53 protein-coding genes and 1 tRNA gene (1 of these 54 running past the window's edge) are annotated in these 57,671 nt (G+C 34.5%); 35 read left to right on the top strand and 19 right to left on the bottom strand.

Features of this window, described 5'->3' with window-relative positions; genetic code table 11:
• The 13 genes from murG to ACLHG9_RS02895 all read right to left on the bottom strand — a co-directional run.
• Positions 1–818, bottom strand: partial view of an undecaprenyldiphospho-muramoylpentapeptide beta-N-acetylglucosaminyltransferase gene (gene murG / locus ACLHG9_RS02955; protein ID WP_410220034.1) — the 5' portion only. It extends 289 nt beyond the left edge of the window; only the first 818 of its 1,107 coding nucleotides appear in the window; it begins with the start codon at positions 816–818; its stop codon lies beyond the left edge, outside the window.
• A gap of 316 nt (positions 819–1,134) precedes the next feature.
• A complete protein-coding gene (locus tag ACLHG9_RS02950; protein ID WP_410220033.1) occupies positions 1,135–2,334 on the bottom strand; it encodes an FtsW/RodA/SpoVE family cell cycle protein in 1,200 nt (399 codons plus the stop codon).
• A gap of 1 nt (position 2,335) precedes the next feature.
• Complete coding sequence (murD, locus tag ACLHG9_RS02945) at positions 2,336–3,679, bottom strand: UDP-N-acetylmuramoyl-L-alanine--D-glutamate ligase (RefSeq protein WP_410220032.1); 1,344 nt, start codon at positions 3,677–3,679, stop codon at positions 2,336–2,338.
• Positions 3,680–4,942 (bottom strand): phospho-N-acetylmuramoyl-pentapeptide-transferase, encoded by a 1,263-nt coding sequence (gene mraY, locus ACLHG9_RS02940; protein ID WP_410220031.1) that lies wholly within the window; start codon positions 4,940–4,942, stop codon positions 3,680–3,682.
• Positions 4,942–6,399, bottom strand: a complete 1,458-nt coding sequence (locus ACLHG9_RS02935; protein WP_410220030.1) for a UDP-N-acetylmuramoyl-L-alanyl-D-glutamate--2,6-diaminopimelate ligase — start codon at positions 6,397–6,399, stop codon at positions 4,942–4,944. Before ACLHG9_RS02935 ends, mraY begins: the two co-directional genes overlap by 1 nt.
• Before the next feature lie 10 nt (positions 6,400–6,409).
• A complete protein-coding gene (locus ACLHG9_RS02930; protein WP_410220029.1) occupies positions 6,410–8,512 on the bottom strand; it encodes a penicillin-binding protein in 2,103 nt (700 codons plus the stop codon).
• Entirely contained in the window at positions 8,509–8,919 is a 411-nt protein-coding gene (locus tag ACLHG9_RS02925) for an FtsL-like putative cell division protein (protein WP_410220028.1), read from the bottom strand. The genes ACLHG9_RS02930 and ACLHG9_RS02925 overlap by 4 nt, the downstream gene beginning before the upstream one ends.
• Positions 8,916–9,821, bottom strand: a complete 906-nt coding sequence (gene rsmH / locus ACLHG9_RS02920) for a 16S rRNA (cytosine(1402)-N(4))-methyltransferase RsmH (RefSeq protein ID WP_410220027.1) — start codon at positions 9,819–9,821, stop codon at positions 8,916–8,918. The genes ACLHG9_RS02925 and rsmH overlap by 4 nt, the downstream gene beginning before the upstream one ends.
• Positions 9,811–10,281, bottom strand: coding sequence for a division/cell wall cluster transcriptional repressor MraZ (gene mraZ, locus ACLHG9_RS02915; RefSeq protein ID WP_243360917.1), 471 nt, complete (start codon positions 10,279–10,281; stop codon positions 9,811–9,813). Before mraZ ends, rsmH begins: the two co-directional genes overlap by 11 nt.
• 201 nt (positions 10,282–10,482) lie before the next feature.
• A complete protein-coding gene (locus ACLHG9_RS02910) occupies positions 10,483–11,676 on the bottom strand; it encodes a phosphoglycerate kinase (protein ID WP_410220026.1) in 1,194 nt (397 codons plus the stop codon).
• 96 nt (positions 11,677–11,772) lie between these two features.
• Positions 11,773–12,768 (bottom strand): type I glyceraldehyde-3-phosphate dehydrogenase, encoded by a 996-nt coding sequence (gene gap / locus ACLHG9_RS02905; protein ID WP_410220025.1) that lies wholly within the window; start codon positions 12,766–12,768, stop codon positions 11,773–11,775.
• Between the two features lie 57 nt (positions 12,769–12,825).
• Positions 12,826–13,953 (bottom strand): MraY family glycosyltransferase, encoded by a 1,128-nt coding sequence (locus tag ACLHG9_RS02900; protein ID WP_410220024.1) that lies wholly within the window; start codon positions 13,951–13,953, stop codon positions 12,826–12,828.
• 116 nt (positions 13,954–14,069) lie between these two features.
• Complete coding sequence (locus ACLHG9_RS02895) at positions 14,070–14,813, bottom strand: glycosyltransferase family 2 protein (protein WP_410220023.1); 744 nt, start codon at positions 14,811–14,813, stop codon at positions 14,070–14,072.
• 145 nt (positions 14,814–14,958) lie between these two features.
• Here ACLHG9_RS02895 and ACLHG9_RS02890 point away from each other — a divergent pair, with 145 nt between their 5' ends.
• From ACLHG9_RS02890 to ACLHG9_RS02810, 17 genes are all read left to right on the top strand, one after another.
• Positions 14,959–15,753 carry a polysaccharide biosynthesis/export family protein gene (locus tag ACLHG9_RS02890; protein WP_410220022.1) on the top strand — a complete coding sequence of 265 codons (795 nt, stop codon included), beginning with the start codon at positions 14,959–14,961 and terminating at the stop codon, positions 15,751–15,753.
• On the top strand, positions 15,753–18,155 hold the full coding sequence (locus ACLHG9_RS02885; protein ID WP_410220021.1) for a GumC family protein: 2,403 nt from the start codon (positions 15,753–15,755) through the stop codon (positions 18,153–18,155). Before ACLHG9_RS02890 ends, ACLHG9_RS02885 begins: the two co-directional genes overlap by 1 nt.
• 6 nt (positions 18,156–18,161) lie before the next feature.
• Positions 18,162–18,668 (top strand): UpxY family transcription antiterminator, encoded by a 507-nt coding sequence (locus ACLHG9_RS02880; RefSeq protein WP_410220020.1) that lies wholly within the window; start codon positions 18,162–18,164, stop codon positions 18,666–18,668.
• 123 nt (positions 18,669–18,791) lie between these two features.
• The gene (locus ACLHG9_RS02875; RefSeq protein ID WP_410220019.1) at positions 18,792–19,895 is read left to right on the top strand and encodes a glycosyltransferase family 4 protein; all 1,104 of its coding nucleotides are present in this window, start codon (positions 18,792–18,794) and stop codon (positions 19,893–19,895) included.
• Positions 19,896–19,906: 11 nt separating this feature from the next.
• Positions 19,907–20,761 (top strand): ABC transporter permease, encoded by an 855-nt coding sequence (locus ACLHG9_RS02870; protein ID WP_410220018.1) that lies wholly within the window; start codon positions 19,907–19,909, stop codon positions 20,759–20,761.
• A complete protein-coding gene (locus tag ACLHG9_RS02865; RefSeq protein ID WP_410220017.1) occupies positions 20,762–21,595 on the top strand; it encodes a glycosyltransferase family 2 protein in 834 nt (277 codons plus the stop codon).
• Between the two features lie 3 nt (positions 21,596–21,598).
• Complete coding sequence (locus ACLHG9_RS02860) at positions 21,599–22,366, top strand: glycosyltransferase family 2 protein (protein WP_410220016.1); 768 nt, start codon at positions 21,599–21,601, stop codon at positions 22,364–22,366.
• Between the two features lie 5 nt (positions 22,367–22,371).
• Positions 22,372–23,637 (top strand): ABC transporter ATP-binding protein, encoded by a 1,266-nt coding sequence (locus ACLHG9_RS02855; RefSeq protein WP_410220015.1) that lies wholly within the window; start codon positions 22,372–22,374, stop codon positions 23,635–23,637.
• Positions 23,630–24,466, top strand: a complete 837-nt coding sequence (locus tag ACLHG9_RS02850; RefSeq protein ID WP_410220014.1) for an FkbM family methyltransferase — start codon at positions 23,630–23,632, stop codon at positions 24,464–24,466. The genes ACLHG9_RS02855 and ACLHG9_RS02850 overlap by 8 nt, the downstream gene beginning before the upstream one ends.
• A 112-nt stretch (positions 24,467–24,578) precedes the next feature.
• The gene (locus ACLHG9_RS02845; RefSeq protein ID WP_410220013.1) at positions 24,579–25,313 is read left to right on the top strand and encodes an FkbM family methyltransferase; all 735 of its coding nucleotides are present in this window, start codon (positions 24,579–24,581) and stop codon (positions 25,311–25,313) included.
• A complete protein-coding gene (locus tag ACLHG9_RS02840) occupies positions 25,294–26,547 on the top strand; it encodes an ABC transporter ATP-binding protein (RefSeq protein ID WP_410220012.1) in 1,254 nt (417 codons plus the stop codon). Before ACLHG9_RS02845 ends, ACLHG9_RS02840 begins: the two co-directional genes overlap by 20 nt.
• Positions 26,540–27,649 carry a UDP-galactopyranose mutase gene (gene glf, locus ACLHG9_RS02835; RefSeq protein WP_410220011.1) on the top strand — a complete coding sequence of 370 codons (1,110 nt, stop codon included), beginning with the start codon at positions 26,540–26,542 and terminating at the stop codon, positions 27,647–27,649. Before ACLHG9_RS02840 ends, glf begins: the two co-directional genes overlap by 8 nt.
• Positions 27,646–28,698 carry a glycosyltransferase gene (locus ACLHG9_RS02830; protein WP_410220010.1) on the top strand — a complete coding sequence of 351 codons (1,053 nt, stop codon included), beginning with the start codon at positions 27,646–27,648 and terminating at the stop codon, positions 28,696–28,698. Before glf ends, ACLHG9_RS02830 begins: the two co-directional genes overlap by 4 nt.
• A 28-nt stretch (positions 28,699–28,726) precedes the next feature.
• Positions 28,727–29,626: a glycosyltransferase gene (locus ACLHG9_RS02825; protein ID WP_410220009.1), complete on the top strand. Its 900-nt coding sequence runs from the start codon at positions 28,727–28,729 to the stop codon at positions 29,624–29,626.
• A 6-nt stretch (positions 29,627–29,632) separates the two neighbouring features.
• Entirely contained in the window at positions 29,633–30,787 is a 1,155-nt protein-coding gene (locus ACLHG9_RS02820) for a glycosyltransferase family 4 protein (RefSeq protein WP_410220008.1), read from the top strand.
• A complete protein-coding gene (locus ACLHG9_RS02815; RefSeq protein ID WP_410220007.1) occupies positions 30,784–31,905 on the top strand; it encodes a hypothetical protein in 1,122 nt (373 codons plus the stop codon). Before ACLHG9_RS02820 ends, ACLHG9_RS02815 begins: the two co-directional genes overlap by 4 nt.
• Positions 31,902–32,798: an FkbM family methyltransferase gene (locus tag ACLHG9_RS02810; RefSeq protein WP_410220006.1), complete on the top strand. Its 897-nt coding sequence runs from the start codon at positions 31,902–31,904 to the stop codon at positions 32,796–32,798. The genes ACLHG9_RS02815 and ACLHG9_RS02810 overlap by 4 nt, the downstream gene beginning before the upstream one ends.
• Before the next feature lie 117 nt (positions 32,799–32,915).
• On the opposite strand, the gene ACLHG9_RS02805 is transcribed toward ACLHG9_RS02810, so the two are convergent.
• Complete coding sequence (locus ACLHG9_RS02805; protein ID WP_410220005.1) at positions 32,916–33,119, bottom strand: hypothetical protein; 204 nt, start codon at positions 33,117–33,119, stop codon at positions 32,916–32,918.
• An 82-nt stretch (positions 33,120–33,201) separates the two neighbouring features.
• Here ACLHG9_RS02805 and ACLHG9_RS02800 point away from each other — a divergent pair, with 82 nt between their 5' ends.
• From ACLHG9_RS02800 to ACLHG9_RS02725, 16 genes are all read left to right on the top strand, one after another.
• Positions 33,202–34,377: a glycosyltransferase gene (locus ACLHG9_RS02800; RefSeq protein ID WP_410220004.1), complete on the top strand. Its 1,176-nt coding sequence runs from the start codon at positions 33,202–33,204 to the stop codon at positions 34,375–34,377.
• 4 nt (positions 34,378–34,381) lie between these two features.
• Complete coding sequence (locus ACLHG9_RS02795) at positions 34,382–35,206, top strand: glycosyltransferase family 2 protein (RefSeq protein ID WP_410220003.1); 825 nt, start codon at positions 34,382–34,384, stop codon at positions 35,204–35,206.
• Positions 35,207–35,215: 9 nt separating this feature from the next.
• The gene (locus tag ACLHG9_RS02790; protein ID WP_410220002.1) at positions 35,216–36,070 is read left to right on the top strand and encodes a glycosyltransferase family 2 protein; all 855 of its coding nucleotides are present in this window, start codon (positions 35,216–35,218) and stop codon (positions 36,068–36,070) included.
• The gene (locus tag ACLHG9_RS02785; RefSeq protein WP_410220001.1) at positions 36,070–36,924 is read left to right on the top strand and encodes a glycosyltransferase family 2 protein; all 855 of its coding nucleotides are present in this window, start codon (positions 36,070–36,072) and stop codon (positions 36,922–36,924) included. Before ACLHG9_RS02790 ends, ACLHG9_RS02785 begins: the two co-directional genes overlap by 1 nt.
• Positions 36,924–37,988 (top strand): acyltransferase family protein, encoded by a 1,065-nt coding sequence (locus ACLHG9_RS02780; RefSeq protein ID WP_410220000.1) that lies wholly within the window; start codon positions 36,924–36,926, stop codon positions 37,986–37,988. The genes ACLHG9_RS02785 and ACLHG9_RS02780 overlap by 1 nt, the downstream gene beginning before the upstream one ends.
• A 26-nt stretch (positions 37,989–38,014) precedes the next feature.
• Positions 38,015–39,214: a glycosyltransferase family 4 protein gene (locus ACLHG9_RS02775; RefSeq protein WP_410219999.1), complete on the top strand. Its 1,200-nt coding sequence runs from the start codon at positions 38,015–38,017 to the stop codon at positions 39,212–39,214.
• A complete protein-coding gene (locus ACLHG9_RS02770; RefSeq protein ID WP_410219998.1) occupies positions 39,201–40,613 on the top strand; it encodes an exosortase Y-associated Wzy-like protein in 1,413 nt (470 codons plus the stop codon). Before ACLHG9_RS02775 ends, ACLHG9_RS02770 begins: the two co-directional genes overlap by 14 nt.
• Positions 40,614–40,777: 164 nt before the next feature.
• Positions 40,778–41,989, top strand: coding sequence for a sensor histidine kinase (locus tag ACLHG9_RS02765; protein WP_410219997.1), 1,212 nt, complete (start codon positions 40,778–40,780; stop codon positions 41,987–41,989).
• Between the two features lie 57 nt (positions 41,990–42,046).
• Positions 42,047–43,762: a M3 family oligoendopeptidase gene (locus tag ACLHG9_RS02760; RefSeq protein WP_410219996.1), complete on the top strand. Its 1,716-nt coding sequence runs from the start codon at positions 42,047–42,049 to the stop codon at positions 43,760–43,762.
• A gap of 129 nt (positions 43,763–43,891) precedes the next feature.
• Positions 43,892–45,835 (top strand): amino acid permease, encoded by a 1,944-nt coding sequence (locus tag ACLHG9_RS02755; RefSeq protein WP_410219995.1) that lies wholly within the window; start codon positions 43,892–43,894, stop codon positions 45,833–45,835.
• 10 nt (positions 45,836–45,845) lie between these two features.
• The gene (locus tag ACLHG9_RS02750) at positions 45,846–46,916 is read left to right on the top strand and encodes an ATP-grasp domain-containing protein (protein ID WP_410219994.1); all 1,071 of its coding nucleotides are present in this window, start codon (positions 45,846–45,848) and stop codon (positions 46,914–46,916) included.
• 32 nt (positions 46,917–46,948) lie between these two features.
• Complete coding sequence (locus tag ACLHG9_RS02745) at positions 46,949–48,106, top strand: XrtY-associated glycosyltransferase XYAG1 (RefSeq protein ID WP_410219993.1); 1,158 nt, start codon at positions 46,949–46,951, stop codon at positions 48,104–48,106.
• 11 nt (positions 48,107–48,117) lie between these two features.
• On the top strand, positions 48,118–48,741 hold the full coding sequence (locus tag ACLHG9_RS02740; RefSeq protein WP_410219992.1) for a class I SAM-dependent methyltransferase: 624 nt from the start codon (positions 48,118–48,120) through the stop codon (positions 48,739–48,741).
• The gene (locus ACLHG9_RS02735) at positions 48,738–49,601 is read left to right on the top strand and encodes a glycosyltransferase family 2 protein (protein WP_410219991.1); all 864 of its coding nucleotides are present in this window, start codon (positions 48,738–48,740) and stop codon (positions 49,599–49,601) included. The genes ACLHG9_RS02740 and ACLHG9_RS02735 overlap by 4 nt, the downstream gene beginning before the upstream one ends.
• Positions 49,602–49,634: 33 nt before the next feature.
• Positions 49,635–50,216 (top strand): exosortase/archaeosortase family protein, encoded by a 582-nt coding sequence (locus tag ACLHG9_RS02730; protein WP_410219990.1) that lies wholly within the window; start codon positions 49,635–49,637, stop codon positions 50,214–50,216.
• Entirely contained in the window at positions 50,197–51,924 is a 1,728-nt protein-coding gene (locus tag ACLHG9_RS02725) for a carbamoyltransferase (RefSeq protein WP_410219989.1), read from the top strand. The genes ACLHG9_RS02730 and ACLHG9_RS02725 overlap by 20 nt, the downstream gene beginning before the upstream one ends.
• A 1-nt stretch (position 51,925) precedes the next feature.
• Here ACLHG9_RS02725 and obgE read toward each other — a convergent pair whose 3' ends face one another.
• From obgE to ACLHG9_RS02700, 5 genes are all read right to left on the bottom strand, one after another.
• Positions 51,926–52,933: a GTPase ObgE gene (gene obgE, locus ACLHG9_RS02720; RefSeq protein ID WP_410219988.1), complete on the bottom strand. Its 1,008-nt coding sequence runs from the start codon at positions 52,931–52,933 to the stop codon at positions 51,926–51,928.
• 101 nt (positions 52,934–53,034) lie between these two features.
• The gene (locus ACLHG9_RS02715) at positions 53,035–53,604 is read right to left on the bottom strand and encodes an adenylate kinase (protein ID WP_410219987.1); all 570 of its coding nucleotides are present in this window, start codon (positions 53,602–53,604) and stop codon (positions 53,035–53,037) included.
• Positions 53,605–54,002: 398 nt separating this feature from the next.
• Positions 54,003–54,076 (bottom strand) — tRNA-Arg (locus ACLHG9_RS02710).
• 97 nt (positions 54,077–54,173) lie between these two features.
• Positions 54,174–54,638 carry a redoxin domain-containing protein gene (locus tag ACLHG9_RS02705; protein WP_410219986.1) on the bottom strand — a complete coding sequence of 155 codons (465 nt, stop codon included), beginning with the start codon at positions 54,636–54,638 and terminating at the stop codon, positions 54,174–54,176.
• Positions 54,639–54,677: 39 nt separating this feature from the next.
• On the bottom strand, positions 54,678–55,586 hold the full coding sequence (locus tag ACLHG9_RS02700) for an SDR family oxidoreductase (protein WP_410219985.1): 909 nt from the start codon (positions 55,584–55,586) through the stop codon (positions 54,678–54,680).
• Between the two features lie 239 nt (positions 55,587–55,825).
• Here ACLHG9_RS02700 and atpD point away from each other — a divergent pair, with 239 nt between their 5' ends.
• Both atpD and atpC read left to right on the top strand, forming a co-directional pair.
• Positions 55,826–57,328: a F0F1 ATP synthase subunit beta gene (gene atpD, locus ACLHG9_RS02695; RefSeq protein ID WP_410219984.1), complete on the top strand. Its 1,503-nt coding sequence runs from the start codon at positions 55,826–55,828 to the stop codon at positions 57,326–57,328.
• A gap of 108 nt (positions 57,329–57,436) precedes the next feature.
• A partial coding sequence (atpC, locus tag ACLHG9_RS02690; protein WP_410219983.1) for an ATP synthase F1 subunit epsilon occupies positions 57,437–57,671 on the top strand: 235 nt, incomplete at its 3' end.

The following is a 57,671-nucleotide window of genomic DNA, read 5'->3' as shown; positions in this document are numbered from 1 at the left end:
CCAGCTCTGGATATAATTATATCTGCAGCTGCATAGGCCAGATCCATCTTATTTAAAAATTCCAAAATGCAAATATTAGGATGATAGTTTAAGCCTATTCTTTCTATCACACCATTGTAATAAAACTTACCTGTTTGCCATATCAACTGTACATCATTAGCTATAATCTCATCAAGATGTTTCTCAATACTTTTATTCAGTGTCCCTGCGCCTAAACTTCCTCCCGTTACCAATATGGTTTTCTTTAAGGGATTTAGCTTTAAAAGTTCTGCTCCGGCATGATGCTTTCCAGCAATCTCCACAACATCTCTACGCACCGGATTACCTGTTTTCAATATTTTATCTGCAGGAAAAAACTGTTCCATTCCATCAAATGCCACACAAATCTTTGAAGCATTTTTGCTTAGAAGCTTATTGGTTACACCGGCGAATGAGTTTTGTTCCTGTATCAGGTAAGGTATCTTTCTTGATGAAGCGGCGTATAATAACGGACCTGATGCATACCCACCTACACCAACTACTACATCCGGTTTAAATCGTTCTATGATCTTACCTGCTTTACGTACGCTTTCTATCACCTTAAATGGCAAAGTCAAGTTTCTCAGTACCGACCCTCTTTGTATCCCTCTAATATTTAAACCCTCAATTTCATAACCAGCAGCAGGAACTTTTTCCATTTCCATTTTGCCTTCTGCGCCAACAAAAAGAATTTCACACTGCGGCGATATTCTTTTCAATGCATTGGCAATGGCAATGGCGGGAAATATATGCCCGCCTGTGCCACCTCCAGATATGATAATTTTTGGGAAATTATTCATGTTATTAATTAAATTTTTAAATGATTTAATGACTAAATAAGTAAATGTTACTTTCTATCACCGGCAGTCTTTCTAAATAGCTACAATTTCCCCAGCCTCTTTCATTAAATCATTTATATCTTTTGTTATTATTCCTGACTCTACCAATATTTCCAACCAAAACCCTCGCCTCCTCTGTTTTAGGCAATGATTGAAAAAGCTTTATCGAACAAAGAACAAAGTTTTTTGTCCTGATTTTTAAAGCTGTAACGAAATCTATTTTATTATTCTCCATCGTTATCCAATCATTTTCTCATTTCATCATTTAAAACTTTGTTTAAGCCATTGCAGGTATTTCTCCTACAATTACCTTATTACTTTTTTCATTACTATTTTTCTCGCTTGTTTTTCCTTCATTCTCTTCTACATCTCTACTCACACTTAAAATAATGCCAAAAGCTATACTTGTAAAAATCATTGATGTACCTCCCATACTTACTAAAGGCAAAGGGACTCCAGTTACCGGGCCTAAGCCCACTGCAACAGCCATATTTGCAAAAGCCTGTATGGTTAAACTAAAGCTCAAACCAGCAGCCAGTAATGCGCCAAATGCTTTAGGACTTCTGGTAACGATACGCACACACCGATAAAGCAGAACCAGATAAAGGGTAACGATTGCTAAACCACCTATCGTACCATACTCCTCAATAATAATGGCAAAAATAAAATCAGAGTATGGGTGTGGTAAAAAATTCCTTTCGGTACTATTACCTGGTCCCTTACCAAAAAAACCACCTGTTGCTAATGCAATTTTTGCATGATCTGATTGGTATGTTTTATCAGAATGTTGTAATTCGGGATGAAAAAAAGCATTCATACGCGATTTGTAAGTTTCTCTCCTTGGCCCTAAAAACACTACAAACAGCAAAAGCACAAATCCTGCCGCGCATACGGTTAAAATTTGCTTTATACTAATACGCCCAATAATTAGCAATAAAATACTTACGCCAAATAACATCAAGGCTGTTGAAAGATTAGCCAATGCAATTAAAATAAATACTACACAAACCGAACCCATAATAGGTACGAAAGCCTTCTTAACATCTTTAATATTTTCTTGTTTACGGGTCAACATTCTAGCTAAAAAGGTAATCAGCGCAAGCTTAGCCAAATCTGATGTTTGAAAAGTAAGATTGATTACCGGAATTTTTACCCAACGTGATGCATCATTGATATTACTACCAAATATCAATGTATAAATAAGCAATGGTATGGTAATAATCATTAATACTTTAGAGATACCTGCGTAGTATTTGTAGTCGAGTAAGTGTGCTATATAAATCATAGCTATACCTAATAATACAAAAATCACATGCTTATAAAGTAGATATTTCTCTACCGTCACTCCTTTTTTATAGGCAATTGCTCCTGTAGCACTATATACCGCCATAACAGAGATCATGGATAACATGATTATAATTAACCATATCCATCTGTCTCCTTTGGTTTTCTCTAATAGTGTATTAATATTAAACATATTACAACTCCTTTACAGCTGCTTTAAATTGGTTTCCTCGATCTTCGTAATTCTTAAACAAATCAAAACTTGCACATGCTGGCGATAAAAGCACCGTACTTCCTTTTTTAGCTAAATGATAAGCTACTTGAACAGCTTCTGAAGCAGAAAACGTATTTACAATAACCTCTACATCTTCTTCAAATGCTTCATGAATTCGCTTATTGTCTTTACCCAAACATATAATAGCTTTCACCTTGCTTTTTACCAGATCCTTTAACATGGTATAGTCATTCCCTTTATCTACCCCCCCCATGATTAAAACGATGTCTGTATTTACACTTTCTAAGGCATACCAAGTAGAATTTACGTTGGTAGCTTTAGAATCATTGATATAAGCAACATCAGATATTTTGGCCACAAATTCTAACCTATGCTCAATATTCTTAAAGTTGCCCATACTCTCGCGAATAGATTCGTTACGCAACTCTAGAACTTTAGCTACAATACCCGATGCCATCGAGTTATAAATATTGTGTTTTCCCTGTAAAGCTAAATCGTTGATTGACATGGTAAATTCCTGGTTTAAGGTTGTGTTGATGTGTATTGTTTGGTTTTCTATATATGCTCCGGTTTCTACTTTTTTATGGATAGAAAAAGGATATTTTTTTGCTGCTACTTTAATTCGTTCCAACATATTTAAGGTTTCTGCATCGTCTGCACAGTAAATAAATGCATCATTAGATGTTTGATTTTGTGCAATACGCATTTTTGACAATGCATAATTCTCCAGTTTATAATCATAGCGGTCTAAATGATCCGGGGTTATATTTAACAATACCGCAATATCTGCCTTGAAACTGTACATATTGTCTAACATGAAACTTGAGATTTCAAGCACATACCAATCATATTCTTTCTCGGCTACCTGAGCGGAGAAACTTTGGCCAATATTTCCGGCTAATCCCACATTAATTCCTGCATTCTTCAAAATATGGTAGGTAAGCATTGTGGTTGTGGACTTACCATTTGAACCTGTAATACAAATTGTTTTTGCACTGGTATAGCGTTTGGCAAACTCAATTTCTGATATAACAGGAATATTTAGTTCATTTATTGCCTGTACAATAAAAGCTTTATCGGGAATACCTGGACTTTTGATTACTTCTGCAGCATTAAGAATTAAATCTGTGGTATGTTGATTTTCTTCAAATGGAATTTGTAAATCAGTAAGACTGGTTTTGTAAGCAGGTGCAACGGCACCAAAATCTGACACAAAAACATCAAAGCCTTGTTTTTTTGCCAGTTTAGCAGCTCCTACGCCGCTTTCGCCTGCTCCCAATATGACCACTCTTTTATTTTCCATTTAACGTAGTTTTAAGGTTACGAATGTGATTACCGCCAGTATAATTCCTACAATCCAGAAACGGGTTACAATCTTAGCTTCATGATAACCTTTTTTCTGGTAATGGTGATGTAATGGCGACATCAGGAAAATCCTTCTTCCTTCTCCAAATCTTTTCTTGGTATATTTAAAATAACTTACCTGCAGAGTTACCGATAACACTTCAACCAGAAAAACACCGCACATTACAGGAATCAGCAATTCTTTACGTATCATGATAGCAAAAACGGCAATGATACCACCAATGGTTAAGCTTCCAGTATCTCCCATAAAAATCTGAGCTGGATAAGAGTTGTACCACAGAAAACCTACGCATGCACCTACAAAAGCTCCGGCAAAAATAATCAGCTCGCCAGAGTTAGGTATGTACATGATATTGAGGTAATCGGCAATTACTGTATTACCTGATACATAAGCCAAAATACCCAAAGTTATCCCTATAATAGCTGATGTACCTGTTGCCAGGCCATCTATGCCATCGGTTAAGTTTGCTCCGTTTGAAACGGCCGTAACAATAATGATTACGAAAGCCAAAAACACGATAAATGCATATTTTTCATAGCCGGGACCTAAAAACTTAAGTACTTTGGCATAGTCAAACTCATTGTTTTTATAAAAAGGGACATTGGTTTTGGTTGATTTTACATCTTGTGTATAATAATAGTTCTGACCTTTTTGTCTCAACACCATAGGTGCTGCATTTTCTACTTTAGTGGTATCTACCTTTATGTTCTCATCAACCGTTTGTCTCACCACAATATTAGGGTGGAAATACATGGTTACACCAACTATAATAGCCAAACCAACTTGTCCTACTACTTTAAATCGTCCGGCAAGCCCTTCTTTGTTCTTTTTAAATACTTTGATATAGTCATCTAAGAACCCTATTGCTCCCATCCAAATGGTAGTTACAATCATCAGGATTACATAGATGTTGGTAATATTGGCAAATAAGATTGTTGGTATAAGAATGCCCATCAAAATCATGATACCTCCCATTGTAGGCGTACCTTGTTTTTGCATCTGACCTTCAAGGCCTAAATTTCTTACAGTTTCACCTACCTGCTTTTTATGCAAAAAATCGATGATTCTACGACCATAAACCGTTGTAATGATCAACGATAAAATAATAGCAAGCGATGACCTGAAAGTAAGGTACTGAAACAACCTTAATCCCGGAAAATCATAGTGTTTATGCAGATATTCAAATAATAAATATAACATCAGCTTTTGGGGTTTAGTTGTTCTCTTAAGATTTCTTTATCGTCAAAATGGTTTTTTACACCTTTTATTTCCTGGTATTTTTCATGTCCTTTGCCCGCCACCAGAATAATATCTCCAGGATTTGCTAAAAGACATGCTGTTTTTATCGCCTCTCGTCTATCAATAATACTGATTGTTTTACGTTGATTACTTGGTGATACACCCGCCTGCATATCCTCTATAATCGTTTGAGGATCTTCACTACGAGGGTTATCAGAAGTTAAAATCACTTTATCACTCCAATCACAGGCTACCTGTGCCATTACCGGACGTTTAGTTTTATCTCTATCGCCACCGCAACCTATTACAGTAATTACTTGCTCATTGCCTTTTCTCACGTCGGCAATAGTGCTCAGCACATTTTGTACGGCATCAGGTGTATGCGCATAATCCACAACACCTACTATTCCATTATTGGAAATCAGGTAATCAAACCTTCCTTCTGCACCGCTCAGATTACTTAATAACGTTAGCACCTTTAAGCTATCTTGTTCTAAAAGAACAGCAGTGCCGTATGCGGCCAAGAGATTGTAAGCATTAAAAGAGCCTACCATTTTAAAATAAACCTCTTTATGATCTATATCCAAATGAAGGCCGCTAAACTTATTTTCTATAACACGGGCATGAAAATCTGCCATTTGTTTTAAGGCATAAGTTTTTTTATAGGCTTTGGTATTTTGTAGCATTACCGTACCATTTCTATCGTCGATATTGGTAAGAGCAAAAGCAGATTTAGGTAATGAATCAAAAAAGCCTTTTTTAGCTTTCAGATAGTTATCAAACGTTTTGTGAAAATCTAAATGATCATGTGTAATATTTGAAAACACTCCTCCTGCAAAACTCAAACCACTTATGCGATGTTGCGCAACAGCATGTGAACTTACCTCCATAAAGCAATATTCACATCCTGCTTCTACCATATTGTTTAACAAACTGTTAAGTTCAATAGGGTTAGGCGTAGTATGACTGGCAGGTACAATGCGATCATTTACGTAATTCTGTACTGTAGAAATTAAACCTACCTTATAATTTAAAGCTTTAAAAAGCTGATAAAGCAGTGTGGTTATAGTAGTTTTACCATTTGTACCTGTTACGCCTACCAGTTTAATTTTCTGAGAAGGATTGTCGTAAAAGTTACACGCTGCAATACCTAATGCTTCGGCAGAATTTTCTACTTCTACCCATGTTACTGTGTCGTTTAAATTAACAGGCAAATTCTCAGCAACAATAACCGTAGCGCCGTTTGTTATAGCCTGATCAATAAAAAGATGTCCGTCTGCAGCAGTACCTTTAATCGCAAAAAATGAAGTGCCAGATTTAACCGTACGCGAATCAAAGGCAAGGCCAGACACTTGTTCTGTCGTGTTTCCTTTGATACTTTTAATCGAAATCCCGTAAAGTAAATCTTTTAACTCCATACTTAATTTATTATTGTAATTGTAACTCTACCACTAAGCCTTTTCCTATGCGTGAACCCGCCTGTATAGATTGTGCCACAACTTTACCACTTCCTTTTACTCTTGCTTTTAAACCCACATTTCCCAATAAAAACATAGCATCTTTTAATCCCATCCCATTTACATCAGGCATAACCCCTTTCTCCATTTCGGTATCATGGTAGGCCACACCATTGCTCGTATCTATTGAATTAAAATATTCTGATTTTGCTGCATATAGTGGTTTTATACCCAAAGCATTATACACTTTTTTTACCGCCTGACTTTGACCAGCCTTTGCTTCTGGCGGTTTGGTATTACCTACATAATGGGTCTTTACATCGGGTTTGTACATATCTATATCGCTTGCATAAATGCGATCTGCTATTTCTCTAAATACTGGCCCAGATACCAGAGCACCGTAATAAGCTCCTTTAGGGTCATTAATCACCACTATCATTGAATATTTAGGTTTTTCTGCAGGAAAATACCCAACAAACGATGCCTGATATTGTCGCTTAGCTTTATAGCCCAGATTATTATCTGCAACCTGCGCCGTACCGGTTTTACCCGCGATTTTATATAAAGGGTTGTAAACAATCTGCCTTCCGCTACCATTTGTTACTACCGCCTCCAACATTTCCTGCATTTTTTTAAGCGTTACATCAGAACAGATTTTCTCATTAATAATACGCGCCTTAAATTGCTCTATAGGGTTACCCAACCTTCTGATCTCTTTTACAAATATTGGCGCCAGATATTTACCATTGTTTGCAATAGCATTATAAAACGAAAGCATTTTCAAAGGTGTAAGTTGCATTTCATATCCGTAGGCCATTTGCGGCAAAGACATGTTTTTATTCCAACTTTTATTTTTAGGATTTTTAACTACCGGCTGTGCTTCTCCCGGTATTTGTAAGTTCATTTTTTCATTTAAATGCCAGTTATATAAATGATCAGTAAACTTAGATTGATTATCCTTATAATATTTATTAACCAAGGAAGCAATTGCAGCATTAGAAGATTGTTCAAAGGCTTTTTTAACTGTTACTACCCCAATGCTTCCATGCGAGTCTTTAATCACATGACCCGGTATAGGATATTCTCCTGTTGCAACCATGGTATTGGTATCTATATATTTATCTTCAAGTAAAGCCATATAAGATGCAGCTTTAAAAGTTGAACCAGGATCCTGGTTACCCGCAATAGCATAATTAAACTGCTCTTTATAAACACCTTGCTCTACACGGGTAAAATTAGCCACCGCTCTAACTTCCCCGGTAGCCACCTCCATGATAATTACAGCTCCATGATGCGCATCACTTTTAATTAATTGTTTTTCTAAAGCGCTTTGAGCCAGGTCTTGCATATTAATATCGATAGTAGAAATGATATCTGCACCATCTTTTGGCGCAACCTCCGCATCACTATTTACCGGGATCCACACTCCTCCACTAATCCGCTGCATTAATCTTTTACCAGATTCACCATTAATGTAATTACCATATGCCCCCTCTAAACCTACACCGTTCTTAACGTTCTCGTTCTTATACCCTATAGTTCTTGCAGCAAGTGCTTTAAAAGGCAGAATACGTCTGTTTTGTTGAATAGCCATTAAACCGCCCGAATGCTTACCTATATTATATAGAGGAAATTTTCTTATCTCTTTCAAGTCCTGATACGAAACCTTTCTTTTGATAAGCACATAGCGAGCACTGTCCTGCCTTGCTTTTCTTAAAAGCCTCGAATAATCTTTAGCGCTTTTGTCTTTAAAAAACTGAGCTAGTTTAAATGCAAGAGAATCAACTTTTGAATAAAACAGTTCGTTATCCTGTATGCCTCCGGCAAACATATCCATACGTAGTTCGTATTCAGGAACAGAGGTAGCCAGCAGACTGCCATCAACAGAATAAATATTACCTCGGGTAGCTTCAATATCAAACTCTCTAACCGATAAACTATCAGCCATAGCCCTCCATTTGTGCCCCTGTCTAAACTGAACATCACCAAGTCTTAATATTACAGCAAATGCAAAGAGCACAATAAGCCCAAAGGCCAAGTACACTCTCATTAATATGTTCGCTCTAATATTCATTTCTCGTTTTCAATTACAAGTTTTTGTGGCGGCTCTATCAGCTCTTTAATACCCAAAGTATCAACCTTTTTAGCCACCTCTGTCATTTTGCTCTTAAACATCAAATCAGCTTTAAGCGATTTGTATTCTGAGCTCAATTCTTTAACTTCTTTACTTAACTTATCTATTTCACGTATATTCTTAACCGCCATGTGGCTGTTTGCGATATAGACCATACCCAATACACACAAAAAGATAAGATAAGGCAACACACCTGTTGCTGTTTCTTTTGAAACTACACCCTCTACAAAGAGCTTTCTGAAAAAGACGGTTACCCCCCCTTCTTTAACCTCCTTATCCGCCACCTCTTCTCTTTCCACAATCTCCTCTTCAGGCTCCTCTGTTTTTATTTTGAATTGGTTACTCATAATTTCTCCCCAATTCGTAATTTAGCACTACGTGAACGCGTATTGTTTTTTAATTCTTCTGTCCCAGCCACAATGGCTTTTCTGGTTATAACCCGAAAGGGTTTTACATCATTTCCAAAAAAATCCTTATCCACTTCACCTTTAAATTTTCCTTTAGCGATATAATTTTTTACCGGCCGATCTTCCAAAGAATGATAAGAGATAACCACCAATCTACCTCCCTGCTTCAGAACCTCTGCACTCTGCTCTAAGAACCGCTCCAAAACCTCAAGCTCAGCATTCACCTCTATACGCAGAGCCTGAAAAACCTGCGCCATATATTTATTCTCTTTACCCTTAGGAATATGCGAAGCGATAACCTGTTTAAAATCACCTAATGTTTTAATCTCTTTTTCTAAGCGCGCCGTAACAATAGACCTCGCTAAAGATTTCGCATTTTTAACCTCTCCATATAAACCAAAGATGCGGTGCAGATCTTCTTCTGAATATGTATTTAAAACCTTAGCAGCCGTAAGCGAACGCTGCTGATCCATTCGCATATCCAAGTCAGCATCAAAACGTATCGAGAAACCTCTTTCTGCCTCATTAAACTGATGTGAAGAAACCCCCAGATCAGCCAAAATCCCATCAACCTGCCTGTACCCCAGCAAACGAAGATTATTTTTCAGGAAGCTAAAATTCTGATCAACAAATTTGAAACGAGGATCTTCTATTTTATTTCTTTGCGCATCCGGATCCTGATCAAAAGCTATCAACACCCCCTCTTTACCCAACCTATCCAATATAGCTCTTGAGTGTCCACCCCCACCAAAAGTCACATCAACATACACACCAGACGGATTGATATTCAAACCCTCCAAACACTCGTTTAGCAGCACCGGAACATGGTAATTATTTTCCATCTTCACCTCCTTTATTTTTTCCTCCCATAACCTCCTCAGCTAAAGCAGCAAAATTCTCAGGAACATCATCAAAAAGATTATCGTAAACCTTTTTATCCCAAACCTCAATTTTATCCAACTGACAAGCCAACACAATCTCAGCTTCTATCCCGGCATACTCCATTAAGGCCTTAGGCAACAACACCCTCCCCGCCGCATCCAAACTCAAAGGCATTGCCCCCCTTTGAAATGCACGCACAAACTCACGGTTTTTGCGCTCAAACATATTCAGCTTAGCAAGTTCAGCCACCGTTTCATCCCAAACCTTTTTAGGATAAATCACCAAGTTTTTCTCAAAACCTCTGTTTACAACCAACCCATCTCGCTCTACATCAAGCAATTGCTTCTTAAGCAAAACAGGCACCATAAGGCGTCCCTTTGCGTCAAGTTTACAATCAAATTCTCCGATGAGTTGGGTCATAATAGTAGCTACACTTTTTATGTAGTGTAAAATTAAACACTATCTACCACTTTTTACCACTTTTTACCACAAAAAAGTTTTCAACATACACTTTCTCCCACAAAAGCTTTATTTTTAACTTATTTTCATCATTTTTCAGGCATAAAAAAACGGAGCTCTGAAAATTCAGGGCTCCGTTTTTAGTAATTTTAATACCTTATATTATTGTTGTTGTATCGCTTTTACGCCTGGCAATTCCTTACCTTCCATATACTCCAAAAGCGCTCCGCCACCTGTAGAAACATAACTAACCTGATTTTCGAATCCAAACTTAGCAATAGCCGCAGCCGAATCTCCTCCCCCAATTAGCGAAAAAGCTCCGTTTTGAGTTGCAATCACTACCGCCTCGGCTACCGCTTTGGTTCCATGTTCAAAATTGCTCATTTCAAAAACACCCATAGGGCCATTCCACAATACTGTTTTAGAGTTTTTAATTACCTCACCAAAAATAGTTATGGTTTTTGGACCGATATCCAAACCCATCCAACCCGAAGGAATTTCTCCTGTTCCAGCTTCAGATTTTTGCGCATCATTATCAAATTTATCGGCAATTACCGTATCTATCGGCAAAACCAATTTCACTCCTTTGGCTTTAGCTTTTTCTATTAATTCCAAACAAAGTGATAATTTATCTTCTTCTAATAATGAATTACCAATTTCACCTCCTTGAGCTTTAGCAAAGGTATAGGCCATCCCACCCCCAACAATCAGATTATCAACCTTATCTAAAAGATTTTCTATAAGCAATATTTTGTCTGAAACTTTTGCTCCACCCATAATTGCTGTAAATGGCTTGCCGGCTCCTTTCAAGACTTTATCTGCATTTTCAATTTCTTGCGCCATTAGGTAACCAAAGTACTTCGCATTTGGAAAATATTTAGCCACAATGGTTGTAGAGGCATGCACCCTATGTGCTGTACCAAATGCATCATTTACATACACATCTGCCAAATCAGCTAATTGTTTAGCAAAATTTTCATCTCCTTTTTCTTCTTCTGCATGAAAACGCAAATTCTCTAATAGCAATACTTCTCCCGGAAACAAATTAGCAGCCATTTTTTGCGTTTCCTTACCAATACAATCGTTAGCAAATTTCACAGGGATATCCAGCATTCTTGACAGATCTCCTACAATATGCTTTAAAGAATACTTTGGATTAACGGCACCTTTAGGCCTTCCTAAATGAGACATCAATATTACTGAGCCACCGTCATTCAGAATTTTTTGAATGGTTGGAAGGGCTGCCCGCATTCTTTTATCATCAGTAATATTAAAATCAGTATCTAAAGGCACATTGAAATCTACCCTCACCAATGCTTTTTTGTCTTTAAAATTGTATTGATCTACAGTATTCATATTTTATTCTAAGTTTAATATCATTTTATAATGAGGTTTTATCTGCTGAATCTCAAATTAATCTAAGATAATTTCGAAGCCTAAATCCTGAAAATCTCAACCATAATTAAGGCTCATCTTCTTTAAAACATCTATCAATCTGTTTGAATAGCCCGATTCGTTATCATACCAACCTACTACTTTCACTAAATTACCTACCACTGATGTAAGCTGGGCATCAAACACGCAAGAATACGGATTATTAATAATATCCACTGAAACTATAGGGTCTTCTGTATAATACAAAACATTCTTAAGTGATGTTTGTGCCGCTATTTTAAAAGCTTTATTAATTTCCTGAACCGACGTCGTTTTTTTTAAGGTACAGGTAAAATCGGTTAACGATCCGTTTAAAACCGGAACCCTTATACCGGCCCCTCCTAATTTACCTTCAAGTTCAGGAAAGACATAGGTAATGGCCTTAGCGGCTCCTGTTGTAGTGGGTATAATTGAAGAACTCGCAGCCCTGGCTCTTCTCAGATCTTTATGAGGCGCATCATGCAAATTTTGATCTCCCGTCATAGAATGAACAGTAGTGATATAACCATCATTAATTCCCCAATTATCGTTTAATATTTTAACTAATGGCGCTACATTATTAGTTGTACAACTGGCGTTGGAAATAATAGGCGATGTAAAATCAATCGTGTTTTCATTTACACCAAAAACCACCATAGGAATATCGCCATTACCTGCAGGGGCCGATATCAGCACCTGTTTAGCGCCAGCTAACAAATGTTTTTCTGCCCCTTCTTTATCAGCAAACTTTCCTGTGCTTTCTAAAACAACATCAATATTTAATGTCTTCCATGGAAGTAAAGCAGGGTCTTTCTGAGCTATTACTTTGATTTTCTTACCATTAATAATTAAACTATCTGAAGTATAAGCAACTTCTCCATCAAATCCCCCGTGAACAGAATCATATTTAAAAAGATGAGACAGTGTTTTTGGCTCTGTTAAATCATTAATAACTAAAACATCCACTTGATGTTTTAAGGCATTTCTTAAAAAAGTCCGGCCAATTCTACCAAATCCATTTATAGCTAAATTCATAACACAAAGCTACTTATTTAAGTATAAACGATTTATTTTTTTTCTAAATAATGAAAGTTATATTGCATTGATTGTGTCTTTTAAAAACACATCTGCCAAAGTGTAGTTCTTAGATCTTTTTTTACCTTTTAAATAGGTTAAAGCAATATTAAATATCACACAAATTCCAATCTGCAGCAGAATAAGAACAAAATTTCCAAGCTTTTGCAACAATAACGTAGACAATATAGTAAGCAGGTTAAATGCAACTAACAAAACAACAACTCGTTTATGATCAAGCCCATATCTCAAAAGACGATGATGAATATGATTTCTGTCGCCCTTAAAAGGTGATCTTTTATTAATAACACGTATAAAAAATATCCTCAACGAATCGAAAACCGGAATAATTAATATAGCTACAGCAACTGCCGGTGCAGAAAAAACTATAGGGTGAGGATTTATACCAATCTTATTTAGCTCTATGAATTTAACGGCCAGAACTACAGATACCACCCCGATAATTAACGAACCCGTATCGCCCATAAAAATTTTTGCAGGCGAAAAATTAAAAAATAAAAAACCGACGATTGAGCCTAATAAAGCAAAAGAGATAAATGCATAAGCCATTTCTCCCGCTAAGGCAAACAAAAAGCCAAAACTGAAACATACAATAGCTCCGATCGTACCCGCAAGCCCATCAACACCATCTATTAAATTAAAAGCGTTAATGATAAAAATAATCAGCGCAATAGAAAACAACCCACCTGCAAGAGGATGAACATTCCAAAGCCCGAATACACCATATAAACTACTTAATCTAAATCCGCCAAATATAACAAGGATAAATGCCACCAATATTTGAAGCAGGAATTTGGTACGAGCGCCCACACCATATATATCATCTTTAATACCTACAGCAAATAGTATAATGCATGAACTTAATAAAAAATTAGCTTCCTGGTAATTAACCACATTGGCAAACATTAATACTGTTATGGTAAAGGCACAGAAGATACCTATACCTCCTAAACGGGATATATCGTGCTTGTGTTCCTTACGGTGTAAGTCTGATTTATCAAAGATATTAAGCTTGTTGGCTGCATGTATAATTGAAGGGATAACACTTACCACTACCACAAATGACAAAACAATTACAGCCACGTAATACGCCAGTGGGTAGTCTATAAATAGTTGTTTTAACATGTTGAGCAGTAAGGTTTAAGCGGTCAAAAATAAAAGTTATTTACAACATTTAATGTTAAATTACAAAATAAACAATTTAACATTAGGCTGGCTATACTTATTTTTAAGTATTTACGTTATAAAAACTGCTTTATTTTTCTCACTTTTTTTAGCACAAGGGTAAGCAGAGCAGTTTTCACTTGGTTATGCTTTAGAGCTTTGTAATCATTTAGAAAAGCCTTATATCGTTGAGACATATTTCTATTGCTCATCCCTCCTGTACGCATATTAACCATTAGTTTATTGAGGTATTGTACATCGATACGGTTTTTATAAAGCAACCGCAGCATTAATTCATAATCAGCCGCAGAGCCAAAGGCTAATGAGTAAGAGCCATAAGTCTGAAAAACTGAACGTTTTAGATACAATGTAGGATGTGCCGGCATCCAGCCCCATGCCAGGTCTTTTGGATTGGAAGATGTGGACTTCCATTTCCTTGTAACCTTTTGCGTATTATTTTTATCAACATAATTCAGATCGCCGTATACTCCATCGGTATTAGTTTCTCTAAATAAGTTTACTACGGCAGAGATTACATCTTTTCCCGCCAGCATATCATCAGCATTTAAAATCCCCACAATTTCTCCCGTAGCCATTTTTATGCCTTTGTTTAAGGCATCGTACATACCTTTATCAGGTTCTGAAATTAAAATGCTAATCTGTTCTTTGTATTGTTGGGCTATTTCAAAACTGTCATCGGTTGAGTTTCCGTCTATCAATATATATTCAATGTTTTTATAATCCTGTTCAATTACTGATTCGATACAGTATTGAAGATATTGCCGGGCATTATAAACCACTGTTATAATTGTAATCTTCATAATGAAAGCCACCTAAATTTCCTTAAGAGCGGCTGTAAAACTAAGGATTAATTCAAAGAAAGCCAACATAATATAACGCGTACTGTTTTTAAAAATTTCCTTATAAATTATAAAAAAGTAGTATTTTGCGAACTATTTCAAACAAATGATACACAACAGATTATTAAGAAGAATTTTTATTGTAAACCTGTTTTGTCTGTTTTTTTTAAGCTCATGTTCATTTAAAAATAGGTTAGCTATTTTAAAGACACCTTTTGATGCCGATACAATTAAAAATGTAATGGTTGTCAATGATAACAACGAAACGGAAACCATCTATAATCTTATTAAGCCCGAAGATGAGCTGGCCATTAGGAACTACCAGAATATGGACCTAATTACCAAACCATTAACAGGAACTACCAATATATACCAAGGCAATTATATTACTTATAAGGTTAATCAGAACGGTGAAGTGAGCATGCCCAAAATAGGATGGATAAAAGTAGCCGGATTAACCAGAAATCAGGCTGCCAAACGCATACAACAAGCATACGAAAAAGATGAACTCAATGCTCCTTTAATTGACGTTCGCATTGTAAATGCTTATATTGTTCTATTAGGTGAGGTTGGTAAGCAGGGCAAATATATTATAGATCGTGAAGATTATGAACTAATTGATTTGTTAGGAGATGCGGGTGGGTTATTACCAAGCGCAAACCGTAAGATGGTTCGTATTTTTAGAGGAAATAGAGAAAATCCGGAAATTATTTTAGTTAATCTGAATGATTACGATTTTATTAAAAACCCTAAATTAAAATTAAAAGCAAAGGATATTGTGTATGTAGAGCCAAGAAGTGCTTTTGCGAACAGTCAAAATCTTCAATCTTACAATCTCTTCATACAGACAGGTTTAATCATTATTAACACTTTACTTATCATTTATAATCTCGCTAAATAATGGAACAGGTGCCAAACAAACAGGTTCAACAGGAGATTGATTACGTAAAGATTTTAAAAATAGTATTCAGTCGCTGGTATTGGGTAGCCAGTACCATTATTATAGCACTGCTTATTGCTTATGTTTATTTATGGTATACTCCTGATAAATATAGTACTTCTGCTTCATTAAAATTTGAAGAAAAACGTTCTGAAATATCTGAGCTTTTAAATGTAAGGAATATATATGACCGTACAAATAAAATGCAGTCTGAGCAGTTTGTAATTCGTTCAAGACCCGTATTAATCAATGCCATCTCTAATATTGATTACAAAATATCTTTTTTTCTGAAAGGCCGTGTAAGAACCACTGATATTTATCCTCAGAAACCTTTAAAGATCGATATTATCGAGCAGGATAGCCTAGGCTTTACGCGTTCTTTATTTGATTATGAAGCCATATCCCGTGATAAATTCACTTTAACTTATACGAATAACAACAAAGAGATTACCAAAACCTATTCTACTAATCAAATTGTTAGTGTTCCGGGCATTAAGTTTAAAATCACTAACAGCACTTATAACGAAAAAAGCAACTCTGTTTATCAATTTAAGTTTAACGGCAAGAACGATTTTTTAGGCCGGATTAACAGGGGCCTAAACATGAGTGAGACTAAAGGTACCAATATCTTAAGCCTTAGTCAGACAGATATCAACCCGTTTTTCGCTACCGATATTTTAAATGCTGTTTTAAGAGCTTACGTAGATTACGATAGAAACCAAAAAACCGTTTCTGCAACCCAGACGATACGCTTTATTGATACTCTTCAGTACAATATGTCTAAAGTGGTTAAATCATCGGGAACAGATCTTGAACAATATAAAATCAATAATAAAATGCTTGACATCTCTACGACTAGTACAGATGTAATGAATAAGCTGACCAAACTTGAAACCGACAAAAGTACATTGGCTCTTGAAGGGATTTTTATTGCTCAGTTAGAAAAGGAGATTGTAAACAACAAAAATGCCAATGTTATAAACAATAACTTACAAGGCATTACAGATCCTATGTTAGAGGGCTTGTTACAACAGTATAATATACTTTTGCAGAAAAAAGAAGAGGCTTTACTTACTTATAAACCTTCTTCAGATTTTGTAAGCCAGCTAGATAAACAAATATTAGAAGTAAAATCAGCTTTTGTAACCAATGCCCGCAATCAAAGGCAAAAGAATGATCGTTCAATTGCATTCCTTGACCAGCAAATAGCTGGGATTAAACAAACGTTTAATACTATTCCAAAAGCCGAACGTGATCTGATCAATCTACAATCTAATTTTGAGATCAATCAAAAAGTATATAGTTATCTTTCTGAGAAAAAATTAGAGGCACAAATCAGTAAAGCAGCTGTAACATCAGGGGCTACAATTGTAGATTTTGCTCAGATCAATACGCATGCTATAGAGCCTGTGCCTCAAAAGATATACATCAATGCTTTAATTATCGGATTATTAGCTGGCATTGGTCTTATTTTTATTGTACGCATGCTTAATCCTTACATATATGATAAGGAAACTATCGAAAGTCTTACCAATATTCCTATTATTGGTGTGATTAGAAAATATCAGGATAAAATAGATGAGGATAATAAACAAATCTTATCCATAAAAAATCCTAAGTCTTTGTTTGCAGAGTCTGTACGTTCTGTACGTACAAACCTGAGCTTTTTAGCCGCTGATAAAAAGAACAAAGTAGTTTGTATCACTTCTGAAATTTCTGGTGAAGGTAAATCATTTACGACTGTAAACTTAGCCAGTACTTTATGCTTAATCGACAAGAAAGTAATTATCATCGCTGCCGATTTAAGAAAATCTAAATTGCACCATACTTTTAAGGTAGATAATTTAAAAGGTTTAAGCTCTTATCTCTCAAATCAAACAGAACTAAGTAATGTACTCTTTAAAACAGAGATAGAGGGTCTTAGTTTTATTCCGGCAGGCCCTGTTCCCCCAAACCCATCTGAATTACTTTATTCGGATAAAATGAAAGATCTTCTTGCACAACTTACACAAGAATATGATTTTGTTTTTATAGACTCTGCCCCCGTTGGTCTCGTATCTGATGCGGTTCCTTTAATCAGAATGGCAGACATTAACCTATTTGTTATCCGTTCAGGCGTATCCAGATATCATTCAGCTTCTGTTCCTGAAAGATTATCTAAAGAGTTTAACTTATCGAATATTGCTATTATATTAAATGCTTTTGATAATGATATTTTACATAGCAGATATTATACAACCAATTATAGTGGCAGTTATTATGCCAACTATTATTATTACTCTGATTACTCATTGAAATCAGGTAAAAATGGTTATTACAGTGATGAATCACATAAGAAATGGTGGGAATTTTGGAAAAAATAATCAATCATGATAGATAATTCTTATAAATGGTACCCTGTTTATACCAAGTCCAGAGCAGAAAAAAAAGCCTATCAAGAATTGCAAAAGAAAAACATTACGTGCTATTTACCTTTAAGAAGAGAGCTTAGGCAATGGAGTGACCGTAAAAAATGGGTAGAAGAACCTTTATTTAAATCATACGTCTTTGTACACATATCCAGCAAAGAATACCCTGAAGTTTTAATGACGCAAGGCATTAGCCGATTTGTATATTTCTCAGGCAAAATTGCTTCAATGCCCCAAAAACAAATTGAGGATTTAAAGTTACTACTGGCTAACGGCGATGATCTCGAAATTATTGAACATGAAATTGAACCCGGCGAAAGGGTTCTAGTTAATGCAGGGCCTTTTAAAGGTATGATAGCTGAACTTATATCTATAAAAAACAAAAGAAGCTTGGTCTTAAAATTAGAAGCTTTAGGTTACGCAATACATATCAATACTTCTATGGCATATATTGAACCATTAGCATAGTATTGAAAATGCATAAGGAGAAATCTTTAATTTCAAGAAGTTCAGATTTCTCTGTTTTATCAATCCTGTAAGTCCCACATATGGGACTGAAAGGGCGAAGCTATGCAAGAAAGTAAGTATAAAATGAAAAATGTTCTTTTCCTAACATTAAAAACTTTCAGTTTTACGGGCGGAATAGAAAGAGCTTGCAGAACACTTATACATGCTCTTTATTTAATTAAAGGTAATAATATAAGTATATGGTCTATGTATGATCATCAATCTGATTTAGATGAAAGGTATTGTAATCAGGTACTCTTTAAAGGTTTTGCTTCTAAAAAATTTAGCTTTTCATTTACAGTTATCAAAAACGCTTTCAAATTCGATCAGATTATTTTAAGTCATATTAACCTTTTGGTATTTGGTTTTTTGATTAAGAAATTAAAACCATCTGCTGAAATTATATTATGGGCTCATGGAGTAGAAGTATGGAGGCCTTTATCATCATGGAAAAAGAAATTTTTACAGCAAAATGCCACCCTTTGGGCTGTAAGTAATTATACCAAAGAGCAGCTTATGAGGCTGCATAATATTCCTTTGTCATCCATTAAAATCCTAAATCACAGTGTAGACCCTTTTTATTATATTCCTTCGCATTTAGAAAAACCTGTTCATTTACTTAATAAGTGGAAACTTAATGTTTCTTCTTACGTATTTTTCACACTTACAAGATTATCTTCTACCGAACATGATAAGCATTATGATAGCGTAATCAGAGCTATATCACGCCTTAAAAAAGAACATTCTGATATCATGTATTTTATTGGAGGCAGGTATAGTAATGATGAATATCTTAGGTTAACTACTCTCATTAAACAATACAATGTGCAGAATAACGTAAAATTATTGGGTTTCATTCCGGAAAATGAAATAACGGCTCATTACCTATTGGCCAATTGCTTTGTCCTTCCCAGTAAAAAAGAAGGTTTCGGAATTGTATTTACTGAGGCGGCAATAAGTGGATGCCAGATTATAGGCGGTAATGCAGATGGTAGTACAGATGCCTTAATAAATGGAAAACTGGGACAATTAGTGAATCCGGAGGATGAACATGAAATCTATCAGGCGATGTACCACGCTATACAACAAAACAATCATCAACCAACAGAGCAGCAGAAATTAGCATTACAATATTTCAGTTTTGAAGTATTTAAAGAAAATACCCAACGGCTACTTAACGCTTCATAGGAAATACAACAATGAATCATCAACAACATGAATGGATTATAGAGCCTCAAAGTTCACTATTCGATTTAAAACTTAAGGATACATGGGCTTATCGCGACCTTTTATGGCTTTTGGTAAGAAGAGATTTTGTTGCTTTTTATAAACAAACCATTTTAGGTCCATTATGGTTCTTTATTCAACCCCTACTAACCACCATTATCTTTACTTTTGTATTTGGAAACTTAGCAGGAATTAGTACAGACGGATTGCCCAGACCTTTATTTTATATGGCCGGGATTACTGCTTGGAATTATTTTGCTGATTGTTTAACTAAAACATCCACTGTTTTTAAAGATAATGCCAATATCTTTGGAAAAGTATATTTTCCTCGCTTAATTATGCCTTTAAGCATTGTAGTAAGTAACCTGGTACGATTTGGAGTACAGTTCTTACTGTTTTTAATGGTAATGGCCTATTATTATTTTATCGGAGCAAAGTTTAACATAACCTGGGCTATTGCATTATTCCCTGCAATAATTACACTTATGGCTTTATTAGGTTTAGGTTTAGGAATGATCATTTCTGCTCTGACTACAAAATACCGTGATTTAGCTTTTTTAGTAACATTTGGAGTACAACTATTGATGTATGCTACTACGGTAATTTACCCTTTAAGTACGGCTAAAAGCAATTACCCTGATTATGCATGGCTTGTTGAATACAATCCTATGACACCATTAATCGAAGCATTCAGGTATGGCTTTTTAGGACAGGGTACATTTTCATGGTTTTATTTTGGATATACAGCTGTTATAACTCTTATTGTTCTGTTTTCGGGTATTATCATTTTTAATAAAGTAGAGAAAAATTTTGTAGATACGGTTTAAATGTCTCCGCTGTTCAGTGTACTTATTGCAAATTATAATAATGGCTTGTATATTAAGCAATGTATTGACAGTATTCTACAACAGGATTATTCCCATATAGAGATCATCATTGTAGATGATGCCTCCACAGATAATTCAATTGAAATCATCACACCATACTTAAATCAATATAATCATATTAAACTCTTTAAAAATGAAATAAATAAAGGCGTAGGTTATACCAAGAATTATTGTATTGCTAAAGCAAATGGCGATATATATGGTTTTGTTGATCCCGATGATACAATAACACCTGAGGCTATTAGCATAATGGTAAATGCTCATTTGCAGTATGCACAGGCATCTTTAATTTATAGCAACTATTTTCTTTGCGATGCCTATCTTACTATAAAACAAGTATGTGATTCTAATCAGGTTATAAACGGAGATCGTCATTTTTTTAATGATACTAAGGAGTATATAAGTCATTTTGCAACATTCAAGAAAAAATTTCTTGAGCAAACACAAGGTATGAATCCTTCTTTAGAGTATGCCGAGGATTTGGATTTATACTTAAAACTCTATGACATAGCACCTTGCATCCATATCCCTCAGCCACTTTACTATTATCGTATCCATAAAAAAGGACTTTCATCACTCAAAAATGGCAGCCAGTCTCAATATTGGCGGTGGTTGGTAATGTCAAAGCGGGCAGAGGAAAGAGGTATTAGTTTGGAAAAAAAATTTTCTGATACCTTCATCAAGAAAGAAAGCATAAAATTCTACTTAAGTATTGACCAATTTATAAGAAAAAGTACTTTGTTTAAAACAACAAAAAAAGTATTTAAACGATAGTAAATGCTGTTATCTATCATTACCATAAACTTAAATAATGCTGAAGGCTTTTTAAACACTGCAAAAAGTATTATTCATCAAACCACAAATCATTTTGAATGGTTAGTAATTGACGGAGGCAGTACCGATGATAGTGTTAAACTTATCCAATCATTTGAGCAACATATTGACTACTGGATAAGTGAACCTGATAAAGGAATTTATCAGGCTATGAATAAAGGGATTTATCAGGCCAAAGGTGATTATCTGTTATTTCTGAATAGCGGAGATGTTTTATATAATGAATATGTATTTACAAAGCTTATTCCCTTACTTCAAAGGGAAGGAATTTATTATACTAACGCAGCAAATCAAGGCTTATCTACCTCAAAAATCAATGTCATTAAATATCCTAAGCAATTAAATACTGATTTTTTTATTAAGCGTTCTTTAAATCATCAGAATTGCATAATAAGTAGATCATTATTTTTAAAATATGGTTTTTACGATGAGGATTATCAAATATCCTCTGACTGGGATTTTACTGTACAACTCTTTATTAAGGGCGAAACATTTTCTTACATAGAAGATTTGATTATCAGTTGTTTCAATATAGATGGTATTTCAAGCGATTATAAAACAGTGGCAAGAGAACGCAAAGAAATCATACAGCAAAAATATCCTGCGTATCAGCTGCAATACCAACAGTTCTTAATTAAGAAAAACAGCTTGTTACTTCGGTTTAAAAATAAAATTAGACGAACCTTTTTCCATCGTTTTTCTATGCCTTAACTTTTATGCAGAATATAGCTATTAAAGTAGAAAATCTATGTAAAGCATATCGGCTTGGAGAAATAGGCTCCGGAACCATCAGTAAAGATTTAGCGCGTTGGTATGCCCGTTTACAAGGGAAAAAAGATCCTTTTCTTCGTATAGGAGAGACCAATGAAAGAGCAAGCAAAGGAAATTCAGATGTTATATGGTCGTTAAAAGATATTAGTTTTGAGATAGAAAAAGGCGATACAGTAGGAATTATAGGTCGTAACGGGGCAGGCAAAAGTACTTTGCTTAAGGTATTAAGCCGGGTTACCTCTCCTACTACGGGGCGCATTACGGGTAAAGGTCGTATAGCATCTTTGCTAGAAGTTGGAACGGGTTTTCATCCTGAGCTTACTGGCCGAGAAAATATATATTTAAATGGCAGCATTCTTGGAATGCGCAAAAAGGAGATTACCCGAAAATTTGACGAAATTGTGGATTTTGCAGGCGTAGAAAGATATATAGATACACCCGTAAAACGTTACTCGAGCGGAATGTATGTTCGTTTAGCTTTTGCTGTAGCTGCACATTTGGAAAGTGAAATTCTCTTTGTTGATGAGGTATTAGCTGTAGGTGATGCAGAATTTCAGCGAAAATGCTTAGGTAAGATGAATGAGGTAAGCAAGGGGGAAGGAAAAACAATTCTATTTGTGAGCCATAGTATGGATAGCATACATTCACTATGTTGCAAGAGTATTTTACTTAAACATGGCCAACTGAAATGTTTCGATACTTCTGAAAAAGTAATCCCTCTTTATCTCAGAGACAGTGAAGTTCTGCCTAAAAAGAGCGGTACAGGAGAGGTTAATGTAAGCTCTCTTACGTTGAGTGATAAGGAAGGAAGTAGTCTAGATTTCCTAAACGCTTATCAGGAAGTTTATCTTTCCTTAAACGTCCATTGTAAGGTTCCTGTTAAGGATGTAAGTTTTGCCATATGTTTTAACAATGTCCATAAATTAAGAGTATGCAGCTTATGGACAAATTTTACCGATAAAACTTACAACTTAGAGCCTGGCAATTATACATTAGTCTATAAAATACCATCATTAAATCTTATCCCTGGTTGTTATGAACTGGTAACATATATTGAAAGTAAAAGCCACGTTATAGAACGCATCGATGATTTTAAAGAAGTTACTGTTGGATTAAATCAGGATAGCCCCAAAAGAATAACAGAACTGATAAGTACAACAGGAGTATATTGGCAGAACTTTACAGCCGAACTCCATAGAAATAATGCTTAAAAAATTATACAGAAAGATATCCGGATTTTCTGTTTTTTATAAAAAGACAATACCTTATTGGTCTGAATGGGATCAAAGAATAGCTGATGTAATCGCTTCTGAGGACAATCATTATATACCTAGAGTAACCAATGCAGGAAAAATATTTGACACCTACCAAATAATGCATAATGGTTTAAAAATAATTAAAGGAAGCTATTATGGAGAAGGAATAACCAAGATGCTTTCAGATAATAAAGGTGTTCATGAACCTCAGGAGGAGAAGGTGTTTCAACAAGTTCTGAACACCTTGTCTCAAAACCCTGTAATGATAGAATTGGGATCGTACTGGGCTTTTTATTCAATGTGGTTTCTACAGCAGCACCCAATGGGTAGATCTTACCTGTTTGAGCCTGATATACGGCATCTGGAGTTTGGAATAAAAAATTTTGAACTCAATCATTTTAAAGGCGACTTTACCCATGCCTTTATAGGAAAAGAATTTTATAACAACATACCTCCTATCCTTACAATAGACCAGATTGTAGAAGAAAAGAAAATATCCTTTATAGATATATTACATTGTGATATACAGGGTTATGAATTAGAAATGTTAATTGGAGCGCAGAATACTCTTAAGCAACAAAAAATAGGGTATTTCTTCATTTCAACTCATTCAAATAAACTTCACAGAGATTGTTTAATTTTTTTAAAAAAGCAGGACTTTATCATTATATGTGAATGTGATCTTCAACAAACCTATTCAGTAGACGGCTTAATTGTGGCTAAAAGTAAAGGTTACAAAGGCATAGAAAGTATCATAATCAGTAAAAAAGGTGTCTTCAACTAAGCGTTTTATTAAAAGATATATAATCAAGCCTGTTTTTAACCAGTTTGGTTTTTTTTTCTATTGCCGACAAAAGATTTTCTTTCCCCGAAATAGCCTTATTTTTAGTAGGGCGATGAATGAAGGTCACTATGAAGAAAATAATATAGCTCTGATGCTCAATCTTATTAAACCAAATACAATGGTATTTGACATAGGAGCCAACATAGGCTTAATGTCTATTCCTGTTTTGGCCTCATCAAGCTCTGTAAAAGTTGTTTCTGTAGAACCATCACCTAATTCATTTCCATTTTTGGCAAAAACACATCGCTTAAGCGATTTTCAAAACAGATGGACCATTTTAAACAAGGCGGTGTTCAACTATGAAGGCGAAGTAAGTTTTAAACTTGCTAGTAAAAAAAAGAACTCTGCTTACGAAAGTATATTAGACACTCAAAGATGCAGCTTTTCAGATACCATACAGATAGAATGTACCACTTTAGATAAAATTTGGGAAAGCCACAACAAGCAGGAAGTATCATTTATTAAGATGGATATTGAAGGGGCTGATTTGCTCGCTCTACAAGGGGCAACAAACTGTATAAAACATTGTAAATCAGCAATTTTAATAGAATGGAATAAGAAAAACATTATCCCCTTTCAGCTAAAAAACACGGACCTGATCTCTTTCGCTAAAAACATTAACTATTCTTTATACGCCTTGCCTTATTTTAACAAGTGTGAGGATCTTACAGATCTGGAACTTTTCTCAAAAATCTATGAGAACTTTCTTTTATTGCCCAATAAAGAAGATGAAATTGCCAGCATTGATCATAAAACTCATTCTTTAAATGTCGAACATAGCTATTAAAGCAGAAAATATAAGTAAAGCCTATCAGTTAGGAGAAATCGGTACCGGAACCATTAGTAGAGATTTGGAGCGATGGTATGCTCGTGCCAGAGGAAAGGAAGATCCTTTTTTACGTATAGGTGAAACAAATGACCGGACAACCAAAGGTAAGAGCGATATTGTATGGAGTTTAAAAGACATTAATTTCGAAATAGAGCAAGGTGATGCTGTTGGCGTTATTGGCCGTAACGGTGCCGGTAAAAGTACGTTACTCAAAGTATTGAGCAGAGTTACCTCTCCCACTACAGGCCGTATTACCGGTAAAGGTCGTATAGCTTCCTTATTAGAAGTCGGAACAGGTTTTCATCCTGAATTAACCGGACGTGAAAATATTTATCTTAATGGGGCAATATTGGGCATGCGTAAAAAGGAAATTACCCGTAAATTCGATGAAATTGTAGATTTTGCTGGTGTAGAACGCTATATTGACACACCAGTAAAACGTTACTCCAGTGGAATGTATGTTCGTTTAGCCTTTGCCGTAGCAGCGCATTTAGAAAGCGAAATCTTAATTGTTGATGAGGTACTTGCCGTAGGGGATGCTGAGTTTCAAAAAAAGTGTCTGGGTAAAATGGGAGAAGTAAGTAAAGGCGAAGGAAGAACCGTGTTATTTGTTAGCCATAATATGGGCAGTATTAAAAATTTATGTAATAAAGGGATACTTCTTAAGTATGGGCAGGTAGAATACCAGGGCGGTGTAGATAAAGTTATAAACAAATACAGTCAAATCAACCAAGATGAAACTAACATTGAATATAAAAATGATAAGGATCAGGAAGAAAGGATAAGTCAAATCTTTTTAACAAATTCCAAAAATGAACGAAAAGCATCTATATCCGAAATTAATGAAGCTTACTATCTAAATTTTGAATTTAAATTAAAGAACAAATTGAATATTAATTTTGGCTATACCTTATATACTTCTAGTGGAGAAGCATTATTATCAAGTCCAATTTTAGCAAATTTTAACCCACATAAAGATTTATTCCACACCAAAATTGAAATTCCGCACCGCCTTCTTAAAGCTGGCACTTATATGTTAGAAGGAGCTCTATGGAGAAATGGAGGGGATGTAATAGAGAAAAAAGATAATTTCATGCACATCATCGTTGAACCGAGGAATAAAATCGAAATGGAAGGTGGCTCTATTAGAGGAATCTTACAAAATCCTCACGATTGGATAATTTATGAATAATTTTTTAATTGTTGGTGCCGGCTTCTCTGGAGCAGTAATTGCAGAGCAATTGGCAAAAAATCCCAATAATCAGATTACAATTTTAGAAGAACGTAATCATATCGGAGGTAACTGCTATACCGAAAGAGACACCAAAACAAATATAATGATCCATGTATATGGCCCTCATATTTTTAACACAGATAACATAGAGGTCTGGAATTACATCCAACAATTTACAGAACTTAAACCTTATACCAACAGAGTTAAATCTGTTTATAAAGACAATATATATTCTCTTCCTATAAACCTACACACGATCAATCAATTTTTTGGAAAAACATTAAACCCTGAAGAAGCAAAAGAGTTTATAGCTAGTCTAGGTGATCAAAATATTAATGAACCTCAAAATTTTGAAGAACAAGCTTTAAAATTCATAGGAAATGAGCTATATAAAGCATTCTTTTATGGCTATACAAAGAAACAATGGGGTTGTGAACCTAAAGAGCTACCTGCAAGCATTTTAAAAAGGCTACCTGTTCGTTTCAATTATAATGATAATTATTACAGTACTTCACTTCAGGGTATCCCTATAAATGGATTTACAGAAATATTCGAAAAAATGCTTGATAGCCCTAATATTAAAGTAGAGTTAAACACAAAATTTGCTCCCGCTGATTATCAGGTGAATAATTATGATCATATTTTTTATACAGGCCCATTAGATGCTTTTTTCAACTTTAAATATGGGAGATTAAGTTACAGAACCGTATACTTTGAAAAAAATTATGCAATAGGAGATTATCAAGGTAATGCCGTAATCAACTATGCAGATGAAAATATACCATATACGCGTATACATGAACACAAGCATTTTACGCCATGGGAACATCATAACGCAACCGTTTACTTTAAAGAATATAGCAAAGAAACAGAGGCAGCAGATACACCCTATTACCCTAAGCGATTAAACGAAGATTTAAAAAAATTGGAGCTTTATCAGGCAGAGGTCCAAAAACTGAGCAATATAACTTTTTTGGGTCGATTGGCGACGTATAGATATATGGACATGCATCATGTAATTGCTGAAGCACTTGATATTGTTAAAAACTTCACCATATGATAAAAGATAAAATACTAATTTATGCCCCTATATCATATGATTATAATGCTGGAGGACCAACGGGCTTCATATCCCAGAACTTACTGGATAAACCCCGAGAATTGTTTATACTTTCTAATGATTTAGTAAAAAAATATGGCTTATATAAAAAAATAACACATACACTAAGTCAAAAGCTCACAAATAAATCATATTGGGAAAGACATTTCAATAATATTAAAGCATACAGATACCAATATATATATTTTCATGACTGTAATGTCTTTAATACCGTAAAACATAAAATATCTAGCAAACAAACTGTTATACTACAAGCACATTGCCCTGAATTGCCATCAGAAGAAGGCAGGTCTATGGGCTTTGATCAGGAAAAAATCAAGGAAATTATAAATGCTGAACAAAGCGCATTTAATAGAGCTGATATATTGGTATTTCCTAACGAACATATTTTACCTATATATTCTCCTTTAATAAATAAAAATAGCCAGATAGAATATATATTATCAGGAGCGAAAGCATCCAATGATTTAAAAACTTATCCTCTTGCAGAACAAAAAATTAACTTGCTTTACATTGGCAGGCGTAATAAAATAAAAGGATTTGATATTTTATTGGATACTTTTAAAATGATTTCCAGAGAAAGATCTGATTTAAATCTTATCGTGGTAGGTACAGGAGAAGATGTAAGCAACCATGATCTAGGCATTTATGATGTAGGATTTTCATCGAACCCTAATAATTGGTTTAATAGCGTAGATTATATTATCAATACCAATAGGCAAAGCTATTTTGATTTATCAATTATTGAAGCATTATCAACTGGTACCCCCATCATTATGAGCAATAATTTTGGCCATAAATATTTTGAGGATAAAAGCTCGTTGATACATACTTATGATATTAATAATCCTGCTGAACTATACAATATCTTAAATGGAACTTTAAGAAAAAAAAGAACAGAAACTGATAATCTGCTTCTTTTTCAAAAAGAATTAACAGATAAAAAATATTTCTCAAGGTTTGAAGCCTTCTGTAAAAAACTTATATAAATACATTTTCACAAAACACTAATTTATCGTGTTTAAAATAAGTGCTGTAATTTCTGCTCATAACCCAAGAAAAGACTATTTCCCTAAAGTTCTAGAAGGGTTAAAAAAACAAGGAATGCCATTAAATGAATGGGAATTAATCATTATTGATAATATGTCCAAAGAAAAACTGGAAGATATCTATCAAGTAGATTGGCATCCTAATCATCGATTTATTGTCGAAGAAAACTTAGGACTAGCCCATGCTAGAAAAAGAGGATTTGAAGAAGCTGTTGGAGATTTATTGATCAATATTGATGATGACATCATCCTCAATCCAGATTATTTAGAAAATGCGTGGAAAATATATACTCATTTTTCCTTTATAGGTGTATTTGGTTGCCAAATTAAACCTGACTTTGAAAAACCTCCTGTGCTGAAGATTGAACATTATGGTAATGCACAGCGCATCATAGAGCAAGATATTTGGTCTAACAATATAAAAGAGTATTTATCTACTCCGTTTGGAGCAGGTATGTGCTTAAGAAAAGAGGTCTATAAAGCTTACTTAAAAGTATTAGAAACAGATAAGTTTAGATTAAATTTAGGTAGAAAAGGGGAAGAACTTCTTTCATGTGAAGATATTGATATCGTTTTCTTTACATGTCAGATAGGTTTAGGCAAAGGAATGTTTAAAAGTTTAATCATCACGCACTTCATTCCAGAAAACAAAATGACTGTAGATTATCTAATAAAAAATACTTATTGGAACAGGTATTCAGCTACACTCCAAAATTATTATTTATTTAATGAAAAGCCCAAAGTGCTTACAATTACAAGTAAGATTTTAAAATTTATAAGGATAATGCGGATGGATAACTTTAGAAGAAAAATAGAATTAGCCAAGATTAAAGGAGGAAGAGATGCATGGAAAAAGTTACAATCTTAATTTTAGATGAAGATCTTATTTATAACAAATAATTCATTATTATATGGAGCAAATAAATCATTGCTAAATACAATATTGGGTTTAAGACAATATGATATTTCAGCATATGTGATTTTAAAAACCGATGGCCCTTTTGTTGATGAGCTTAAAAAAAATAATATTCCCTACTTCTTTATAGATTTTAAAGATTGCGTTCAATTCTTAAATAGAAATACTTTTATTTCTCATATAAAAAGATATAAGCGAGCAATCTTCAATAGGCTAATTCCAAATGTTAATTTAATTAAAGAATTTAAACCAATAATCTTTCAGAATAAAATCGACATTATCTGTTCAAACTCTTCTACATTTAATATTGGATTATTCGTAGCGAAAAAATATAAGAAAAAGCATATTTGGTATTTAAGAGAATTTGGTTTTAAAGATTATCATTTATACCCCGACTTTGGTTTCTCATTCCAGAAACTTCTTATTAACCAATTTTCAGATAGTGCAATTGCCATAAGTAAATCCATATTTGACCACTATTCCTACCCTTTCTTTAAGCATAAATTTTCAGTGATATATAATGGTATCTTTAATAAAGAGTTATGCCTAAATATATTTGAAAATAACCAAAGCCAATTAAATACAGAAAATCCTACCGTATCAATTGTAGGTGCGATCAATAAGAATAAAGGACAGAGTACAGCTATTTTAGCTATAAAAAAAGTTAAAGATTTATACCCTCAGATAAAGCTAAGAATAATAGGTGACGGAAACTTATCTGCTGTTTTAAAGTTAATAGAGGATCATGATTTATCGAAAAATGTAGAAATCATTAATTTTACCAAAGACATAATAGCTATTTATCAAAGTTCATCTTGCCTTTTAATGTGTTCAGCTAACGAAGCTTTTGGCAGAGTAAGTGTAGAAGCTATGCTTTGTGGTTGCCCTGTTATCGGCTTCAACTCTGCAGGAACTGCAGAAATAATTAAACACAATTTTAACGGGCTTTTATACAATAATTTAGAAGAGCTTGAAAAACATATACTATTTATTATTGAAAATCAGGAAGCAAGACAAAAAATCATAAAAAATGCTTTTAAAGATTCTCTCGAAAAATATACCACTGAAGAACATGCTTACCATTTCTTGAATCATTTAAAAACAATTAAATGAAATCGATTTACTTTTTCATTCCGGAGTATCCTAATCTTTATGATGATGGAGTAGTCTATCTGGGGGAAGGCTTAAATGAACTGGGATACAATCTATTTTCGAATAGAAATTATTGGAAAACATCACCACAAAGTGATAAATTTCTTTTCAATTTTAACCCTGATATATCATTTAAAGAATGTGATATAGTTGTAGTAGCATGCTCTTGGGCTAAAGATGTAGACATGATTTCTTACCAATATATAAGCCAGAATTTACCAAAAGATTTATTTGATAGTAACCGGAAGTATCTAACCGTATATATCGATAAATTCGATAATTATCGAACACTTTCTTTTGATAAAATCTTTAGAAACTTCGACATCATTTTAAAGAATAAATACAATAAAAAGACATTTCTACCGAGTAATTGTACTCCTTGGGTTCTAGGTTTTCAAAATAGGATTTTACAAGAAAGAACAGGGATTTTAATAGAAAATAAGCAGTATTCAATAGCAGTTAATTTTAATTATTCCCATCCATATCAACATCAATTACGGAAACTGGCTGAACAATACATTATTAACAGATTTCCAAAAGATATGATAGACCGAACAATTTCACCAAAGGAGCAACCAAATGATGAGTTTGGCCTTTTAATGTGGAAAAGCACTTTTGGGTTACATAATCGTAAGTATTACAATCACATTGAAAAAAATCTTATGGTAGCTGCATTCTGTGGTGAAATGATTCCCGGACTACCTTTTAATCCTTCTAAATATATGGTTGGAGGAAATAAAGCTAAAATAAAAAAGCACTTTTATACTATGCTATCAACGCTTTTAGGTAAAAAGCAAAGAATTATTCAATGGGATAGCTGGCGATTTTGGGAAACATTAGCTTTAGGATCTGTCCCAATTCATATTGATCTAGAAAAATATGGTGTTTCGTTACCTATAATGCCTGAAAATTGGAAGCATTATATCGGTATTGACTTAAACAATATTGATTATGCCATTGAACGTATAACAGAGGACAAAGAGGGTATTTATAAAATTGCGAAACAGGGACATCAATGGGGTATGGAAAATTACAGTCCGAAAGCATCAGCACAAAGATTTATAAACTTAACAAAATGATTAAAAGATTAATAAAAATCATCTGCAATTTTTTTGGACTGGATATTAAAATCAAAAGAATTAAAAAGAATGTTTCTCCAGAAAAGCAAAACATTAAAATAATAAAAGTAGGCTCTTTTGACCTATATGCCAATGAGGGACATCTTCTTGATTATTATTCAAAACATTATCCCAGCTTTAATCAAAACTTTGCAAAAATTTCAGTGCTAATCAGTCAGTATGCCCCTAAATCAACCATAATAGATATAGGAGCAAATATAGGGGATACTCTAGCTCTTTTAAGATCGAATGGTATAAGTAATAACGTCATATGCATAGAAGGAAATCCTTATTATTTTGAGTTATTAACCAGAAACGCTGAGCAATTTAAAAATGTAAGCCTAATTCATACCCTTTTGGGTGAGCAAGATAAAGAGATCAGCTCTATAATTGATACTAACAAAGGAACAGCTAAATTAATTACTTCAGAAGCATCTGATAAACTCCAAATTCAGGCACTTGATAATATTATAAAGGAAGAAGACATAAAATTGATTAAAATCGATACAGATGGGTATGATCTTCTAATCATAGAAGGTGCAATAAATACAATCAAAAAAACACAACCTGTATTGTTCATAGAATACAATTGGGATTATTTTTCTGAAAATAATTCCGATGGGATTAAGACGCTCTGCCATTTACACCAATTAGGATATGAGTATGCGTTCTTTTACGATAATTTTGGACGTTTCTTAACACATACAAACTTAAGAGATAAGGATTTACTGATCAATTTAGATGCCTATATTAGAAAAGGCCAAGGCGCATTTCACTACTATGATATTTGCCTGATTCACGGCAACGATAATCTATTAGCTGAAACACTTAAAAAAGAGCTTATGGATAATTAAACCCTGATTAATAATCTCATAAGTTTATATGCAAAGAATAAAATTTATAGGTTGGATAAGAGGTATTTCTATCCTTACGATTGTTGTATCTCATGTTATTGCAGTTCGTTTTTTCCTTCAGATCTTTCTTCCATAATTGATTTTTTTGATGATAACCTGATAGTAAGGTCTTTCTTTGTATTGAGTGGTTTTCTTATTACCTCTGTTCTTCTCAGCAAAGAAAATAAAAAAGAGAATATTAGCCTTAAAAATTTTTCTCTTGATTACTGGAACATTCATGGTCATTATTCGTCGAAGAGTAATTCTATTTGATTTGGTCATTAGTGGTAATATTCAGTAATACATTATATTATCCAATAGAACTTACATTCTTAAGATTGAAAAACAAATATATTCAAGAAGTATGACCTACGCCATACCAAGCAGTTTTCCGAAAATCCTCTTTATTGCAGATGAAATTCCTCAATCTGTAAATGCTGGTTCGATTCAGTTTTATAGATTATTTAAAAATTATCCTTCTGATAAATTATTAGTTATAGGCAGAGCATCTGTTCCATATGCTAAAACTTTAAGGTGCTCTTATTATACTCTAAAATATCCTTTGTTAGATAGACTCAGAAAAAGCAGATTTAGCTCTTATTTAGCAGATCTACATTCTTTAGGCTTGTTTCTTCCCACATTACCTCAACAGCTAAAAAAAGTAATCAATGAATTTGAGCCTGATATGGTTATAAGCTTAATGCAACTTATCACTTTTTATTATCCTGCCTATCATTATGCTAAACATCAACACATACCTTTTATATTATTCTGTCATGATGATGCAGAGGATTTTGCAAAACCACATAAATTCCTTAAAGAGCATTTAACCACGCTAAACGCAAAAATTTACCACTCTGCAAAAAAGCGAATATGTATCAGTCCGGAAATGGCAAAAACTTGGGAAGAAAAATATAAAGCAGAAAGTGATTTCCTTTATCCCACAGCATCTGAAAATATTAAAGCCAGAGCTGCTGAAAAAGCGAAAACTTTGATTAATGATAACCACTTAACAATCGGCTACGCAGGCTCCTTGGCTTATGGATATAGGGAAGGAATTAATGAAATTGTGCCTGTATTAGAAAACACCAATAGTAAGCTAAAAATATATAGAAGCAATGATCCGGGTATAATTAGCTCATCAGTTATTGAATTTGCAGGATTTGCGAAAACACCAGAAGAAACCTGGAACAGAATTACCGAAGAATGTGATGTTGTACTTTTACCCTATTCTAAAGAAAAAAAATTTGAAAATTTATACCGAACGCATTTTCCGAGTAAATTACCTGAATATTTAGAATTAAAGATGCCTATAATTGTTAATGGCCCCTCCTATGCCAACGGACTTAGATATGGGAAAACCAATAACATGTTTTTTAACACTACCTCCAATTCGGAATTAGAAGATATATTGAAGAAATTAGCAAGTAATACAGAGCTTAGAATAAAATCTATTGAAACTTCAAATAAAAGCCATGACTTTGAACCAGAGCTTATCATAAAAAAATTCTATTCAATTATTAATAAGGTGCTGCAATAAATTAATGAAAATATTTGGGCTATGTTTAGTGAAAAATGAAGCAGATTGTATTGAAGAAGTTCTTCAAAAAGCTTCTGTCTGGTGCAATAAGATTTTTGTATTTGATACAGGGAGTGAGGACAACAGCTGGGAGATTGTATTAAATCTGGCACAATCAAATAAATCGATTATTCCTTTTAAAAAAGAAGATAGAAAATTCAATAATTTTCTACGGGGTGAAATATTTAACCACTATAGAGATCTGGCTTCTGATGGAGACTGGTGGTGTAGATTAGATGCAGATGAAATCTATATTGATGATCCCCGCACTTTTTTGAAAAAGATTTCACCATCACATCATGTAATTTGGAGTGCTAGTTGTCAGTATTATTTTACCGAAAAAGATCTGGAGCAGTACAATACCAATCGGAAAGAATATGAGAATATGGAGCTGGAAGAACGTATAAGATACTATTTATGCAATCATTCTGAAGAACGTTTTTTTAAATACAGAAAAAGTCTTACCTGGTATCAGGGAGCATGGCCAAGACATTTAGGCATTGTGTCTCCTCATCGCATAAGATTAAAACACTTACAATATCGTTCGCCACAGCAAATACAAAAAAGATTAGTAACCAGACAAAAAGCAATTCAAGATGGCCATAAAAATTTTGCTAAATATTCCCTTGAAAAAAACTGGGAGGAAAAAGTTGTAAATTCAATAGATTACCATTTTGACCCATTAACTGGCAATCACATTATTGACGAAACAATGCTGCCAAGACATCTTGAACGTTGGGATAAAAGAATTTTAAAATATGTACTCCACGGAATGGGTATATTCCCTTAATTTTATTTTATGTATTCTGTAATAATAGCAACTTATAACCGAAAAGAGTCATTAAGGATTGTTATAGATTGTCTAAATAAACAAACTTTTAAACCCAAAAGCCTTGTAATTATTGATAGTTCTGAAGAAAGGCAAGACTATTTCTCTTCAGAAATATCTATCATTTATAAGCATGTAAATTACAAAAGTGCAGCAAAACAACGAAATGAAGGAGCCTTGCTTTGCAATTCAGATTATATTGTATTTTTAGATGATGACGTAGAATTTGAACCAGATTTTTTTGAAAGAATTTTCAATTTGGTAAAAGTAAAAAATATATTAATTGCTGGTCCTCGCCAAATAGGTGCCGAAATAAAAAAACCTGATTTATTACTCAAATTATATTATAGAATACAAGCTGGGTATATTGATGAAACTTATGGAGGCAAAGTATTCGGGGCCGGTATTAACTGCTATCCCTGCTATGAACATCAGCATCATGAGCTTTTAGAAGTAAACTGGTTACCTTCAACTTGCCTTGTTATAAAAAATTCTATATTTAACGAGGTTAAATTCCCAGACTTTGAAGGCTATTCTTATGCAGAAGATGTTTTTCTTACGGCCTCTTTAGCCAAAAAATATCCTGTTTATATTCTTAGAAATATTAGTTACCTGCACCACTCTATTACTACAAATTTCAAGGAAAATACATTGGCTTTAAATAAAATGAAGCTAAAAAATCAGAAAATTATAGCTGAACAAATTGTTGGTTTGAAAGGGATAAAATTGCAATCTAAATTTCTTCTACATAAGTTATTTTTGAGCTTGGCTTATCTTAAAAATAAAAAAAATAGTTTCTTACATATACGTTCTATTTGGCAGTAATGAAGATATTAGTAGGTATAGTTTCTAAAAATAGGGCTTCTTTATTACCCAAGGCTATTCAATCTGTTTTAAACCAATCTTATAAAAATATAGAAATTAGTATTTATGACGATTGTTCTGAGGACAATACTTACCTTTTAGAAAAAGAATTCCCTAATATCAATTGGATATTTAATAAGGAATCCAAAGGGTATTTATACGCCAGAAATAAACTAATGAGAGAAACTAATGCAGATCTCTATTGTAGCTTGGATGATGATGCTTGGTTCATCCACGGAAATGAGTTACAACTTGCAGTAGAACAATTCAGAAATCAGCCAAATTTATCAGCCATTGCTTTTGATATCTTATCTCCAGATAAACCCTCTCATAAAAAAACAGAAAAACCATTTTTTACAAATAACTTTATAGGTTGTGGACATATATTAAGGTTAAAAGATATCAGAAAGCTTAATTTCTATGAGCCAAACCCTGGCAATTACGGCGGCGAGGAAAAAGACCTCTGCATGCGCATCTTAGATTTTGGAAAAGAAATTTTGTACATGCCAGGAGTGCATGTATGGCATGACAAAACTAATATTGCCAGAAATCTGCCACAGCAATATCAATCGCAAGTTTGGAATGACCTCACTAATGCTTATAGAAGAATGCCTTTTCCTATAGTCATTTACGCTCTTCCTGGTAAAATGGTTAAACATATATTATATGGCCTTAAAAATAAACTTACCAAATCAGCTATTAAAGGAATTTTTAAGTTTATAAAGGGCTTTCGAAGTATTCAAAAAACCAGATCTCCTATTTCAAAAAATACACTCAATCTTTATATACAGAGATCAAAAGAAAATATCCATTAATGTTTATTAAAGAATTTGAAGGTTTTCGTGGTTTATTAGCAATGTGGGTTTTCTTTAGCCATATTTTGGCTTTTTGTGGTTACCCATGGGCGTCGTTTAATCACCCGTTTAAATTATTTGTTACAGGGACTTACGCTGTAGACTGTTTCATTATTTTGTCGGGCTTTGTGATTGCATTATTAATAGATCAAAAGAAAGAAAAATATCCCATATATATAAAACGAAGATTTTTAAGACTCTATCCCTTATACATTGTATGTATTTTTTTAGCATGCTTATTATACATTTTTCATTTTGTAGAGCATACGTATACTTTAAATGAATGGATCACGCATGTAGGATTGCACTTAACCATGTTACACGGAGTTATACCTGATAGCGTAATTAAAAATGCTCCGGGAGCAATTTTAAATCCAGCCTGGTCAATTTCCTTAGAATGGCAATTTTATTTGGTTATTCCTCTGTTTTTTTATTTTTTCAAGAAGTATCGATCAGTTACATTAATCTTATCACTGATTTTATCTTTTATTTTAATTGTAATTACACCAAGATTGGATAATTGGCATCACCCTTCATTTCTTCCCTTAAAATTACATTTTTTCATTATCGGAATAACTTCGTATTTCATCTATAAAACATTCACCAAAGAAATACTAAAATCAAATCTTGTGTCAATTTCAGATGCTATACTTCCAATAGTATTATTTATGTTTCTGGTATTCATAGGGTATTCTAAAGAATTTGGCATATTGGTTTTCTTAATATTCTTCATTTCAGTAATGACTAATAGAATTAAACAGAATTTTTTTAATAAAACTGTTTCTGATTTTTTCAACTTAAGAACAGTACAAAATTTAGGAAAAATTAGCTATTCCATTTATCTCATCCATGAAATAGTCCTTATTATAATTGTTAGAACTATAAAAATGCACATACCTAATATAACGAGTTTATTTTTGTTAATACTAACATCATTTATTGCAATCCCAATTACAATTCTATTATCATCCCTTAGCTACAGGTATATCGAAAAGAGATTTATAAAAAAGGGGAAAACCGTATGAATTAATTTTAAAAAAATTCTGTTTTCATGCTAATTATATTTGCTACTCATCCTATTCAATATCAAGTTCCCCTTTGGCAAGCCATGGCTAAAGAAGGTATTGATTTTGAGGTTTGGTATTTTACAGATTTTGGTTTAAAAAGTAGCTTTGATATACAATTTGGTAAATCTTTTTCATGGGATTTACCCATGCTGGAAGGGTATAAATATCGTTTCCTAAAAGTCAACGAACATGCTGCTCCGAATAAAGGCTTTAGAGGAATCGTTTTAAAAGATAATTTAAAACAATTATTAAAAGAACGCAAAGCCACTCATGTTTATATCAATGGATGGCAGGTATTGGCATACTGGCAGGTTTTATGGATAGCAAAGTCTTTAAGTCTCACAACAATTTTTAAAGGAGAAAGCAATGATATTAAACCTGTTTCTTTCTGGAAACAGATAATCAAGAAAATATTGCTATCGCAGTTTTTTGCCAGAATAGATTATTTCCTTTATATAGGCGAAGCCAATAAACGTTTATATTTAAAGCATAATATTAGTTCATCTAAGTTATTACCTGGATTATATTGTGTTGATAATGATAGATTTTACACTTCTTCTCTATATTATAAAGCTCAAGCTCAAATTATAAGAAACAATTGGGGAATCACCAAAGAAGTTTTTTGTATTTTATTTTCAGGAAAATTTATCCCCAAAAAACGTCCTTTAGATATTATTAAAGCTATAAAATTAGCTCAGTTGACACATCTTGTACATATTGTATTTGTAGGTGACGGGGAATTGTATGATGAGATTAAACAGCATACAAACGTCATATTTGACAAAGAAAATGGAATCATAAATACAATTAAGGAAAAGGAGGTTAACATTTCTATTATTGGTTTTTTAAATCAAACAGAAATTTCAAAGGCCTATGCTATTGCCAATTGCCTAATACTTCCATCTGATTATGGCGAAACCTGGGGATTGGTTGTAAACGAAGCAATGGCTTCAGGATTACCTGTTATTGTAGCAAATGAATGCGGTTCTGCCGAAGATCTGGTTAAACCATTAAGCTCTTCTTTGGTATATAAAACCGGAGATATTAAAGCATTGGCAAACTCCATTTTATACTTAATGAATAACCCGGCAGATCAACAAAAAATTCAGCAGCAGATCAACAAGTATACTTACCTTTCTACAATAAATTCTGTTAAAACATTATTAGGTGATGCACAAAAATAGACCTGGATATTTATTCTTTTTTATTCCTTTTGCCCTTTCATCTTTACTGAGCGATACACCTGCCTTAAGTTATATCATAGCTTGGCTTGGTTCGTTTTACATCTTTTATCTTACATGGTTTTCAAAAAATAGATTCATAAAAAATGATTTGCCTGTGGCATCTCAAATTATGAGACCCATATTTCTTTTGCAGCTCATTTTTGCAGGTTTTATGTGCTGTACGTCCATTTTCTATTTTTTAGATCATTTAGGATATGAATATTTTGTAAAAGTTAACCCTGGAGATTTTGTACCGAATGAACAGACATACTTAATCGCCAAATGTCAGCGTATATGCCTGCTGGCCCACATAAGCTTGGTATGGGGCATGTTGTACTATTCATCATTAAAGAAACCCAAAACAATATATATATTTCAAGAGAAACAATCGGATTTGTATTGGCTACGCATTGCTCTATTTTTTTATATAACGGCAATAGGGTTCCAATTTTTACCAGGTCTGTTACAGTTCTCCATTTATTTTAATAATATGGCCATTTTCTCTGCTTCCTTATTGTTATTAAAGGGTTTACGAACAAAAAAGACATTATGGATTGTTTATGGGACAACGATGTTCGGCCTTAATTTTATTAATGCAACACTTACAGGATTTAAAGAGCATATTATTGTGAACGTGATTATTTTGTTTGCTTTATTATTTCCTTACTATAAACGCGTTATTACTCTCGCTTCTATTCCAACAATATATATATTGTTATACATCCTACCTACATACGCAAGCATAGTTCGACAATCATGGAGTGGTGAGAAAACTGCTGTAGAAGCACGATCTGAAGCTTTAGAAACTATCTTTCAGGAAGATAACGAGGAAGTTATAGATAATACTAACTGGGGGTTTTTAACCAATCGTTTTTCTGAAATTGGTATGTTCACTCAATATGTAGCTTATGTACCTGCTCATCATGACTTTTACAAAACAGAAATTATACACAATGCCTTAATTGCGTTAATTCCCCGACAGTTTTATCCAAACAAACCTATCACAGAACAAGTTGCGATGGAACGTGTTTATGAAGCAGGAGTAGTTAGCCGACTTTCTCTTGTATCAGCTAAAACACGTCCGGTTGTTGATGCCTATTTATCATTTGGTTATATCGGCACATTTGTTTTTCTATTTCTTTTTGGATGCTGTGTCCAGTTTTTTAACGATACAGCTGAACGTTGGTTTGGCGGTTATGAATTTGGATGTATTGTAATATTTAACGGCTGCTTTCAAGGTTTGTGGCGCGGTAATAATTTCGAATTTATGCTTAATAACATGTTATATGGATTTATAACTATGGTTATTGTCTTCAGAGTTTTATTATGGACCGGCTATCTAACTAAGAAAAATTTATAACCAAACCTCAGAGAGTTATTAAGTTTTTCTATTATACTTTCTATCTTACCATTTTCTTCACTTACAATATTTCTATTTTCTGTTTAAACTATTCAATTACTCAAAAACCTCAACTTATGGTATAAATTTTGTTCCTAAATTAAAGAACCAGAAATACTTGCTCTATGGAAAAAGACCAAACTTTACAACTTGAAATTGAACGTTTACAACAGCACATTAAAACATTAGAGCAGCAAAATCAAATTTATAAAGACCGCCTTTCTTTATTAAAGGACACTGAATTGCAAACTGCAAAACTATCTGCCATTGTAGAATATTCAGATGATGCCATTATTAGTAAGAATTTAGATAGCATTATTACCAGTTGGAACAAATCTGCAGAACGGCTTTTTGGTTATAAAGCAGAAGAAATGATTGGCAGATCAATTCTTAAAATTATTCCTACAGAACGTCAGCACGAAGAAGTAATCATATTAGAAAAATTGCGTTCTGGCAAGCATGTAGATCATTTTGAGACCATACGAATGCGTAAAGATGGCAGCCTCATTCACGTTTCATTAACAATTTCTCCTTTAAAAGACGTGGAAGGAAATATTATTGGCCTTTCCAAAATTGCAAGAGATATTACAGATCGTAAACAAAATGAAGCCAATAAACATGACTTTGTTTCTATGATTAGCCATGAACTGAAGACCCCCCTTACCTCTCTCAAAACTTATATGCAGGTAATGCAGAAAAAAATTGAGAAGCAACCTGAAATTAATGAGTTTATTCCTATTGGGTTAGATAAAGCCAATCGTCTTGTTGATAAAATGGTTAAGCTTATACATGATTTTTTAGACGTTTCTAAAATCGAAGCCGGCAAGCTTTCATTAAACAGAATCGAATTCGATTTAAATGAGCTGATTAATGAAATTATTGATGACCATGCTTTCTTAAATACAATTCATACCATAACCTGTCAGTTTCATACAGAAAAGCTAACCATTTTTGCCGATAAAGACAAAATTACTCAAGTAATTACAAATCTATTAACCAATGCCATAAAATATTCCCCAGCGGGAGGAAACATTGTCATTGCCACTCAAAAACATAACAACAAAGCTTTCTTCTCTATAAGTGACGAAGGCTTGGGCATAGATCCTATTGATCAGCACCATTTATTCCAGCGTTTTTTCAGAAGCCGGCGTTCTAGAGAAAAACAAATTTCAGGTTTTGGCATTGGACTTTATCTGGTATCTGAAATTCTAGCACTTCATGGTTCTACTATTCGGGTTAAAAGTACAGTAAATAAAGGTTCTACTTTTTCTTTTAAACTCGATTGTTATGCAAAATCGCCCGGACTATATGGCCTAACCAAACAAAGCCTATTTTAAAAACTGAATTTACAATTACAATCCATAACCTATATTTATCTCTTTAAATTTACACATATGAGCCTATCAGCACTTCATAAAAAACAACGTCATTATATTCCTCAGGATTTAAGTATAGCCTGGGAAAACCTTGAGCCCATTTTCAACGAGCTTTTAAAAAGAGAAATAGATAGCGTAAAAGAACTTGAGCAATGGTTGCGTGATAAGAGTGAACTTGAAGCTGCATTAGAAGAAGATTTCGCCTGGAGATACATTAAAATGTCATGTGATACCTCAAATGAGGAACTGGTTAAAAGTTTCCAATATTTTGCTACAGAAATTGAACCTAAAATCTCTCCGATAGCCAATCAGTTAAATAAAAAATTCTGTGAAAGTCCTTTTATTGATCAGCTGGATCAAGAAAAATACTTTGTTTATATACGTAGCATAAAAAAAGCTTTAGAACTTTTTAGAGAAGAAAATATTGAACTATTTACGAAATTACAGGTTGCACAGCAAAAATATCAGGCCATTACAGGGGCAATGAGTGTTGAACTTGAAGGCAAGACTTACACCTTAGAACAAGCTGCAAATTTCTTAAAAGACACCAATCGTGAAACAAGGGAAAATGCCTGGAGAAACATTCAGCAACGAAGACTTGTTGATAAAGATGACCTCAACACATTATTTGATGAGTTGGTAAAAATGAGACATCAGGTAGCTTTAAACGCAGGCTTTGAAAATTATCGTGATTATATGTTCCAAGCTTTGGGGCGTTTTGATTATACGCCTAAAGACTGTTATGATTTTGCTGCTGCGATAGAAAAAGAAATTGTACCTCTATTAAAAGAACAAGCAGATAAACGTAAAAAAGCGCTAAACTTAGCTGATCTTAAACCTTGGGATCTGGATGTAAGCACAACAGGAAAGCCCGCTTTAAAACCTTTCCACAATGGAAACGAATTGATTGATAAATCTATTCTTTGTTTTAGCGCATTAAGACCTTCATTAGGAGAAAAGCTTGCGATCATGAAACAGAATAATCTTTTTGATGTCGAAAGTCGCATGGGCAAAGCACCGGGCGGCTACAACTACCCGCTTGCTGAAACAGGAGCTCCATTTATTTTTATGAATTCAGCCAATTCCCTACGTGATTTGACCACTATGGTACATGAAGGAGGGCATGCCGTACATACTTTTTTAACTGCCAATCTAGAGCTCAATGATTTTAAGCATTGCCCGTCTGAAGTAGCAGAATTAGCATCTATGAGTATGGAGTTAATTTCTATGGATAAATGGGATGTTTATTTTGATAAGGAAGAAGACCTGATCAGAGCTAAAAAAGAGCAGCTTGCTGATGTATTGAAAACACTGCCATGGGTAGCTGTAATAGATCAGTTTCAACATTGGATCTATACCAATCCAGAACACAACGCGGCCGATAGAGAAACGGCATTTAAACAAATTTATGAAAGATTTGGAGCAGGTTTTGCCAATTGGGATGATCTAGAACAACAATTAAGGAATATATGGCAAAAGCAATTGCATTTATTTGAAGTACCTTTTTATTACATAGAATACGCAATTGCGCAATTAGGTGCCATTGCTGTATGGAAAAACTATAAAGAAAACCCTGAAAAAGCACTTGATCAATACCTTGCCGCGCTAAGCTTAGGTTATACTAAACCTATGAATGTGATTTATGAAACAGCAGGTATTAAATTTGATTTTAGTGCTTCCTACATAAAAGAGCTTGCAACATTTGTTAAAGATGAGTTAGAAAAATTGGAATAGAAGGACCTTGTTCGTTGTTGGTTGCCCGTTGTTCGCTAAACGATAGACGATAGATGAAACCAAATAGCCCTTTCATTTTTAACACATATTTTTTAAGTTTGGAGAATTCAACCAAGCAACCAGAATTAAATGCTGAATAACCTGTTTAGAAAAAAATCCGTTTCCAAAATATTAGAAGAAGCCTCAAAAGGTTACGGGGATCATGAAAGCTCATTAAATAAAACCCTAGGAGTAAGAGACTTAACTGCTTTTGGCATAGCCGCTATCATAGGAGCAGGTATATTTAGCACTATCGGTAAAGCCAGCGCAGACGGTGGACCAGCAGTAATTTTCCTCTTCATTTTCACTGCAATTGCTTGTAGTTTCGCTGCTTTTGCTTATGCTGAATTTGCATCTATGGTTCCTGTTTCAGGAAGCGCTTACACCTACTCCTATGTTGCTTTTGGCGAATTAGTGGCCTGGATTATAGGTTGGTCCTTAATTATGGAGTATGCAATTGGTAATATAACAGTAGCTATTTCCTGGTCTGATTATTTTACGAGCTTGCTCTCCTCCATCAAAATAAAAAGCTTGGGAATAGATGGAATACATATACCTGATTGGGCAACAATGGATTATCTTACCGCTTTTAACGGTCATAAACATGCCGAAGCTTTGATTAATGCGGGTAAAGACATTGCTAACTTAGATGAAGCAACGAGCATTGCCAATAATGCCTGGGTTACGGCTCCTCAAATTGGAGGTTTTCATTTTGTGGCAGATTTACCGGCCTTAGGTATTATTATATTCATTACATGGCTGGTTTATCGTGGCATGAAAGAATCAAGAAACGCCAGTAACGCCATGGTGATTATAAAATTAGCTGTTATTTTACTGGTGCTATCTGTTGGTATTTTCTATGTAGATACAGAAAACTGGAACCCTTTTGCACCAAATGGTGTTTCAGGAATATTAAAAGGCGTATCGGCCGTATTTTTTGCTTATATAGGTTTTGATGCTATTTCTACAACTGCAGAAGAATGTAAAAATCCACAACGAGATTTGCCAAAAGGTATGATGTGGGCTATTATCATTTGTACCATCCTATATATAGCTATAGCTTTAGTGCTTACCGGAGTTGTTAAATACAATACTTTAGCAGTTGGAGATCCTTTAGCCTATGTTTTTGATCAGATTGATCTTAAATTGATGAGTGGTATTATTGCAGTAAGTGCAGTCTTTGCAATGGCCAGCGTATTATTGGTTTTCCAAATGGGACAGCCTCGTATCTGGATGAGCATGAGCCGAGATGGATTATTACCGAAATCATTTTCAAAGATTCATCCTAAATACAAAACCCCTTCATTTTCTACAATTGTTGTAGGTTTTGTAGTAGCTATACCCTCATTGTTCATGAATCTGACCATCGTAACCGATTTATGTTCTATAGGTACTCTGTTCGCATTTGTATTGGTGTGTGCAGGTGTACTAGTATTACAAAACAGACCTGATGTACAAAGAGGAAAGTTTAAAATTCCTTATGTAAATTCTAAATACATTATTCCACTATTATTTGTAGCTTCTGTTATTTTTAGTTTAACACAGTTTAAAACAGAAACATTGGCTTTCTTAAAAAATGAAACCAAATCGGTTGATGCAACCACATTTGTAACTTCATTAAACAACGGGGAACTACAGACTGTTAAGAACGAGATCGCTCAAAATCCTGTTGTTCTTCAGGGCAAACAAATAGATGCGGAAGCTTATCTGAATAATTTAAGCGCAGAACAATATGAAAGTTTCCTAACAAAATCTTCTATCAACTTTGACAAAAAATATGAAAGTGGTTGGAAACTCTTTAAGCATAAGATACCAATGTGGATATTCTTATTAATCTGTGTTGTAATTTCATATTTCTGTTTTACTAAAAATCTATCCCTGATACCTGTTTTAGGACTGATCAGTTGTTTATACATGATGTGTGAATTGGGTATCAGCAACTGGATTGGCTTTGGTGTCTGGCTGGCTGTAGGTCTGGTTATTTATTTCTCATACGGCTATAAGAACAGCAAGCTTGCACAAAACAAGGCATAAAAAGGCTATAATGCTCCAAAAAACGTCAATACTTTTAATCGGTTACGACTCTAATCTTTGTCTTGGCGTTTTATATTGCCTTAAATCGCTTAATGCTGATATTTACCTATTAACCAGCAATAAGAAAAATGCAGCACGGTTTTCTATCTACCTCAAAAAAACCTATGAGGAATACGACAAAAATGGCATACAGCAAATTAAGGACATTGTAAAGGCCCATAACATAGGCCTTATCATGCCCATAGATGAACTCGAAATAAGAAATATAAAGCTTCATACCGAAGAGTTGAGCAAAATTGCAATATGTAGCTGGGGTACCGAAGTAGATAGATTTGATATTGCTATCAATAAAATGAAGCTAGCGAAATTCCTTACCGAGCATAATGTTCCATGCCCCAAATTTGCAGTTCTCGAAGATTTAGAAAAACTAAAGAAAGATGCGGAAGATATAGGCTATCCAGTATTGGTCAAACCAGATCGAGAAGCTTTTGGAAGGTTGATACAACGTTTTGAAAACTGGGAGGAACTTAAAGATTTCTATATGGAGAACGAAACGAAACTCAACCGTTTTATTCTACAGCCCTTTATAATAGGAAGTGATGTTACCTGTAATGTGATATGCAGGGAGGGAGAACTTATCTGTTATACCATACAGGAATCTCCTGTTAAAACAGGAAATGATTTCAGTTCTAATGATATTCTTAGGTTCCATGATGATGAACAGGTAATAAGCGTAATTGCAAAGATGATGAAATTACTTAACTGGCATGGAGTAGCTTGTATAGACATGAGAAGAGATATTCGTGATAACTCAGTAAAAGTACTGGAAATCAACGGGCGTTTCTGGGCATCTGTAATCAGCTCATATGTTCGTGCTGGGATAAATTTTCCTGTCACAATGGTTAAATTGGCACTGGCAAAAGAAGTTGATCCTTTCCATGCCAAACAAGGTCAGCAATTGACACTAAAGCAGGTAATTTCTTCAACTTTTACCAAAAACCGTAGCTCTATTAAAGACACTAAATATATAAGCTACCTCGCAGACCCATTTGCCAGAATTGCACAATTGCTGAAAATCTAATCATAGACAGTCAAACTAAATAATTAGACCACTTGAAGATTATTCAAATATGCGCAGCCTATAAACCCGCTTACATCTATGGTGGACCAACCATGTCGGTTTCCAAACTCTCTGAAGAATTAACCGGATTTAAACAAGATGTTACCGTTCTTACTACCACAGCTAACGGAAAAACAGAATTAGATGTTGCCACTGGTACCGAAACCTTGGTAGATGGTGTAAAAGTTTATTATTTTAAGCGGTGGACTAAGGATCATACCCACTTTTCTCCTTCACTCCTGTTACACTTGCATAAAATCTTAAAACAAGCTAAGAAGGATCACACTAAAATCATCGTACATATTCATGCCTGGTGGAATTTAATTTCAATATTATCATGCTGGTTAGCTAAAATCCATAAAGTTCCTGTAATCCTTTCGCCAAGAGGGATGTTAAACCACTATACAACCAGTAATAAAAATTCTTTACCAAAAAAGATTATACATTTAGGTATAGGAAAAAAATTGTTAAAATATACATACATACATTCTACCAGTGCTAAAGAACAGGCTGACGTTCAGGAAACTTGTGCCACAAAAACCATAAATGTAATCCCTAATTTCGTTAAGTTAAGTCCTGTAGTCCCTAAAGAATCTCCTATCCCCTCTTCCCATTTTAGGTTGTTATTTTTATCTAGGATTGAACAGAAAAAAGGGCTTGAGATATTATTTGAAAGTTTAAGTAAACTGGGTTTAGAATGGAAACTTAGTATTGCAGGAACCGGAGAAGAACAATATTTAAAAACACTTAAAAAATATGCCAAAGACCTAAATATAGATCATAATATTAAATGGATAGGTTATGTGCATGGCAATGAAAAATTTGAAATGATGGCTAGACATGACCTTTTGGTATTAACTTCTTTTAATGAGAATTTTGCTAATGTAATTATAGAAGCCTTAAGTGTAGGAACTCCCGTTTTAGTTTCTGAAGAAGTTGGATTGGCTGAGTATATTTTACAAAATAACATGGGATGGATTTGTAAACATTATACTAATGATATTATCCAAGGCTTAGAGGAAGCATTTAATAATAAAGACAAACGTAATTACATCAGGAAAAATGCGCCGGAAATAATTAAAAAAGATTTCGATAATCATCTACTGGTAAATCAGTATATTAGCCTATATCAGGACCTAACAACCTATTAACCAGATATTCTATGTCAGAGTATAAAGATTACGGTTTTCATAATAACGAAAACAGCCATACGCACAACTACCTCTTAAAGCCCATACTAAATCTGATCAGCACTAAAAATACTCCGGTTTTAGATTTGGGATGCGGCAATGGTTCATTTGCCAATGAATTAATTAAAAATGATTTTGATGTATATGGGACCGATGCTTCAGAACAGGGAATAAAACTAGCTAACCAGATTAATCCTGATCGTTTCTTTATTCAGGATTTAAGCTCAGATCAGCTTCCTGTACAACTACAGCGGATCCCTTTTAAAACCATTGTTTCAACAGAAGTAATTGAGCATTTATATGCACCAAGAACCTTTGTATCTTTTGCCAAGAAAATTCTCTTAAAAAATGGTGGTGGCGAGTTCATTGTATCTACACCTTATCATGGTTATCTAAAAAATCTTACCATTGCGCTTACCAACAAAATGGATAGCCATATCAATCCTCTTTGGGATGGAGGACACATTAAGATTTGGTCAAGAAAAACGCTTACAGCTCTACTTAAAGAGCAGGGCTTTCAGGTTACTCATTTTAAAGGATGCGGTCGTTTTCCTTATCTTTGGAAATCAATGGTTATAAGAGCAACAATAGCGTGAATACCGAGTTTAGCTTCATTATACTTACTTTTAACGAAGAACAACATTTACCTCGTTTACTCAATTCTATAAAAGGGTTAAAAGCTGCTGTTTTTATTCTGGATTCAGGCAGTACAGATAATACTCTGCAGATTGCCGAAACTTATGGTGCCATAGTACAGCAACATGTTTTTATTAATCACCCCAAACAATGGCATTTTGCTTTAAATAACTTCGCAGTCCAAACCCCTTGGATAATAGGCCTAGATGCCGATCAAATTGTTACTCCCGAGCTTTTTACACATTTACAAAATTTTAAGAGCAAAGATTATGAAACGATAAACGGTATTTATTTTAACCGTAAAAATATTTTTAAAGGCAAATGGATCAAATATGGTGGTTATTATCCAAAATATCTGCTAAAAATGTTCAGAGCCAACATTGGTTATTCAGACCTGAATGAAAATATGGATCACAGATTTATTGTCCCAGGAAAAACTGTAATCTGGAAAGAAGGCCACATTATAGAAGAAAATCTTAAAGAAAACGATATTGAATTTTGGATAGCCAAACACAATAAATATAGTACGCTTGTTGCGCACGAAGAATTTGAACGGTTACAAACAATAAAACAATCAGCCACCTCTCCTTCTTTATTTGGAGATCCCAATCAAAAAATTGCCTATTTAAAAAATATATGGTGGAAAATGCCCCTTTATATTCGCCCGTTTTTATATTTCTTTTACCGTTACTTTATTAAGTTAGGCTTTTTAGATGGCAAAACAGGCTTTATTTTTCATTATCTGCAAGGTTTCTGGTTCAGGTTAGTTATTGATATAAAAATTAGCGAGCTTAAGAAAAAAGCTCATCCTTTTAATTGATTTGCTTTACAGAACTTTATTAATTTTGTTTCCATGACCAGCAAACTAAAACTTATTTATAAAAAACCATGGTTTTTTACCCTAAGTTTTGTGGCTTTAGCCTTTACCCTGTACTACTTTAATTACTTTTTCATTGGTCTGGTTAACAAAGGGGGCGGATATTACAGCCCTTTTCTTGATCGCTACCTGAATTACCCCCATTGGTTACAACAAATACTTTTAAAAGGCGCCAGTGTCCTGCTTCACCTATTTGGGATTGATAATTTTGTTTATCACGACAGTATTAAAATAAGCAGAGGAGTATGGGTAAACGTAGGCTACTCATGCTATGGCATGGGTATCATTACCTCTTTTTGGGCCTTTGTAATTGCCTATCCTTATAAAACAGTAAAAAAGAAATTATACTTTATGCTAACTGGCACGCTGATTATTATCTTAACCAATGTTATACGTATTGCTTCGGTTGGTCTCATATTTAGCAAGTTTAAAACAGTTAGACAACATGCCGATCTGCATCATGATTTATATAACATTTTTGCATATTTGGTAATTATTTTAATGATCTGGTCCTGGTTAAAAGAAAATAAAAAAAGTAATGTACATCTTGGGAATTAATGCTTATCATGGCGACTCTTCTGCCTGTATATATCAAAATGATATACTCATAGCAGCGGCAGAAGAAGAACGTTTCAGACGCATCAAACACTGGGCGGGTTTTCCTTCCCAGGCTATTCAGTTTTGTTTGAACGAAGCCGGAATTAGCATTTCGGATGTAGATCATATTGCTATTTCAAGAGATCCTAAAGCCAATTTTAACCGTAAAGTTTTTACAGCCCTTAAAAACAGGTTAAGCATAAATAATATGATTAGCCGCATAAAAAATTTAAAGAAGGCGGCTTCCATAACTGATGAATTCTGCAATCATTTTAATATTAAACCTCAGCAGCTTAAAGCGCAAATACATCATGTAGAACATCATCGTAGTCATTTAGCCAGCGCTTTTTTTGCTTCTCCCTATGCAAAAGCAGCATTGCTTTCTATTGATGGCTTTGGAGATTTTACCAGCACAATGACTGGCACAGGAAACAACAATCACATCAAAGTACTTGAAACAGTTTCTTATCCCCACTCTATAGGTATTTTTTATACCACCTTTACACAATGGCTGGGTTTTCCTCATTATGGCGATGAGTATAAAGTAATGGGGCTTGCTCCTTATGGCAGGCCTAAATATGTAGAAAAATTAAGAGAAGCAATTAAAACTACGGATAACGGACTTTTCGAACTGAACCTAAAATATTTTAATCATTCTACAAAAGGTGTAAACATGGTATGGGAAGGTGGCATACCTGCGATGGACAGTTTATTTTCTGATGAATTGATCAGCGACTTTGGTCCCGCCCGCAAATCTGATGAGCCATTATCACAAGATCATAAAGACTGGGCTGCATCTATACAACGCATTACTGAGGAAATCATCTTTCATTTGTTAAAGCATCTTCATGCAAAAACAGGATTAGACTCTATTTGCATTGCCGGAGGTGTCGCACAAAATTCTGTTGCAAATGGTAAGATATTACTAAATACACCATTTAAGCACTTATATATTCCTCCTGCCGGGCATGATGCCGGTACCTGCATAGGTGCCGCATTATGGGTTTACAATCAGTTATTACAACAGCCCCGAACCAAGCCTATGTTACATGGTTATTTAGGTAGCCAATACAACAATGAGGATATCAAAGCATTTCTGTCTGATAAAAATGTAAAATTTGAAAAGCTGGAAAATCATGAGCTCTTTGACAGGGTTACCGATTGCCTAATCAATGCAGGCGTGGTAGGTTGGTTTCAGGGAAGAGCTGAATTTGGTCCCCGGGCATTAGGTCACCGCTCTATTATTGCAGACCCACGACGTATAGATGCGAAAGATATTTTAAATGCCAAGATCAAACGGCGTGAATCATTCAGACCTTTTGCGCCTTCTATTTTAAAAGAACATGTTGAAACTTATTTTGAGCAAACGGATAATGTACCTTTCATGGAAAAAGTATTTCAGATAAAAGAAGAAAGAAAAGTACTTATTCCTGCGGTTACCCATGTAGATGGCACAGGCCGGTTGCAAACCGTAGATCAGCAAATTGAACCTAAATATTATGGTTTAATTAACCGTTTTTACGAAAAAACGAATGTTCCGGTATTATTAAATACTTCTTTTAATGAAAACGAACCTATTGTGAACCATCCTGCTCATGCACTTGATTGTTTCTTAAGAACCAAAATGGATATGCTGGTGCTCGAAAACTATATTATTACGAGAGAATAACCTAGCTTTCAGTTTCGGTATTGATGGCTTTCCAAAGCATGTCTTTAAGTTCAACCAAACCTTGTTGGGCAACAGATGAAATAAAAACATAAGGAATTTTTGGCAGGTCATTCTTCATTTCCTGTTTCAATTCTTCATCCAGTAAATCTGATTTGGTAATGGCCAAAACATGTGGTTTCTGCATCAGCTCAGGATTATATTCATGTAATTCGCGTTTCAGGATCTGATATTCTTCATTAATGCTTCTGCTGGTATCAGCAGGAACCATGAACAATAATACAGAATTACGCTCTATGTGTCTTAAAAACCTAAAACCTAAACCTTTTCCTTTAGATGCACCTTCAATAATACCCGGTATATCTGCCATTACAAAAGATTTTGAATCCCGATAAGCAACTATACCTAAATTAGGTACAATAGTAGTAAAAGGATAATCTGCAATTTCTGGCTTAGCGGCTGATACAACTGATAGCAAAGTAGATTTGCCTGCATTTGGAAATCCAACCAATCCAACATCAGCCAAAACCTTTAACTCCAAAATCATCCATTCTTCTTTTCCAGGTTCACCTGGTTGAGCAAAACGAGGTGTCTGCATGGTAGAAGTTTTAAAATGCCAGTTACCTAATCCACCTCTACCTCCTGCCGTTAAAATTTCTGTCTGACCATCTTCCGTAATTTCAAACAAGGTTTCACCAGTTTCAGCATTTTTAGCAATTGTACCTAAAGGCACTTCCAATATTTCATCCCTGCCATTTTTACCAGATCTCAAAGCGCTGCCCCCGCCCTCACCATTTTCAGCAATAATATGTTTACGGTATTTTAAGTGCAGAAGAGTCCAGATCTGAGCCGAGCCTTTTAAAATAATGTGGCCCCCTCTGCCGCCATCTCCCCCATCCGGCCCTCCTTTCGCGGTATGTTTATCGCGATGTAAATGTGCAGAACCCGCTCCGCCTTTACCAGAACGGCAGCATACTTTTACATAATCTACAAAATTTGAACCTTGGGACATGAAGATGAATTTACGACTATTTAAATTATAAATACCATTAAAAATTTTAACCTGCAGGTTATGCCCGCAGGTTAAAATTTGATGTATAATATGTTATTGAATTAAAAACTATCTATAACCTCACAAAGATTATCGAAGATGGTTTCAATCTCACCTATTCCGTTAACTTTTGCCAGTTTTCCCTGAGTTTCGTAATAAGGTAATACGTGAATAGTTTTATCAAAATATTCTCCGATACGCTTTTTCAATTTCTCAGCATCATCATCAGGTCTTCCGTTTAGTTTATGACGCTCGGCAATTCTACGGGTTAATTCTTCCTGATTTACATCTAAGGCAATTACACCATTAACTTTAGCGCCTTTACTTTCTAAAAAACGATCCAATTCTTCTGCTTGGGGAACCGTACGTGGAAAACCATCAAAAATAAATCCCTTAGCAGTCTTATTCCTGTCAACTTCTTCTTCCAGCATAGCAATAGTTATGCTATCAGGCACCAGTTCTCCGTCTGCAATAAGCTGACTAACCTGTTTACCTAAGTCTGTCTGGTTTTTGATATGAGCTCTGAATAAATCACCCGTCGAGATGTGAACCAACTGATATTTATCAATCAATTTTTGTGATTGGGTACCTTTGCCTGCACCCGGAGGGCCAAAGAGAACTAAATTAAGCATTTAAGTATCTATCTTTTATTTTTAAGCCTTTATAAAGACTTTCTTTAAAAAGCCTTACCTTAAAAACAAAAAGTAAAGCTGCCAATGTTTAATTATTTAAGGTTTAACAATCAGATAGTGTATTTTTTACACTAAATGCTTACTCCTTATTTTTGAGCTGCAAATATATAAATTTTAAAATATTATTTAGGGTATTAGATTCTACAAAAATTAACAAATAAGACATAATTTGTTTACAATGCCCACAAATGCTCGCTTGATGTTTAAAGAGTTTTAATTTCAAAAACCAATTTGTTTAAAGAAATAAGAAGAATTATATGCGAGTTATTTCTACCAGAAACATAAAAACACAAAGTATTGAGCACAAAAAAAGGACATTCAAATGAATGTCCCCCCTGTGCACTCGTAGGGATTCGAACCCCAAACCTTCTGATCCGTAGTCAGATGCTCTATCCAATTGAGCTACGAATGCATTCTCGTTTTGTAACGGACTGCAAAGGTAATGTATCAGAATTAATTTCGCAATTTTTTTTGTACAATAACAAGAAAAAATAATCTATATATCAGTTTTATCCTGCTACAATTGCTTTAATCTTTTCAAAATCAGGCAGGTTCCCTGCTTCCTCTAAAACCTCAGCATAAATAATCACCCCATTCTCATCTACCACAAAAGCCGCTCTTTTTGCTACACCTTTCATTCCGAATGCAAATTCTTCATAAATGGCGCCATATGCTCGGGCTGCCTCCTTATTAAAATCAGACAGCAAAGGGAACTGATAATTTTGATCTTCTTTAAATTTAGCCAGAGTAAAAGGTGAATCAACAGAAATCCCTACAATCTCTGCGTTAAGATCTTTATAATAACCAAAACTATCCCTCATCGTACAAAGCTGTGTTGTACATACTCCCGTAAAAGCCAATGGAAAGAAATGGATAATCAGTTTTTTACCTTGGTAGTCTTCCAAAGACACCTCTTTTAAATCTGAACTATAAAGTTTAAATGAAGGCGCTTTATCTCCTGTTTGTAATGCCATAATTATACTTGTTAAATTGATTAAATTATTGTTGTGCTTTTAATATTGCTGGTCTAACTGCTGTCTCACTATTTCCAAACCATTTTCAAAGCTATGAGGTCGGTAATTCAATTTGGTCATTGCTTTGTCTAAAATAAAACCTGTTTTTTGGGGGCGTTTGGCTTCCTGATTCAATTCAGCAGAGCTTACTTCCTGGATGAGAGATTTATCCAAATTCCAAAAATCGGCCACCTTATAAACAATATCAGCAATGCTCATCATATCTGGGCCAGAAATATGAAAAATACCTTCCGCTTCTTTTTCTGCCACAGCAACACTTGCCCAGGCTAAATCTTCGGCTAAGGTAGGCATACGCCACTGATCATTTACCACCTTAATAACGGTATTGCTCTGCAAAGCATTTTTAGCCCATAATACAATATTACTACGGCTCATATCTTTTAATATTCCATACACCAGTATGGTACGAATAACAGCCCACTTCCCTTTCATTTGCTGTGTCAACAGCTCTCCCCTCAGTTTGCTCTCACCATAATAACTTACAGGATTTGGCAAGTCAGTTTCTTTATAAGGTCCGGCTTTGCCATCAAAAACAAAATCGGTAGATATATATATAAAATGTATAGCCAGCTCCTCGCATAATGCTATCAGGTTAGCAGTGGCTTTCACATTCACTTCCTCACATAATTTCCTATCATCATGACAAGTATCCACATTAGTAATTGCGGCCGTATGTATCAGCGTATCGGGTCTGTGCTTTCTAAGTACCTCAGCTACCTGTTCAGCATTGCAAATATCCATTTCTTCGTAAGTATAATTTCCACCTGTAAATACTCTATTCTTTCCCTTACTTGTGGTAATCAGCTGCAGGTTATCTAAAGAAAGGATATAATCTGTTAATTTCTGTCCCAGCAGTCCGTTACTACCAGTTACCAATATTTTTTTCATTTTGTATCTCAAAGCAATCCCCTTGTATTTTCAGCTACAAAGACAACTGAATTTAAGCCTAAAAATACATTATTTCCAACATTTAAAACACATCGGTTTTGGCGTTTAAATAATTGTTAAAAAACTTTTTATTTATCTGTAAAAATTACATTTAAAAGTTATAACTTTGCCAACCGAAAAGTAGGTGCGTAAAAACGCGTTTAACATTTTGATTTTTATAATTTTACCAAAAAGAATATATGCCTAACATTGGAAAAATAGCGCAGATTATAGGCCCGGTAGTTGACGTAAGCTTTGTTAACGATGCCCATTTACCTAAGATTTTCTCTGCTTTAGAGATTACAAAAGAAAACGGACAAAAAATCGTTTTAGAGGTGCAACAACACCTTGGCGAAGACCGTGTTCGTGCCATTGCAATGGACTCAACTGATGGTTTAGTACGTGGAATGGACGCTTTAGACACTGGAGCTCCTATCAAAATGCCTGTTGGCGATGAAATCAAAGGGCGTTTATTCAACGTAGTTGGAGAAGCTATTGACGGTATCAATAAAATTGATAACGCTAATGGCAAGCCTATTCACACTACCCCTCCAAAATTTGATGAGCTTTCTACTGAAACAGAGGTACTTTTTACAGGTATCAAAGTAATCGATTTATTAGAGCCTTATGCAAAAGGTGGTAAAATTGGATTATTCGGTGGTGCTGGTGTTGGTAAGACGGTATTGATTCAGGAATTAATCAACAACATTGCAAAAGGACACGGTGGTCTTTCAGTATTTGCTGGTGTTGGCGAGCGTACTCGTGAAGGAAACGATTTACTTCGTGAGATGTTGGAGTCTGGCATTATCAAATACGGTGATAAATTCATGGAAGAAATGGAAAAAGGTCAATGGCCTTTGGACACTGTAGATTTAGAGTTAATGAAAGAGTCTAAATGTACATTCGTATTCGGACAGATGAATGAGCCTCCAGGTGCTCGTGCTCGTGTTGCGTTATCAGGTTTGACGATTGCGGAATACTTCCGTGATGGAGATGGCGAAGGACAAGGTCGTGATATCTTATTCTTTATTGATAACATCTTCCGTTTTACCCAAGCAGGTTCTGAGGTATCGGCTTTATTAGGTCGTATGCCATCAGCAGTAGGTTACCAACCTACCCTAGCAACAGAGATGGGTTTAATGCAAGAGCGTATTACATCAACTAAGAACGGATCAATCACATCTGTACAAGCGGTATACGTACCTGCGGATGACTTGACTGACCCTGCTCCGGCAACAACATTTGCTCACTTAGATGCAACTACAGTATTATCCCGTAAAATTTCTGAGTTAGGTATTTACCCAGCGGTGGATCCATTGGATTCTACTTCACGTATCCTTTCTCCAGCAGTTTTAGGTGATGAGCATTACAATACTGCACAACGCGTAAAAGAAATTCTTCAACGTTATAAAGAACTTCAGGATATCATCGCCATCTTAGGTATGGACGAATTATCTGAAGAAGATAAGTTAACGGTACACCGCGCACGTCGTGTACAACGTTTCTTGTCACAACCATTCCACGTAGCAGAGCAGTTTACAGGTTTGAAAGGTTGTCTAGTAGACATCAAAGACACTATCAAAGGATTCAACATGATCATCGATGGTGAGGTAGATGAATACCCAGAAGCATCTTTCAACTTGGTAGGTTCAATCGAAGACGCTATCGAGAAAGGTAAAAAACTATTAGCAGAAGCAGTTTAATGTAAGATATGAGATATTAGACATGAGATATGAGACTTTTGAAAGTATAAAAAGTCTCATATTTTAAGTTTAGGTCTCAAATCTCAAATCTCACATCTCAAGTCAAAAATGAAATTAACAATCATAACTCCAGACAAATTAGCTTACGAAGGTGATGTAACAGCGGTTACAGTTCCGGGATCGGCGGGTTCTTTTCAGATTCTGAAGGATCACGCGGCTATTGTGTCTACGCTAGAAGATGGTAAAGTCATTATTAAGAAGAATAATGATGAAGAAGTCATTATTATTAAAGGTGGTGTAGTAGAAGTAAAGGACAACAATATCATCGTTTTAGCAGAAGGAA

Source organism: Pedobacter sp. (genome assembly GCF_046462515.1).
Lineage (GTDB): Bacteria > Bacteroidota > Bacteroidia > Sphingobacteriales > Sphingobacteriaceae > Pedobacter.
This window is presented reverse-complemented; position numbering and strand designations above follow the sequence as displayed.

Coding starts and splice junctions, on each gene's coding strand:
- ACLHG9_RS02950 (WP_410220033.1), bottom strand. CDS start 2,334: ATGTTTAATATTAATACACTATTAGAGAAAACCAAAGGAGACAGATGG.
- murD (WP_410220032.1), bottom strand. CDS start 3,679: ATGGAAAATAAAAGAGTGGTCATATTGGGAGCAGGCGAAAGCGGCGTA.
- mraY (WP_410220031.1), bottom strand. CDS start 4,942: ATGTTATATTTATTATTTGAATATCTGCATAAACACTATGATTTTCCG.
- ACLHG9_RS02935 (WP_410220030.1), bottom strand. CDS start 6,399: ATGGAGTTAAAAGATTTACTTTACGGGATTTCGATTAAAAGTATCAAA.
- ACLHG9_RS02930 (WP_410220029.1), bottom strand. CDS start 8,512: ATGAATATTAGAGCGAACATATTAATGAGAGTGTACTTGGCCTTTGGG.
- ACLHG9_RS02925 (WP_410220028.1), bottom strand. CDS start 8,919: ATGAGTAACCAATTCAAAATAAAAACAGAGGAGCCTGAAGAGGAGATT.
- rsmH (WP_410220027.1), bottom strand. CDS start 9,821: ATGGAAAATAATTACCATGTTCCGGTGCTGCTAAACGAGTGTTTGGAG.
- mraZ (WP_243360917.1), bottom strand. CDS start 10,281: ATGACCCAACTCATCGGAGAATTTGATTGTAAACTTGACGCAAAGGGA.
- ACLHG9_RS02910 (WP_410220026.1), bottom strand. CDS start 11,676: ATGAATACTGTAGATCAATACAATTTTAAAGACAAAAAAGCATTGGTG.
- gap (WP_410220025.1), bottom strand. CDS start 12,768: ATGAATTTAGCTATAAATGGATTTGGTAGAATTGGCCGGACTTTTTTA.
- ACLHG9_RS02900 (WP_410220024.1), bottom strand. CDS start 13,953: ATGTTAAAACAACTATTTATAGACTACCCACTGGCGTATTACGTGGCT.
- ACLHG9_RS02895 (WP_410220023.1), bottom strand. CDS start 14,813: ATGAAGATTACAATTATAACAGTGGTTTATAATGCCCGGCAATATCTT.
- ACLHG9_RS02890 (WP_410220022.1), top strand. CDS start 14,959: ATGATACACAACAGATTATTAAGAAGAATTTTTATTGTAAACCTGTTT.
- ACLHG9_RS02885 (WP_410220021.1), top strand. CDS start 15,753: ATGGAACAGGTGCCAAACAAACAGGTTCAACAGGAGATTGATTACGTA.
- ACLHG9_RS02880 (WP_410220020.1), top strand. CDS start 18,162: ATGATAGATAATTCTTATAAATGGTACCCTGTTTATACCAAGTCCAGA.
- ACLHG9_RS02875 (WP_410220019.1), top strand. CDS start 18,792: ATGAAAAATGTTCTTTTCCTAACATTAAAAACTTTCAGTTTTACGGGC.
- ACLHG9_RS02870 (WP_410220018.1), top strand. CDS start 19,907: ATGAATCATCAACAACATGAATGGATTATAGAGCCTCAAAGTTCACTA.
- ACLHG9_RS02865 (WP_410220017.1), top strand. CDS start 20,762: ATGTCTCCGCTGTTCAGTGTACTTATTGCAAATTATAATAATGGCTTG.
- ACLHG9_RS02860 (WP_410220016.1), top strand. CDS start 21,599: ATGCTGTTATCTATCATTACCATAAACTTAAATAATGCTGAAGGCTTT.
- ACLHG9_RS02855 (WP_410220015.1), top strand. CDS start 22,372: ATGCAGAATATAGCTATTAAAGTAGAAAATCTATGTAAAGCATATCGG.
- ACLHG9_RS02850 (WP_410220014.1), top strand. CDS start 23,630: ATGCTTAAAAAATTATACAGAAAGATATCCGGATTTTCTGTTTTTTAT.
- ACLHG9_RS02845 (WP_410220013.1), top strand. CDS start 24,579: ATGAATGAAGGTCACTATGAAGAAAATAATATAGCTCTGATGCTCAAT.
- ACLHG9_RS02840 (WP_410220012.1), top strand. CDS start 25,294: ATGTCGAACATAGCTATTAAAGCAGAAAATATAAGTAAAGCCTATCAG.
- glf (WP_410220011.1), top strand. CDS start 26,540: ATGAATAATTTTTTAATTGTTGGTGCCGGCTTCTCTGGAGCAGTAATT.
- ACLHG9_RS02830 (WP_410220010.1), top strand. CDS start 27,646: ATGATAAAAGATAAAATACTAATTTATGCCCCTATATCATATGATTAT.
- ACLHG9_RS02820 (WP_410220008.1), top strand. CDS start 29,633: ATGAAGATCTTATTTATAACAAATAATTCATTATTATATGGAGCAAAT.
- ACLHG9_RS02815 (WP_410220007.1), top strand. CDS start 30,784: ATGAAATCGATTTACTTTTTCATTCCGGAGTATCCTAATCTTTATGAT.
- ACLHG9_RS02810 (WP_410220006.1), top strand. CDS start 31,902: ATGATTAAAAGATTAATAAAAATCATCTGCAATTTTTTTGGACTGGAT.
- ACLHG9_RS02805 (WP_410220005.1), bottom strand. CDS start 33,119: ATGACCAAATCAAATAGAATTACTCTTCGACGAATAATGACCATGAAT.
- ACLHG9_RS02800 (WP_410220004.1), top strand. CDS start 33,202: ATGACCTACGCCATACCAAGCAGTTTTCCGAAAATCCTCTTTATTGCA.
- ACLHG9_RS02795 (WP_410220003.1), top strand. CDS start 34,382: ATGAAAATATTTGGGCTATGTTTAGTGAAAAATGAAGCAGATTGTATT.
- ACLHG9_RS02790 (WP_410220002.1), top strand. CDS start 35,216: ATGTATTCTGTAATAATAGCAACTTATAACCGAAAAGAGTCATTAAGG.
- ACLHG9_RS02785 (WP_410220001.1), top strand. CDS start 36,070: ATGAAGATATTAGTAGGTATAGTTTCTAAAAATAGGGCTTCTTTATTA.
- ACLHG9_RS02780 (WP_410220000.1), top strand. CDS start 36,924: ATGTTTATTAAAGAATTTGAAGGTTTTCGTGGTTTATTAGCAATGTGG.
- ACLHG9_RS02775 (WP_410219999.1), top strand. CDS start 38,015: ATGCTAATTATATTTGCTACTCATCCTATTCAATATCAAGTTCCCCTT.
- ACLHG9_RS02770 (WP_410219998.1), top strand. CDS start 39,201: ATGCACAAAAATAGACCTGGATATTTATTCTTTTTTATTCCTTTTGCC.
- ACLHG9_RS02765 (WP_410219997.1), top strand. CDS start 40,778: ATGGAAAAAGACCAAACTTTACAACTTGAAATTGAACGTTTACAACAG.
- ACLHG9_RS02760 (WP_410219996.1), top strand. CDS start 42,047: ATGAGCCTATCAGCACTTCATAAAAAACAACGTCATTATATTCCTCAG.
- ACLHG9_RS02755 (WP_410219995.1), top strand. CDS start 43,892: ATGCTGAATAACCTGTTTAGAAAAAAATCCGTTTCCAAAATATTAGAA.
- ACLHG9_RS02750 (WP_410219994.1), top strand. CDS start 45,846: ATGCTCCAAAAAACGTCAATACTTTTAATCGGTTACGACTCTAATCTT.
- ACLHG9_RS02740 (WP_410219992.1), top strand. CDS start 48,118: ATGTCAGAGTATAAAGATTACGGTTTTCATAATAACGAAAACAGCCAT.
- ACLHG9_RS02730 (WP_410219990.1), top strand. CDS start 49,635: ATGACCAGCAAACTAAAACTTATTTATAAAAAACCATGGTTTTTTACC.
- ACLHG9_RS02725 (WP_410219989.1), top strand. CDS start 50,197: ATGTACATCTTGGGAATTAATGCTTATCATGGCGACTCTTCTGCCTGT.
- obgE (WP_410219988.1), bottom strand. CDS start 52,933: ATGTCCCAAGGTTCAAATTTTGTAGATTATGTAAAAGTATGCTGCCGT.
- ACLHG9_RS02715 (WP_410219987.1), bottom strand. CDS start 53,604: ATGCTTAATTTAGTTCTCTTTGGCCCTCCGGGTGCAGGCAAAGGTACC.
- ACLHG9_RS02705 (WP_410219986.1), bottom strand. CDS start 54,638: ATGGCATTACAAACAGGAGATAAAGCGCCTTCATTTAAACTTTATAGT.
- ACLHG9_RS02700 (WP_410219985.1), bottom strand. CDS start 55,586: ATGAAAAAAATATTGGTAACTGGTAGTAACGGACTGCTGGGACAGAAA.
- atpD (WP_410219984.1), top strand. CDS start 55,826: ATGCCTAACATTGGAAAAATAGCGCAGATTATAGGCCCGGTAGTTGAC.